The sequence below is a fragment of the Kitasatospora sp. NPDC018058 genome (genome assembly GCF_044327205.1).
In the GTDB taxonomy this organism is placed as follows: Bacteria; Actinomycetota; Actinomycetes; order Streptomycetales; family Streptomycetaceae; genus Kitasatospora.
In genome coordinates this window covers 57672-115342 of sequence record NZ_JBIRFA010000008.1, presented here as the reverse complement: position 1 = coordinate 115342, position 57671 = coordinate 57672, and the positions used below count along the sequence as shown (strand labels likewise).

Sequence of the window (57671 nt, the reverse complement as noted above, 5' to 3'; positions counted from 1 at the left end):
CCTTGAGGACCCGCTCGGCGATCTGCTTGTCCCGGTCGCCCAGCTTCATCGCGCCCAGGAACTCGGCGCAGTCGCTGATCGACATCGACGAGACGTCGGCGATCGACTTCTCCTCGACGGTGACCGCGAGCACCACCGGCTTGAGCCGGGTGCCCTCACAGGTCGGGCAGGGCACCTCGCGCATGTAGCCCTCGAAGCGCTCGCGGCTGCTGTCGCTCTCCGCCTCGGTGTGCCGGCGCTGGATGAACGGGACGGCGCCCTCGAAGCCGGTGCTGTAGGAGCGCTCGCGGCCGAAGCGGTTGCGGTAGCGGACCTGCACCTGGTGCTTGTGCCCGTACAGCAGCGCCTTCTTGGCGCGGGCGGGCAGCCCGGCCCAGGGGATGTCGGTGCGGAAGCCGAGCTCCTCGGCCAGCGCGTCGATCAGGCGCTGGAAGTACTCCTTGGCGTGCCCGGCCGACCACGGGTGGATCGCGCCCTCCTCCAGCGAGCGCTCCGGGTCCGGCACGACCAGCTCCGGGTCGACCTCCATCCGGTTGCCCAGACCCGAGCAGTCCGGGCAGGCGCCGAACGGCGAGTTGAAGGAGAACGAGCGCGGCTCCAGCTCCTCGAACGACACGTCGTCGTACGGGCAGTAGAGGTGCTCGGAGTACATCCGCTCGCGTTCCGGGTCGTCCTCCGGGAGGTCGACGAAGTCGAGCACGACCATGCCGCCGGACAGCCGCAGGGCCGTCTCCACCGAGTCGGTGAGCCGCCGCTTGGCGCTCTCCTTGACGGTCAGGCGGTCGACCACCACCTCGACGGTGTGCTTCTCCTGCTTCTTCAGCTTCGGCGGCTCGGCGAGCTGGATGGTCTCGCCGTCCACCCGGGCGCGGGAGTAGCCCTTGGACTGGAGGTCGGCGAAGAGGTCGACGAACTCGCCCTTGCGCTCGCGCACCACCGGGCTGAGCACCTGGAACCGGGTGCCCTCGGCGAGCTCCAGCACCTTGTCCACGATCGCCTGCGGCGACTGCTTGGCGATCGGGCGACCGCAGTGCGGACAGTGCGGCTTGCCGATCCGGGCGAACAGCAGGCGCAGGTAGTCGTAGACCTCGGTGATGGTGCCGACGGTCGAACGGGGGTTGCGGTTGGTGGACTTCTGGTCGATCGAGACGGCCGGGGAGAGGCCCTCGATGAAGTCCACGTCGGGCTTGTCCATCTGCCCGAGGAACTGGCGGGCATACGAGGACAGCGACTCGACGTAGCGGCGCTGGCCCTCGGCGAAGATCGTGTCGAAGGCGAGCGAGGACTTGCCGGAGCCGGAGAGGCCCGTGAAGACGATGAGGGAGTCGCGGGGCAGGTCGAGCGAGACGTTCTTGAGGTTGTGCTCGCGAGCACCGCGGACGATGAGGCGGTCGGCCACTGCTTCTGGCGCCTTTCTCCGGGGCGAGATGGCTTGCGGTGAGATTCGGTCTTCTTCCAGGATGCGGCAGCCAGCCTATAGCTCAGACGTTCGAATCTCGACTCTGTCCAGTGGAGACCACCCGAACGAGTGAGGGCTGCTCCGGGGCCGTCCGTACTCGGACCGAAAAAGGCCCTGCTCAGAGGCCGGATTCGGCGATAGCGTCGCCTGGTCAACGAGCGAAGCCCCCCTCGGGCAACGCGCCGTCTCGCACAGAAGGCAGATTCGATGTCCGACTCGCACTCCGCCGCCGCTCTAGCCACCGAGCGACTGAACCTGGTCGAGGCAAGCACCCGGCGCATGCTGGAGACCGTCTCCGGGCTGAAGCCGGAGGCCGTCGCCGAGCCCTCCGCGCTCCCCGGCTGGACCCGCGGCCACGTGCTGGCCCACCTCGCCCGCAACGCCGACTCCCTGGTCAACCTGCTGACCGGCACCCGCACCGGCACGGACATCCCGCAGTACGCCAGCGAGCAGGCCCGCGACCAGGGCATCGAGGACGGCGCCGGCCGCCCGCTGGACACCCAGCTCGCCGACCTTCGCGCGTCGCACGAGGGCTTCGCCGCGGCCGCCGCGCTGATGACCGACGAGGACTGGGCCGCCGAGGTGCGCCACCGCTCCGGCGCCGTCTTCCCGGCCTGCGACCTCGTCTGGAAGCGCCTCGGCGAGCTGGAGTACCACCTGGTCGACCTGGACGGCGGCTACTCCCCCGCCGCGTGGCCGGAGGAGTTCGCGGTCACCGAGTTCCACAAGCTCGCCGCCAAGCTGCACGGCACCGAGCTGCCCGCCGTCGAGCTGGTCGCCGAGGACACCGGGGACCGCGGCCTGATCGGCTCGGGCCCCGTTTCCCTGACCGTCCAGGGCCCGGTCCGAGCCCTGCTCGCCTGGCTCTCCGGCCGCTCCGACGGCGCGGGCCTGCGCCGCACCCCTGACACCGCGCTCCCCCAGCTTCCCCCCATGGGCTGACAGCGCGAGGATGATCCTGAACCCTGTAGCCGGACCCGGACGAGGAGCGGACTGATGACGTACCACGGAGCGGTCAAGGTCGGTGGGCCGCCGGACGTGCGGGAGCTGGCGCACCTGATCATCACCAAGGTGGCCGTCGGCCCGTACGACAACAACGCCTACCTGCTGCGCTGCCGGGCCACCGACGAGCAGTTGCTGATCGACGCGGCCGCCGACGCCCCGGTGCTGCTGGAGACCGTCGGGGACGACCTCGAAACGGTGGTCACCACCCACCGGCACCACGACCACTGGGGCGCGCTCGCCGAGGTGGTCGCCACCACCGGCGCCCGCACCGCCGCCGGGCAGCACGACGCCGAGGGCATCGACGTGCCCACCGAGCTGCTGCTCGCCGATGGCGACAAGCTACGGGTCGGCGACGTCGAACTCACCGTCCGCCACCTGGTCGGCCACACCCCGGGCGCGATCGTGCTGATCTACGACGACCCCCAGGGCCACCCGCACGTCTTCACCGGCGACTGCCTCTTCCCGGGCGGCGTCGGCAACACCTGGGGCGACCCGGAAGCCTTCAGGACCCTCTTCCGGGACGTCAACGAGAAGATCTTCGACGTCCTGCCGGACGAGGCCTGGGTCTACCCCGGCCACGGCAACGACACCACCCTCGGCGCCGAGCGCCCGCACCTCGACGAGTGGCGCGGGCGCGGCTGGTGACCACCTCCCGGCCGGTCGGCTCCCGCCGGAGCCGCCCGGCCGGGCCACGCGAACCCTGCTACCGGCTCCCGCGTGGAATACCCAGCTGTGCCAGGGCGGCCCGGTTCTCTCCACGGAGATCGCGGGCCGCTGCAGCCTTCGGGAATCGGTCTGCGAGGGCGAACAGAGTGTTTCCGGAACCGCCCGTAGTCCGTTGTCCAGATGGGTACCGTCCGACGTACACAAGTCAAGGACAGGGGGCAACGTGGCCGAGCACAGTAACGAGGAGCGAATCGGCGAGCTGATCGCCACCCGCCGCAGGTTTCTTGGACTGTCCGAGGAGGACGTGGCGCGAAAGCTGGCCGACGCCAGCGGTTACACCCCTACCCGCACCGACGTGTGGCGGTGGGAAACCGAGTACGAGGGCCGCACACCGGGCCCCCAGTACCTGCCCCACCTGGCCAAGGTTCTGGAGCTGGACGAGTCCCGCCTGCGCCGCGCCCGTGCCGCGACCAAAGCGGCCCGCAGATTCAAGGTCACCGCGCCGGTCTCCTCCACCGAGGTGATCGCCCGGCTGCTACCCGCCGACACCGAGTTCTCGCCGCTCGGCACCAGTACCGGCAACACGGTCGGCGCCGCCGATGCCGAAGCCCTGCTTCGACGGATCCACGGTCTGCGCCTGGCGGATGACGTCCTGGCCGGCGGGGACCTGGTGGAGACCGTCGTCAGGGAGCTGCGCTCGGCCGTGCGCCTGCACAACGACACCTGCCACTCGGAGGCGGTGGGCCGCCGCCTGCTGACGGGGGTGGGTGAACTCGCGCAGCTTGCGGGGTGGATCGCCACGGACAGCGGCGGCAAAGCCGATCCGGCACCGCTGTTCCGACTCGGCGTCGCCGCCGCCAAGCAGGCCGGGGACGGGCCCCTCGCGGCTCACCTGCTGGGCTCCTGGGGGTATTGGGAGGCCAACCGAGGCGATATTCGACGTGGCCTCGGCCTTGTACGTGTTGCGGAACGCGAGGCTGCAGGGGGGCCGGTGCGCGCCCAATCCCTCACCGCTGCCCGCGTCGCCTGGGTCTCCACCCTCGCCGGAGAGCAGCGCACCGCCTTGACCGCGATCGACACCGCCATGGACCAAGTGGACGGAGCCGACAACGACATGGCCGCCTCGGCCGACCCCCGGCAGTGGCTCTACTGGGTGACCCGCGATGAGCAGGAAGTCATGCAGGCCCGCGTGTACACCCAGATGCATCGTCCCCTACGCGCCGTCCCTCTGCTGCGGAAGGTGCTCGCAGCCTACGACGCGAGCCACGCTCGCGAGTACGCCCTCTACGCCTCCTGGCTCTCCACGGCGCTGGCCGAGGCCAACGAGCCGGAGGAAGCTGCGAAGACCGCGCACCGCATGTTCGAGGTGCTCGCCGGCGTCCCCTCCTCCCGTGAGCAGGACCGCGCAAAGACCGTGATCTGCGCGCTGCGCCGATACCGAGAGGTACCCGAGGTTGCCGAGGTCCTGGCGCACTGGGTGGCCTGACGCTCGTTTGGAAGACGGATTGGAAGACGCTTCGGCACTGTGACCGCCGCCTGACGGTGCGTAGTTTCGTGTGCAAGCCGCTTCGCAGGAAAAGCCGACACCGGCCCTGGGGCCTGCGGAGCGGCTGCCAGCGGCGGTCCTGCCTTGCATCCCCAAACGATGCGGGGCCGCCGCGCCAACTCCCGTCCGCGAGCGATCTGGAGCGCCTCCCCATGACCACCGCCGGCCGACCTCCGCATCCCTGGAGCCTCAACGGCGCCGCCGAACTCGCGAACCTCGACCCCGGCGGCGGGCGCCGACCGCCGCGTCAGGTCTCGCAGGAGAACGCCGCCGCCACCCGAACCCGGATGCTGCTCGACGACCACCGCAGCGACGGCGTCCGCTGCGGCACCGCGTGGCCCTGCACCATCGCGGCCGACGCGCTGTACAGGACCGCGTCGTGACGCCCCGCGCAGTCGACCTGGACCGAGCCCGACGCCGGTCCCTGGTCCTGTGGCAGATCAGCGAAGAGCACCGCCGTCTGCGCCTGCGGGGGCTGCGATGAGCTTCTCCCCCGACTTCGTCCCACCGGCCGCGCGCCACCGCGGCCTTCAGGTGGACTCCGACGGCCGCCGGTACGACGTCTCGCCGGTCGTTGAGGTCAAGCCCGACGAAGGGGCGCCGGTACCGTCGCTCGACTTCTGGCCCGACTGCGCCTGCCCTCGGCACCGCGACGACTGACCACCGAACTCCGCTCGCCGCCGGGCCAAGCATGCCGGCCGGACGGCACCGGCGTGGAACGCGCGATCCCACGACGCGCGCCTGACACACAAATCGACACGACTCGCGTCGTTGTGCGCCGGGCCCAGATTCGCCCGGCGAAGCAGCCGCTCAAGGGAGCCGCTGATGAAAGCCCGCCAGCTCGACATCCCCGGGACCTTCGCCTTCGAGCCCAACGCGCACTACGACACCCGGGGTGAACTCCGGGAGTTCTTCCGGGAAGACGACTTCCGGACCGCCACCGGCATGGTGTTCCACCTCGCCCAGGCCAACACCGTCATCTCCCGACTCGGTGCACTGCGCGGCATCAGCGTCGCCACCGCCGGCCAGGCAAAGTACATCACCTGCACCAGCGGGGCGGTCCTCGACGCATTGGTCGACCTGCGGACCGGATCGCCCACCTTCGGCACCTGGCACCTGGCACACCTCGACGCCGAGCGGCTCACCGCGCTGTACGTGCCGCCCGGCGTCGGCCACGCCACCTTCGCCCTGGCGGACCGCTCCTGCGTCACCTATCTGCTGAACGAACTGCACCATCCCGAACAGTTCCTGTCGATCGACCCTCTCGACGCGGACCTCGCCATCGAATGGCCGCCTGAGCCGGCCTCCATCGTCGCGGGCAGCAGCCTCAGCTTCGCCGAGGCCCGCGACCGGGGCCTTTTGCCCGCCTACGCCGACGGACCACTGCCACACCTCACCCAGATTGGTGGCCCTCAATGGAAAACATCCTGATCACCGGCGGCGCCGGGTTCATCGGATCGCACTTCGCCCGCCGCCTCGTCGACGCCGACGACGTCGCCAAGGTGACCGTCCTGGACTCCCTCACCTACGCGGGCAACCTCGGCAACCTCGCCGGCATCACCGACTCGAAGAAGTTCACCTTCGTCCAGGGCAGCATCCTCAACCGCGCCCTGGTCGACGCCCTGATGGAGACCCACGACGCGGTGGTCCACTTCGCCGCCGAGTCCCACGTCGACCGGTCCCTCATGGACGCCGGGAACTTCGTCTCCACCAACGTGCTGGGCACCCAGACCCTCCTCGACTCGGCCCGCCGCATCGGCACCCGCAAGTTCGTCCACATCTCGACCGACGAGGTGTACGGCTCGCTGCCGACCGGCACGGCGTTCGAGACCGACCCGCTGCACCCCACCGTGCCCTACTCGGCGTCCAAGGCCGCTTCCGACATGATCGCTCTGGCCTACCACTCCAGCTACGGCGTGCCGGTGTGCGTGACCCGCTCCTCCAACAACTACGGGCCCCGCCAGTTCCCGGAGAAGCTCATCCCGTTGTTCGTCACCAGACTGCTGGCCAGCGCGAAAGTCACCATTCACGGCAACGGCGAACACATGCGGAACTGGCTGCACGTCACCGACAACTGCGCCGGGGTGGAGCTGGTGCTCCACAAAGGCATCCCCGGCGAGGCGTACAACATCGGCGGCGGCACCGACCTGACCACGATCGAGCTCACCGGGATGCTCCTGCGCGAGACCGGCGCGAGCTGGGACCAGGTCACCTACGTGCCGGACCGGGCCGCCAACGACATCCGGTACTCGATGGATTGGTCGAAGCTCGCCCAGCTCGGCTACATGCCCCAGCAGGACCTGGCGGCCGGCATCGCCGAGACCGTGGACTGGTACCGCCGCAACCCGGACTGGTGGGACACCACCGCCACCGCACGGACTGCCGCGTGAGGGGCCGGCCCGTGGAGACCTCCAACCCGGCGGAACCTCGACGCATCGTGGTGACCGGCGTCGGCGGCGCGCCCGGCCTCGACCTGGCGCTCACCCTCCGCAAGCTCGGCCACGAAGTGATCGGCACCGACTCCAATCCCCTCGCGCCGGGCCTGCTCACCCCCGGCATCAGCGCCCGCACCATCGCCCGCGCCGACAGCCCGCTGTTCGCCGCCGACTTGATGGAACTGGTGCACAACCTCAAGCCGGACGCCCTGCTGTGCTGCGTCGAGAACGAGCTACCCCAGCTGGTCCACCTGCGCGGCCACCTCCAGCGCGCGGGAGTCCGCACGTGGCTGCCCGACATGGCCACCGTCACCGCCGCAGGCGACAAGTGGGCCTTCCACCGGGCGATGCTGGGCAGCCGGGTGCCCACCCCAGCAACCTGGCTGCCCGACCAGATCGACGAGATCCCCGAGGGGACTGAGCTGGTCGTCAAACCGCGCCGGGGCCAGGGCTCCAAGAACGTCCACTTCTGCCGCACTCGCGAGCAGGCCCGCGTGCTGTGCGAGCTGGTGCCCGACCCGATCATCCAACAGCGCGTCCTCGGAGCCGAGTTCTCCGCCGACTGCCTGGTGGACCGCAACGGCCGCGCCTCGGTGGTGCTGCGCCGTCGCCTGATGGTCCAGGCCGGCATGTCGGTGGTCGCCGTCACGATCGACGACGTCGAGGCCACCAAGCGCGTCACCGAGGTGATCCGGGCGATCCGCGCGACCGGCCCGGTCGACGTCCAGGGCTTCATCACCGAAGGCTCCGACCCCCGCGTTGTCATCACCGAGATCAACTCCCGGCTCGCCGCCGGGTTCCTGCTCTCCGAGGAAGCCGGAGCCAACTTGGTCGAGCAAATTGTGAACGGGCTCTTCCAGCGAGCGATCGACCACCGGCGGCTTTCCTACCGCAGCGGCACCTTCCTCACCAAGTACGTCGCCGTGATGTCCACCGAACCCCGCGCCGTCCCCGACACGGCCTGACGAAGGAGGATCAGCCTTGACCCAGACCCCGCCTCCCGGCGTCGAGCGCAACGCCGCCCCGCTCCTGCACGGCACCGAGGCCGACGCACTGGCCACCGTCCTGCCTGGCGGCCAGTGGGGGCACGGCCCGGCCACCGACCAGTTCGAGGCCGGCATCGCCGACCTGATCGGCGTGAACGACGCCGTCGCCGTGAACTCCGGCACCACCGCGCTCCACCTCGCGCTGCGCTCGGTCGGCATCGGCCCCGGCGACGACGTCATCGTCCCCTCGCTCACCTTCTGCGCCAGCGTCCAGGCCATCACCTGGAACGGCGCCTCTCCCCGCTTCGCCGAGATCGACCCCGACACTCTGGCCGTCACGGCGGACACCGTGCTGGAAGCCCTGACGCCGCAGACCAAGGCCGTGATGCCCGTGCTGTACGGCGGCCGGGCCGTTGACCTCTCCCCGATCCGCGACGAACTGGCCCGGCGCGGCATCCAGATCATCGAGGACGCCGCGCATGCCTTCGGCTCCCGCCACCCGGACGGGACCATGGTCGGCGCCGTGCCGGGCGTGCTGACGTGCTTCTCACACGACCCGATCAAGAACCTCACCACGGGGCAGGGTGGCACGATCATCCCCCGCAGCCGGACGGAGGCCAACAACCTGCGCAGCCTGCGCCTTTTCGGCATCGTCCAGTCCAAGGACGCCCGAGCCTCACTGACCTCCTACGAGGTCCAGGGCCCCGGGATGCGCTTCGACATGTCCCAGCTGAACGCCGCGATCGGCCTCGCCCAGTTGGAGCACTTTACCGAGGTAGCCGCGCTGCGCCAGCACCTGTGGCGCACCTACCAGGCCGAGCTGGACGGCTTGGACGGCGTCCAGCTGGTCGACGTGGACGTGGCCAACACCGTGCCGTTCAACTGCGTGGTGCGCCTGAACCGGGACCGGGACAAGGTCTTTCACTACCTGCGGGAGCGGAACATCGGCGTCGCCGTGCACTACCCGCCCAATCACACCCAGCCCGGCTTCTCCGCCTGGCGCCGCAACCTGCCGGTCACGGACAGGGTCGCCGGCCAGATCCTTGGCCTGCCGTTCCACCCCGCCATGACCTACGACAGCGCCCGCTACGCGGTTGCCACGCTCGCCGAGGCGATCAAGGCCACCGCGTGACCGACACCAAGGAGTCGAAGATGAGCGATGACCAGTTCCGACACCCGAAGCGCCATCGCATCCTGGTGGTCTGCCTGGGCAACCACAACCGCTCGCCGATCGCCGCCGCGGTGCTCGCGCACATCGGCGGCCAGAAGGTCGAGGTGCGCTCGGCCGGCCTGCGCGAGCGCCATGTCGGGGGTCCGGCACACAGCAACGCGATCCGGGCCGCCGAGGAGGCCGGGTACGACATCCGCGACCACCGTGCGGTCAAGGTCAACCGTCGCATGCTCGGCTGGGCCGACGTGGTGCTGGCCATGGACCATGCCGTCCTCGCCGAGCTCCTGGCCATGACAGACGGCACCCCGGATGAGCCGAAGCTCGGCCTGTACATCTCGGGCGAGGACGTGTTCGACCCCTGGGAGAGCGACTACACGGCGTACCAATCCTGTGTGGCCACCATCCAGGCGGGCGCCGTCCGGCACCTGCTGGACCTGGACGCCTAGCGGTCCACGACCGACAGCAGCACGTCCACCAGCCGGTCGGCGGCGTCCGGACGGCCGTGCTCGGCGGCCCGCCGCGCGATGTCCGCGCGGCGGGCCGGGTCGGTCAGCAGCGGGCCGATCGCGGCCCGCAGGGTGTCCGGAGTGGCGCGGCCGAGCAGCGCGACCGCCGCGCCGGCGTCGGCCAGGTGGCGGGCGTTGTGCTCCTGCTCGTTCCCGGCCGATGTCGCCAGCGGGATGAACACCGCCGCCCGGCCCAGGGCGGTCAGCTCCGCCAGCGTCCCCGCGCCGCTGCGCGAGACCACCACGTCCGCCAGGGCGAGCACGTCGGGCAGCTCCGGGCCGACGAAGCCGGTCACCAGGTACCGGCCGCGCAGATGCTCCGGTAGCGAGGCCGCGCGGTCGCGCAGGTCGGTCCCGTGGCTGGGGCCGCACTGATGAATCACGTTGGCGTGGCCGAGCAGCCACGGCAGGATCTCGCTGACCAACCCGTTGATCTGCTGGGAACCCTGCGCGCCGCCGGTGACGTACACGGTCGGCCGGGAGCGGTCGAAGCCCCACAGGCCGAGCGCCTGAACCGCCTTGTCCGGCTGGCCGGTCAGCACCTCGGGCCGCACCGGGTTGCCGGTGACCACGGCGGTGGCTCGGGCACCCTCAGGCAGGAACTCCAACGTCGACTCGGAGGAGACCGCGACGCGGGTCGCCATCCGGGCCAGGGCTCGGTTGCCCAGGCCTAGCCGGACAGTCTGCTCGTGAACGACCAGCGGCCGGTGGCACATCCGGGCGGCCATCCCGACCGGCACCGCGACGTAGCCGCCCGTGCCGAGCACCACGTCCGGGGCGAAGGCGGCGACCGCAGAGCGGGCCTGGGCGACGCCAAGGGGGACGCGGCCCATGTCCTTGACGTTGGCGGGCGACACCAGCTTGAGCGGGTTGGCACTGCGCCGGATCTTCCCGGTGGCGACGGTCCTGAACGGAATGTCCTCGGCGGCGGTCACCTTGGCCTCAAGGCCGGTGGCGGTGCCGATCCACAGCACGTCCAGGGCGCTGCCGGCCTCGGCGAGCCGTGAACGCAGGGTGCGGATCGCGGTGAGGGCCGGATAGGTGTGCCCGCCCGTTCCGCCGCCGGTGACGATCAGCCGCAGGGGCCGTCCAAGGTGGGAGACGAGAGCGCTGGCGTCGCGATTCACTCCTGGAACATACCAGTCCCCGAGGGCCGTTCGGCGCGCCGAATCTGACACAACGTCAGACTTGGGATGTGCAACTTACTACGACCAGGCCACCGATCGCCTGGTCGAGACCGGTGCTGCTCGGCTCGCGCTGGGTGGCCGAGTACGGCCGTCGCCCACAGAACTGAGCCCCGCCGCCGGATCGCATCCGGCGGCTGGGCCCCAAAGCTTCCTTATCCCGTTCAGGCGTCGAGCTTCTCGGGCTCGCACTCGGCCTGCTCGGCCTGCTTCTTGGAGGCCATCAGGCTGGTCACCGTCGTCACGGCCAGGACCACCACGATGAAGCCCAGCGAGAACGGGATGCCGATCTCCGGGACGTGCGCGCCGGCCTCGTGGGCGGCGTGCAGGACCAGCTTCACGCCGATGAAGCCGAGGATCACCGACAGGCCGTAGCTCAGGTGAACCAGCTTCTTCAGCAGGCCGCCGATCAGAAAGTACAGCTGGCGCAGGCCCATCAGGGCGAAGGCGTTGGCGGTGAAGACGATGTACGGGTCCTGGGTGAGGCCGAAGATGGCTGGGATCGAGTCCAGGGCGAACAGCACATCCGTGGTGCCGATCGCCAGCATGACGATCAGCATCGGGGTGATCAGCCGGCGGCCGTTCTCCCGGATGAACAGCTTGGCGCCTCGGTAGTCATCGGTGGCGGGGAAGCGCCGGGTGATCGACTTCAGCAGCCGGTTCTCCTCGAACTCCTCGTCCTCCTCCTCGGCCCGGGCCTCCTTGATCAGCTTCCAGGCGGTCCAGATCAGGAAGCCGCCGAAGACGAAGAACACCCAGGAGAACTGGGAGACCAGCGCCGCGCCGCCCGCGATGAAGGCCGCCCGGAGCACCAGGGCGATGATCACGCCGAACATCAGCACGCGCTGCTGGTAGATCCTGGGCACCGCGAATTTGCCCATGATCAGGATGAACACGAAGAGGTTGTCGACACTGAGCGACTTCTCGGTGATGTAGCCGGCGAAGAACTCGCCCGCCGGCTGCCCACCGGAGTGCCACCAGAGGAACCCGCCGAAGAGCACCGCCAGCACGACCCAGACGGCCGTCCAGATCCCGGCCTCCTTGATCGAGACCTCGTGCGGCTTGCGCCCCCCGATGAAGAAGTCGGCCACGACCAGTGCGATCAGCACACCGATCGTGGTGACCCACATGGTTACGGAAACGTCCATGACTGCTCCTCCGGCAGCTAGGCGAGACAGGTCGTCACTGCCGGAGGTCTCTTCCGCCCATCGGGCCAGCGCCCCGGGGTGCCACGACGGGCACCCGTGATGACGGGGTCGGCTATCGAGGAATACTCCCCTCCGCTGCCATCGAGAGTAACAGGGAAGGCAAAGAAAGGTAAAGAAAGGTAAAGGACCGTCAGAGGAACGGCTCGATCGCCGGCAGCAGGTCCTGGAAGGTCCGCCCCTTGGCCGGGGCGCCGATCGCCTGCATCTCCCAGCCGCCGTTACCGTCCCGGACGACCTTGGCCATGATCTGCCCGGTGTGCGGCCCGCCGCCCGCCAGCTCGTACCGGGCCAGCTCCACCCCGGTGGTCTCGTCCAGCAGCCGGCAGTGCGCCCGGCTCACCTCGGCGAAGGTCTGCCCGGTGTACGAGCTGACCGTGAACACCACCTGGGTGATGTGCGCCGGCACGTGCAGCAGGTCGACCAGGATCGCCTCGTCGTCCTCGGCACCGGTGCCGCCCACCAGGTTGTCCCCGGTGTGCCGCACCGAGCCGTCAGTGGACTCCAGGTGCTGGAAGAACACCACGTCGGACGGGGTCTTCTCGGCGTACAGCAGCGCCGAGGCGTCCAGGTCGATCTTCCTGGTCCGGCTGCCGAACAGGCCCCGCTTGGGGGCGGCCTGCCAGCCGAGCCCCATCCGGACCACGGTCAGGGTGCCGCCCGCCCCCTTCTGGAGGCTGACCCGCTGCCCCTTGGCAAGGTTCACCGACACGACGTTGTCCTCTCTGCCGGCCACGCGGTCACACCCGCACGGCTCCCGGTGGAACACCCCGTCGCCGTCCCCCGGCTGAGGCCCCCTCTGCAATACGGCCCGCAGCCCCGTCCGAGGGCGCGATGCCGCAGGCCAGCCTAGGGCCTGCGGCACCCCCGACTCCTCCGGGTTACCCGGTTTGTGGCAAGGCTGAGACACCGCCGGGCTTGACCGGTGCAGGAACCGGCCGAGCCCGACGCACCGGTGGACGGGTCAGGCCACACCGGCCTCGCGCATCTGCCGCAGTTCCTTCTTCAGCTCCTTCACCTCGTCGCGCAGCCGTGCCGCGACCTCGAACTGGAGATCGGCGGCCGCCGTGTGCATCCGGTCGGTCATCTCCTGGATCAGGTCCGCCAGCTCGGCGGCCGGCATCGACTTGGCGGGCTTGCGCTCCGAGCCCAGCATCGGCACCGGGGCCTTGCCGCCCTTCTGGCCCGCGCCGCGGTAGCCGGTGGAGAGCAGCTCGTCGGTGTCCACGTCCTCGCGGGCGAGGGTGTCCAGGATGTCGCCGATCTTCTTCCGCAGCGGCTGCGGGTCGATCCCGTGCTCCTTGTTGTAGGCCTGCTGGACGGCCCGGCGGCGGTTGGTCTCCTCGATCGCCTTCTCCATCGAGGGGGTGATCCGGTCCGCGTACATGTGGACCTGGCCGGAGACGTTACGGGCGGCGCGGCCGATGGTCTGGATGAGTGACGTGCCGGAGCGCAGGAAGCCCTCCTTGTCGGCGTCCAGGATCGCCACCAGCGACACCTCGGGCAGGTCCAGGCCCTCGCGCAGCAGGTTGATGCCGACCAGCACGTCGAACCGGCCCGCGCGCAGCTCGCGCAGCAGCTCGACCCGCCGCAGGGTGTCCACGTCGCTGTGGAGGTACCGGACCCGGATGTCCAGGCCGAGCATGTAGTCGGTGAGGTCCTCGGCCATCTTCTTGGTCAGCGTGGTGACCAGGACGCGCTCGTCCCGCTCCACCCGCTTGCGGACCTCGTGCACCAGGTCGTCGATCTGGCCCTCGGTCGGCTTGACGATCACCTCGGGGTCGATCAGGCCGGTCGGGCGGATGATCTGCTCGACCTGGCCGTCGCCGCGGGACAGCTCGTACGGGCCGGGCGTCGCCGACAGGTACACCGTCTGACCGATCCGCCCCAGGAACTCCTCCCACTTCAGCGGGCGGTTGTCCATCGCGGACGGCAGCCGGAAGCCGTGCTCGACCAGGGTGCGCTTGCGCGAGGCGTCACCCTCGTACATCGCGCCGATCTGCGGGACGGTGACGTGCGACTCGTCGATGACGAGGAGGAAGTCCTCCGGGAAGTAGTCCAGCAGGGTGTTCGGCGGGGAACCGGGCTCGCGGCCGTCGAAGTGCATCGAGTAGTTCTCGACGCCCGAACAGGTGCCGATCTGGCGCAGCATCTCGATGTCGTAGGTGGTGCGCATGCGCAGCCGCTGGGCCTCCAGCAGCTTGCCCTGCTTCTCCAGCTTGGCGAGCGTCTGCTCCAGCTCCTGCTCGATGCCGGTGACCGCCCGCTCCATGCGCTCGGGGCCGGCCACGTAGTGCGAGGCGGGGAAGACGTAGATCTGCTCGTCCTGGCTGATGATCTCGCCGGTGAGCGGGTGCAGGGTGTAGAGCGCCTCGATCTCGTCGCCGAACATCTCGATCCGGACGGCGAGCTCCTCGTAGACCGGGAAGATCTCGATGGTGTCGCCGCGGACCCGGAAGGTGCCCCGGGTGAAGGCCACGTCGTTGCGCGCGTACTGGATGTCGACGAAGCGGCGCAGCAGCACGTCCCGGTCGATCTCCTGGCCGACCTTGAGCGGCACCATCCGGTCCACGTACTCCTGCGGGGTGCCCAGGCCGTAGATGCAGGAGACCGAGGCGACCACGATCACGTCGCGGCGGGTGAGCAGCGAGTTGGTGGCCGAGTGCCGCAGCCGCTCGACCTCCTCGTTGATCGAGGAGTCCTTCTCGATGTAGGTGTCCGTCTGCGGGACGTACGCCTCGGGCTGGTAGTAGTCGTAGTACGAGACGAAGTACTCGACCGCGTTGTTCGGCAGCAGCTCGCGGAACTCGTTCGCCAGCTGCGCGGCCAGCGTCTTGTTCGGCGCCATCACCAGGGTGGGGCGCTGCAGCTTCTCGATCATCCAGGCCGTGGTGGCCGACTTGCCGGTACCGGTGGCACCGAGCAGCACGACGTCCTTCTCCCCTCCCCTGATCCGCCGCTCCAGCTCGGCGATCGCCGCCGGCTGGTCGCCGTTCGGCTGGAAGGGACTGACGACCTCGAAGGGCGCCACGGACCGCTCAATACTCGTGATGGGACGCACGACTCCACCGTACGACCCACCACCGACAACAGTGGCCGCTTCGGTCAGGCCGCGTGTGCCTCGAACCTGTCATGTGCCCCCTTGCCCCGCAAGGAGGGCAACGAATGGCCGGGGGGCGGAGGTTACGGCCTCAGCTCTTCGCGCTGTCCCGGGCCAGGGCGACCAGGCGGGAGATGGCCCGCAGGTACTTCTTGCGGTAGCCGCCGCGCAGCATGTCCTCCGGGAAGACCTGGTCGAAGGGCAGGCCGGAGGCGGTGATGGGCAGCTCGCGGTCGTACATCCGGTCGGCGAGGACGACCAGGCGCAGCGCGGTGGACTGGTCGTCGACCTGCCGCACGCCGCGCAGGCAGACCGCGGTGACGTCGTCCAGCAGCGCGCCGTAGCGGCTGGGGTGGACGGCGGAGAGGTGGGCGAGCAGGGCGTCGAAGTCGTCCAGCGAGGCGCCGGGGGTGCGGTCGGCGACGGCCCCGACGGTCTCGTCGGTGTACGGCGGCGGGGCGTCGGGCAGGCCGCGGTGGCGGTAGTCCTGGCCGTCGATCCGCATCGGGCGGAAGTGCGCGGACAGGCCCTGGATCTCGCGCAGGAAGTCGGCGGCGGCGAAGCGGCCCTCGCCGAGCTTCTCCGGCAGGGTGTTCGAGGTGGCGCAGAGCTTGACGCCGTTCTCGACCAGGCGGCCGAGCAGGGTGGAGACCAGGACGGTGTCGCCCGGGTCGTCCAGTTCGAACTCGTCGATGCAGAGCAGCGTGTGCCCGGAGAGGGTCTGGACGGCCTGCTGGAAGCCGAGCGCGCCGACCAGGTTGGTCAGCTCCACGAAGGTGCCGAAGGCCTTGGGGCCGGGGGCGGCGTGCCAGAGCGAGGCGAGCAGGTGGGTCTTGCCGACGCCGTAGCCGCCGTCGAGGTAGACCCCGGCCGGGCCGGTGGGCACGGGGGCGGAGCGGCGGAACCAGCTGCGCTTGGGCGCGGAACCGTTTCCTCCGCCGAGGGTGCCCGCGAACTGCTCCAGGACCTGGACGGCCTCGTACTGGCTGGGCTGGGTCGGGTCCGGGATGTACGTCCCGAAGCTCACGTCGGCGAACCGGGGCGGCGGGACCATCTCGGCGACCAGCCGCTCGGCGGGCACGACGGGGCGGCGGTCGGTGAGCGCGATCGGGTTGCCGGCCGGGCTCGCGGCGGCTATGGACTCGGTCGCGGTGGCGGGGCGGGAGGCTGCGGGCACATCTGTAGAGGGTACGCCTGGTGCCCGCGGCCCCCGAACCGGCTCCGAACCGGCTCCGAACCAGCCCGGAACCTGCGCCGAACCGGCCCCGACCCGCCTCCGGACGGCCCCGGACGGCCCAGCGGTGGAACACTGAGGGCATGCAACAGTTGATCAGCCCGCTGGGCGAGCCGGTCGCCGATCCGGCCGCGCTGAAGTCGCTCGCCGCCGTCTACGCGTACCCCGACCAGGTGAATCAGGGGCGTCCCTGGTTGCGCGCCAACATGGTGGCGGGCCTGGACGGCGGGGCGAAGCTCGACGGTCTGTCCGAGGGCCTGTCCGGTGACGCGGACAAGCGGATCTTCGGTGTGCTGCGCGCCCTGTCGGACGTGGTGCTGGTGGGCGCCGAGACGGTCCGCGCGGAGGGCTACCGGCCGGCCCGGGCCCGGAAGGAGTTCGCCTCGGCGCGGGCCGCGGCGGGGCAGGCCCCGGCCCCGGCGATCGCGATCGTGAGCCGCTCGCTGGACCTCGACCTGGGCGCGCCGCTGTTCACGGAACCGCTGGTCAGGACGGTGGTGATCACCGTCGAGGACGCTCCCGAGGAGCGCCGGCGGGCGGTCGCCGAGGTGGCCGACCTGGTGCTCGCCGGGCGGGGCTCGGTGGACCTGCGGGCGGGGGTGGCGGCCCTGGCGGATCGGGGCTGGACCCGCTTGCTGAGCGAGGGCGGCCCGCGGCTGCTCGGACAGCTGGCGGCCGCGGGTCTGCTGGACGAGCTGTGCCTGTCGCTGGCCCCGTTGATCACGGGCGGCGGCGCGCCGCGCATCATCCACGATGCGGAAATGCCTGACGTGCAACGGATGCGGCTGGTCTCATTGATCGAGCAGAAAGGATTCCTCTTCACCCGCTACTTGCGTCACCTGGGTTCGATGACCCCGTGACCCCCCGATCGTGTTCCCGTTATGCGATGCCGGGGCCCGGGGGTCGGCCACTGGAAGGGACTCACGTGTTCAAGACGGTACTGATGATCGAAAAGGCTCTCTCCGACGCGGACGTGGAGCTCGTCACGACGCTCCACAGCGACGAGAAGGTGTCCTTCGTCGTCCTGATGCAGCCGCGCGGCAAGCAGGACGAACTGCTGCGGGCGCTGGACGACGTCGCCCTCGGCCACCTCGACAAGGTGGTGCACGAGCACGACGAGTCCGAGAGCAGCCCGACCGTGGCCGGCGAATCGCTGGAGCACAGCCTGCGCCACCTGCGCCAGGCCGGGGCCGAGGCGGTCGGCGAACTGGTCGGGGACAAGCCGCTGGACCGGCTGCGCGAGGTGGTCGGGCAGCAGGAGGCGGACGAGGTGGTGGTGCTCACCTCACCGCACTTCGTGGAGGAGTTCTTCCATCGCGACTGGGCCTCCCAGGCCCGGCACAAGGTGGGGGTCCCGGTGCTGAGGCTGTTCGCCAGCGACTCCTAGCTCCGCGCGCCGGTGGTGCAGAATCGTCCTTGCGGTCCGCCCGCGAGGACGATTCGCACATCGCCGGACCCACCTGCCCACCAGCCCCACCCTTGCCCGCCGCCGGGCAGGAGGGGCCCATAGCCCGTACGGAGCCACGCCTTGAACGACGCCGCGCACGACCTGCACGCCCCGCACTTCATCGGCATCGGCGGCGCCGGGATGTCCGGTCTGGCGAAGATCCTCGCAGTGCGCGGCGCCAGCGTCTCCGGCAGCGACTCCAAGGAGTCCGAGACCGTCCTCGCGCTGCGCGCCCTCGGCGCGACGGTGCACGTCGGCCACGCCGCCGAGCACGTGCCGAACGACACCAGCAGCGTGGTCGTCTCCAGCGCGATCCGAGCCGACAACCCGGAGCTGGCCGCCGCCCGCGAGCGCGGCATCCCGGTGGTGCACCGCTCCGACGCGCTGGCCGCGCTGATGGGCGGCCGCCGGGCGCTGGCGGTGGCCGGCACCCACGGCAAGACCACCACCACCAGCATGCTGGCCGTCGCCCTCGGCGAGCTGGGCCTGGACCCGTCCTACGCGATCGGCGGCGACCTCGACGCGCCCGGCTCCAACGCCCACCACGGCGTCGGCGAGATCTTCGTCGCCGAGGCCGACGAGAGCGACCGCAGCTTCCACAAGTACGCGCCCGAGGTGGCGATCGTGCTCAACGTGGAGCTGGACCACCACGCCAACTACGCCTCGATCGAGGAGATCTACGAGTCCTTCGAGACCTTCGTCGGCCGGATCCCCCCCGGCGGCACCCTGGTGGTCTCGGCCGACCACGACGGCGCCCGCGAGCTGACCGCCCGGGTGGCCGGCCGTGAGGGGCTCAACGTGGTGACCGTCGGCTCCGCCGAGGACGCCGACGTCCGGGTGCTCTCGGTGGTCGCCTGCGGCATGACCAGCGAGGTCACCGTGCTGCTGGACGGCGCCGAGCTGGCCTTCACCGTCTCCGTCCCCGGCCGCCACTACGCCCACAACGCGGTGGCCGCGCTGGCCGCCGGTGTCGCGCTGGGTGTCCCGGCCGCCGACCTGGCCAAGGCGATCGGCACCTACACCGGCGTGCGCCGCCGGCTGCAGCTCAAGGGCGAGGCGGCCGGTGTCCAGGTGATCGACTCCTACGCCCACCACCCGACCGAGATGACCGCCGACCTGGAGGCGATCCGCGAGGCCGTGGACGGCGAGGGCCGCGTCCTGGTGGTCTTCCAGCCCCACCTGTTCAGCCGCACCCAGCAGCTCGCCGAGGAGATGGGCCGGGCCCTCGCGCTGGCCGACGCCTCGGTGGTGCTGGACATCTACCCGGCCCGTGAGGACCCGATCCCGGGCGTGACCAGCGAGCTGATCATCGACGCCGCCCGCCGGGCCGGCGCCGACGTCACCGCCGAGCACGACTTCGCCGCCGCCCCCGCCCTGCTGGCCGGGCTGGCCCGCCCGGGCGACCTGCTGCTCACCATGGGCGCGGGCGACGTCACCAACCTCGGGCCAGAAATTCTCAAGCACCTCGCGAACGTTGCCTCCAACGTCTGACGTACGCCGAGCGGGAGTCGTGATGAGCTACGAGATCCAGAAGTCCGAGGCCGAGTGGCGCGCCCAGCTCAGCCCCGAGGAGTACCACGTCCTCCGCGAGGCGGGCACCGAGCGCCCGTTCGTCGGCGAGTACACCGACACCAAGACGGTCGGCGTCTACAGCTGCCGGGCCTGCGGGGCGGAGCTGTTCAGCTCCGAGACCAAGTTCGACAGCCACTGCGGCTGGCCCTCGTACTACGCACCGCTGGCGGAGGACCGGGTCGAGTACATCGAGGACGACTCGCTCGGCATGCGCCGGGTCGAGGTGCGCTGCGCCCGCTGCGGCGGGCACCTGGGGCACGTCTTCGAGGGCGAGGGCTACGGGACGCCGACCGACCAGCGCTACTGCATCAACAGCATCTCGCTGACGCTGCGGCCGGCCGAGTAGGACGGGCGGCGGAAGGCCCGGACGGTGATCGTCCGGGCCTTCCGGCTATCCGGCCAGCGGCGCGAAGCGGACCGGCAGGTGCACCAGGGCCCGGTGGAACGGACCCGGACGCCAGAGCAACTCACCCGCCGGGGTGGCCAGTTCGAGGTCGCTGAGCCGGCTGGTCAGCTGCTCGATCGCGGTGATCGCGATCAGCAGGGCCGGGTCGCGGGCCGGGCAGGCATGCGGGCCGGCCGCCCAGGCCAGGTGGGCGCTCTCGCCACTGCGCAGCTCGGCGCCGTCGGTGGCCGGCGCGGCCTGGGAGTTGGCGGCCGCGTACGAGACCAGCACCAGCGAGCCGGCCTTGATCTCCCGGCCGTGGAAGGTGATGTCGTAGCGCGGGTAGTGGGCGGAGAGGTTGGCCATCGGCGGCTCGTGCCAGAGCACCTCGTCGATCGCCTGGTGGGCGGTCATCGCGCCGCCGAACAGCGAGCCGGCGTAGCGGGCGTCGGTGAGCAGGCGCAGCAGGGCGTTGCCGATCAGGTTGGTGGTCGGCTCGTGCCCGGCGATCATGGTCAGGGTGATCTGGCGGATCACCTCGTCGTCGTCCAGCCCGACCGGGTGGGTGACGAACCAGGAGGCGAGGTCGCGCCGGGGGCGCTCGCGCCGTTCGGCGACCATCGCGGTGACCACCCCGACGAGATCCCCGTAGGCGGCGCCGGCCCGCGCGGTGGACTCGATCAGCCCGGTGATCGCGGCGACCACCCGGACGTGGTGCTCCTCGGGCACGCCGAACCAGGTGGTGAGCACGAAGGCGGGCAGCTGGCGGGCGTACTCGGCGATCAGGTCGGCGCGGCCGACCGCCGCGAAGCGGTCGATCAGCTGGTGGGCGGTCTCGGCGACCTGCCGTTGCAGCCGGTGCGGCTCGAACAGGGCGAGGCCGTCGGTGATCACCGCGCGGTAGCGGGCGTGGGTCCCGCCGTCGCTGAACAGGGCGGTGGGGCGGTAGCCGAGCACCGGCAGCAGCGGGGAGTCCGGCGGGATCGTCCGCTGCCAGGCGCGGGAGTCCTTGGAGAAGGTGTCGGTGTCGCGCAGCAGGTCCAGGGCGGCCTGGTAGTCGGTGACCAGCAGGGCGTCCACGCCGGGTGCGATCTCCACCGGGGCGACCGCGCCGTGGCGGCGGAGCCGCTCGTACACCAGCTGCGGGTCGGCGGCGAAGACCGGTCCGTAGATCGGGGTGGGGCGGGTCTCGACGGTCACGGGCGCTCCCGGGCGGCGGTGGAGGCGGCGGGCAGGGTGTCGAGCACGTGCTCGGCCAGAGCGATCAGCGCGTCGAGGCTGCTGCCGCGCTCGCGGGCGTCGCAGATCAGCAGCGGGGTGGCGGCGTGCAGGTCCAGGTGGGCGCGCAGCACCTCGACCGGGTGGTTCGGGGAGTCCGGGAAGCGGTTGACGGCGACGGCGTACGGCAGGCCCTGCTCCTCGACCATGTCCATGATCTCGAAGGAGTCGGCCAGTCGGCGGGTGTCGGCGAGCACCAGGGCGCCCAGGGCGCCGCGGGCGATGTCCTGCCAGAGCGGGAAGAAGCGGCGCTGGCCGGGCGTGCCGAACAGGTAGAGCACCAGGTTGCCGGGCAGGGTGAGCCGGCCGAAGTCCACCGCGACGGTGGTGGTGGACTTCTCCGGCAGGCCGGCCAGGTCGTCCACCGGCCGTCCGGTCTCGGTCATCGCCTCCTCGGTGTGCAGGGTGGCGATCTCGGAGAGGGTCCGGATCAGTGTGGTCTTGCCGACCCCGAACGGGCCGGCGACCACCAGTTTCATCAGCGTCTGGTCCCGGTCGGTCAGGTAGCCCACCCGGCTCGGCCGCCCCTCGGGGGAGCCGGCCCGGTCACCGGAGCGCACGGAGTCCAACGAGGAGCCTCTCGACGATGGAGCGGTCGGTCTGCTGGGCGCGCGGGATCGGTGCGCGGGCGTGCAGGCAGCCCGCCTCGACCAGATCGGCCGCGAGGAAGACGGTGGCGCTGACCGGCAGGCGCAGGTGCGCGGCGGCCTCCACCACGGTCAGCGCGCCGGGGCGCAGCAGTTCCCAGAGCCGGCGGTGTTCGGGTTCGAGTTCGGTCGGCGGTTCGGCGCGGTCGGACCGGTCGGCGAACAGCACGGTCAGCCGCTCGAAGCCCTCGGTGCCGGGGCGGCTGCGGCCGCCGGTGGCCAGGTAGGCGGGCACCATCCGCCTGCGGGGGACGGCGTTCATGCGCCCGCCTCTCCCCCGGTCTCCGGCCGGGGGTACCCCCACCGCTCGGCAGGGGCGTTCACCCACGCGCGCCTTTTGACGATTCGCTCTCCCCCAGCCTCCGGCCGGAGGTACCCCCATCGCTCGCTCATGACCCTGCGGTGGGGTCCTGCCGCCGGGACGGACTGGCGAGCGCGCGGCCCAGGGCGGCGACCTGGAGCTGCATCTGGTAGGCCACGTTGCCGAGTTGGGCGTCCGGGGCGGTGAACACGGCGAGCGAGGTGTTCTCCCCGGCGGGGACGACGACGGCGTAGCCGAGGTCGGACTCCACCACGGTCTGGGCCAGTCGCGGCCGTTCGGCGTCGGTGAAGGCGGTGGTGAAGGCGCGGGCGGCGGCGTGCACGGTGGCGGTCATCGCGGCGACCCGCTCGGCGGAGGACCGGCCGAGGCCGTCGGAGGCGGCCTCGACGAGTCCGTCGCCGGTGGCGACGACCGCGTGCAGCACCCCCGGAAGCTCCAGCAGCGGGTTCAGCACCCAGGAAATCTCGTCGGTGGCGGTCGGACTGGGCGAGCTGCTCACTGCTCGGCTCCTTCTAAGGTCGGGCCGGTGGTGTGCCCACCGGTGGTGCCGGGTTCTTCGGGTACGGCGCTCTCGCGGGCGGCCCGCGCCACGGTGGCCCGGCCGGAGCCGGTTCCCTGCTGCAGGGCCTGCCAGTGGGCGGCGGCTCGCTCGGGGGTGCGGGCGTGCGGTCCGGCCGCGGGTCCACCCGGTTCCCCGGCAGGCTCCCCCGCGGGCTCCTCCGGCGCGATCGGACGGCGGCGGCGCCGGGTGGGCAGGCCGCTGCCGTCGACCGTCGCGGCGGGGGCTTCCACGGCCGGGCCGGGCACCACGTGGACGGCCGGTGCCCGGAGCGGGCCGGGCTGATTGTGGCGGTCGGCGAGCACCGGCCCGTCCTGCTCGTCGGCGTCGCGCATCGGCGCGACCGCCTGAACCGGGCCGGCCGGGACCGGCACGGTCTGGACGGTGGGCGCCGGCGCCGGGCCGCCGCCGGCGCGCAGCGGCAGCGGGGTGAGCACCGACAGCGGCTGCCCGTCGTCCACCACCGTCACCAGCGCGGCCGGGATCCGCAGGATGGTCCGCATGCCGCCGTACGGCGAGGGCTCGATGTGGCAGGTGAACCCGTACTGCCGGGCCAGCTTGCCGACCACCGCGAAGCCGGTCTTGGGCGGATTGCCGAGCTCGGTGAGCAGCACGTCCGGCGGGCCGGCCAGCAGCCGACGGGCCCGGCGCAGCTGGTCCTCGTCCATGCCGATGCCGCTGTCGTCGATGATCACCAGTGCGCCGCGGCCGCCCTGCTGGACGGTGACCGGGACGTCGGTCTCCGGGTGGGAGTAGGCGGTGGCGTTGGCGAGCAGTTCGGCGATCGCGATGGCGATCGGCTCGGCGGCCCGGGCGACCGCCGCGAGCCGCTGCTCCCGCAGGTGGTTGGCGACCTTGATCCGGGCGTAGCCGGGCACCCGGGAGAGCGCTCCGACCACCACCTCGGTGAGCGGGGAGTCGGTGCGGGCCAGGCCCGGCCAGGCTTCGCAGAGCACGGCGACGGTCTGGATCCGGCGCAGCGCGACCTCGTTACGGAAGTCGACCTCCAGCAGCCGGGGGTCGTCGTTGTCGTCCTGGAGCTGCTGGACCAGGCTCTGGATCTGGTACAGCAGGGTCTGGATCCGGGAGGTGGCGCCGCGCATGGCGGCCCGGGCGGCGGCGTCGACCCGCTCGCGCTCGTCGGCGAGGGCGGCGGTGGCGGCGTCCAGGACGGACTGCAGCGCCCGGACGGCCTCGGGGCCGACGGCCTGCGGGTCGAGCGGGCCGACCAGCGGGGCGTTGGCGTGCGTCAGCCGTACGGCGGTGCCGGCGACCCGCTCCTGGGCGAGGTGGCCGATCTCGGTGAGCAGGGCGGCGGCGCGCTGCTCGGCGGCGGCCAGCCGGCGCTCGGCCTCCTCGGCGCGGGTGGTCGCGGCGGCACCCCGCTGCTCCGTCTCCCGGGCGGCTTGGTCCGCCTCCCGGGCCCGCTGCTCGGCGGCCCGGCGGTGCTCCTCGGCCCGCCGGGCCTGCTCGGCGGACTGCCGTGCGGCCTCCCGGGATTCGCGCGACTCCTCCTCGGCGCGGGCGAGTCCGGCCTCGGCGGCGCGGGCGCGCTCCTCGTCGTGGGCGCGGGCGGTCTCGGCGGCCGTGGCCCGAACGACGGCCTGGGCCCGGCCGCGGGAGAGTACGACCGTGGCCGCGGCGGCGACCAGCGCCAGGGCGATCAGCGCGATCAGCGTCATCGAAGTCCTCGGAGTCCTCGGGTGTCCTGGCTGTCCTGGGCTGTCCTCGGGCGTCCCGGCCTGCCGCCCCGGGCCCTCGCCCGGGGATCGGGTCCGGCCGGAGTGTCAGTTCCGGCCGGAGCGGGGCTGCGGGATGTGGGCGGTGTCCTCGGCCAGTTCGCGGGCCACCAGGGCGACCTGACCCATCGACTCCAGGATGCCGGGCTTGTCGGAGCCGTCCAGGTGCCGGTACTCGGCCGCGACGGTGAGCACCAGCCGCTCGGGCAGCCCGAGTTCGGGGTGGCGCTGCTCGGCGATCACCCGCCGGGCGGCGTCCAGCGCGGGTATCCCGGCGCCGTGCAGGGCGTGGGCGCGCTCGCGGACGTAGTCGAGGTAGCCGATGTGCTGCTGGACGCCGTCGCGGTCGAGCACCGGGCCGTGGCCGGGGACGAAGATCTCGGCGCCGGTGGCGAGGGCCTGCTCGCAGGCTCCGATGATGTTCGCCAGTGGTCCGGCCCAGTGCGAGGGGTGGTCGCCGGGCTGTTCGGGGGTCGAGGAGAAGATCACGTCGCCGGTGAACACCGCGCGCTGGTGCGGGAGGTGGACCATCAGATCGCCGCCGGTGTGGGCGGCGGGCAGGCTGGTGATCTGCACCGGGTAGCGGCCGACCTTGAGCTCCAGCTCGCCGGTGAAGACGGTGTCCGGGTGCACCGGCTCGGTCTCGGACCAGTCGAAGACCCCGAAGTGCTCCCGCAGGTAGCCGCCGAGCGGGGAGTCCGGGTCGCTGTTGGCGATCAGCGCGTGCTGCTGCTGCGGGGAGGGCTCCCAGTGGATGTGGTCCAGCGCCTCGCGGGTGGCGATCACCTCGGCGTCCGGGAGCACCCCGGCGCCCCACAGGTGGTCGCCGTTGGCGTGGGTGACGACCACCCGGTCGATCTCCACCCCGGTCGGCAGCAGGCGCCGGCTCGCGGCGAGGAACTCCCCGGCCAGCGAGGGATCGTACGGGGTGTCGATCCAGAGCGCGGTGGTGTCGGAGGCCAGCAGGCCGCAGTTGGCCAGGCCCCAGCCCCGCTTCGGGGGGAGCCACACGTACAGGTCCTGGGCAATCGCGCTCACGTTCGCACGGTTGATCGTCATGCGCGCGATTATGCCCATGTTGTGTCGGATCCGGGGCAAAACCTGCGCGGACGGCCGGAGTTCCTGCCCTGGACTCGCCCGGGCTGTCCGAATTCGCACCCCGAGGTCGAGACCGATCGTCTCAGACTCCGGAATGATTGGTCTACACCGCACAGGCCTCAGGGCCCCGGGCTCACAGCGGCGGCAGGATCCGGCAGACCTCGACCGTGACGTCCACGGTGTCCAGGCCGATCACCCGGCCCTCCACTGCGACGAATCCTTTCTCCCCCGAGCGGAACAGCGCCGCCAGCGGCGATGTCCGGTTCGCCGTCGCCAGCGCCTCCACCGCCATCGCCGAGCCGAAGGCGAACACCCCGCACAGCACGATGCACGGCGCGTGCCGGGGCGTACGGGTGACGAAGATGAAGCCGTGGTCCCGGATCAGCTCCCCGGCCGCGTTGCACAGCGCCTCGAAGGTCATTCCGCCCCAGCGGGCGCGGGCCGCGTCCGGGTACTCGATCCGGAAATCCGGGAATACCACGTCGAGCACCCCGCCCGAGTAGGAGTTGACGCTCGGCCCGCCGATCGAGAAGGTCGGCATCCGCGGGTCCTGCGCGCCCGCCACCACCAGCTCGATGGTCGCCTTCCGGTTGACCTTCCGCAGCAGGTCGATCAGCTGCGCTATCGCCCTGGCCTCGGCCATCGGCATGAACAGCACGTTCCGCGGCTCCCGACTGGCCAGCAGGCAGCCCTCCGTGGCGTAGGCGAACTCCGCGACCTCCAGGCTGGGCGTGATGATCTGCACCCGGCTGTACGGCGCCAGCAGCGCCCGCAGGAAGCCGTACCGCAGGAACACCCTGGTCCGGGCGAGGGAACGGGCGGCGAGGAAACCGATCACGGCCGGAACCGAAGCGATCAGAACCTGGAGCAGGATCTCCATATCATCCCCCCGGAGGAAGGCTCGGCCACGAACTGTGCACCGATGGATAATTTCCCGCCCATGGCCGGAAATACCCCCTCACACGCAATTCGCCGCCGCGCCTCTCCGGACTCCGCGGGACTCCGGGGGAATTCACCGCCCCTCGCGACCCCGCACATTATCGACGGCACGTCGGATTCGCGGCGCGGCCGGCTACGCGAGCCGCTTGACCCCCTTGCGCTCCCCCGCGCAGCGCTCGTACCCCAGCCAGGCGTTGATCGCCAGCATCGGCGCGTTGGTCATGTCGTTGCTGGTGTACGCGCGCCGGTAGCCCGCCGCCGCCGCGAGCCGCAGCGACTCCAGCTTGGCCAGCTTGCTCAGGCCGCGCCCGCGGAACTCCCGACGGCAGGCGGTGAACGCGGACCAGTAGCGGTCCACCCCGTCGGTCTGCACCATGGTGAACGCGGCCGGTTCGCCGTCCACCACGGCGACCACGGTCAGCCCCCGGTCCAGGTCCGGTCGGGCCCAATCGCCATGCAGCCACTCCTCGTAGTCCAGGGCGTCCATCGACACCTCGCCGGGCTCGTCCCGGATGGCCTCCGCCTCCACCAGGAACAGTGGGCGCGGATCGTCCGCCCAGTCGGTGGCCGGGCGCAGTTCGACACCGACCGGCCGCACCGGCGCCTGGGGCAGCGGCAGCGTCAGGTCCCTCCCGCCGAACTGCGCCGTGCTCCCGAGCTCGTAGCCCCGGGCGGAGGCGAAGGCCAGCGAGTCGGGCTCCTCGTCCATCCAGGTGTGCAGCTCGGTCACCCCGTGCCCGGCCAGGTGCCGTTCGGCCGCGGCCAGCAGCGCGGTCGCCGCGCCGCGCCGCCGGAACCCCGGCAGCACACTGCCGTTGGCGTAGCCGACGCCGGTGGTCGTCGTCCCGAGCACCAGGCCGCAGCGCACCGCGCCGACCACTCGGCCGTCCGACTCGGCGACGAAGGTGCGGAAGTGCTCGTCGGGATTCTGTCGGGCGTTCATCCAGAGCAGGGCCCGGGCGGTCATCACCAGGTGCTCGCGCCCGGCCCGGTGCGCGGCCGCCACCGCCTCGGCGTCCTCGGGGCGGAAGTCCCGGATCGTCAGTTCAGTCGAAGTCATGGGTTCGCACGCTATACGGGGCCCCCGCCCGGCGCCTCCGGTTTTCCCGTCCACAGGCCACCCCACCTGCGCGAACGGCCCGGGCCGGGGGCTAGAGTGCCTCCTCATCAGGACGGCAAGCTCAAATAATGCTCTGAGAAGACCGGGTGAGGCTTGGCAGCCACCCCACTCGGGGACATCCTCAGCAGCACGGCCACGCGGTCCTGGCGACGACGCCCGCACCGCCCGACGGCCTCCCCGTCCAGCCCTCCGAAGGGGGCGAACCGATGACTTCCCCTGCCCTGGACCTGCCCGGCTCCGCCGCCGTCACCCGGCTCGGCGTGGGCCTCGGCTGGCGCAGCGAGATCGACACCGTGGTCGAGCGCCAACCCGGCCTGGACTGGGTCGAGGTGGTCGCCGAGAACATCTGCGCCGACCACCTGCCCACCTCGCTCACCGTGCTGCGCGAACGCGGCGTCACCGTCGTCCCGCACGGCGTCGGCCTCGGCCTCGGCGGCGCCGACCTGCCCGACCCCGACCGGCTCGGCAAGCTCGCCGGGGCGGCACTCGCGCTCGGCTCCCCGCTGGTCACCGAGCACCTGGCCTTCGTCCGGGCCGGCGGCCTGGAGGCCGGCCACCTGCTGCCCGTACCCCGCACCCGGGACTCGCTGCGGGTCATCGCCGAGAACGTCCGGATCGCCCAGGACCAGCTGCCGGTGCCGCTCGCCCTGGAGAACATCGCCGCCCAACTCGCTTGGCCGGACGACGAGTTCACCGAGGGCGAGTTCCTCGCCGAACTGGTCGGGCGCACCGGCGTCCGACTGCTGATCGATGTCGCCAACCTGCACACCAACCGGGTCAACCTGGGCGTCGACCCGGCCGCCGAACTCGACCGCCTGCCACTGGAGGCGCTCGCCTACGTGCACGTCGCGGGCGGCACCCTGGTCGACGGCGTCTGGCACGACACCCACGCCCACCCCGTCACCGAACCGGTGCTGGAAGTCCTGGCCGAACTCTGCGCGCGGGTCGCACCACCCGGCGTCCTGCTGGAACGGGACGCCGACTTCCCGCCGCCCTCGGAGCTGGCCGGTGAACTGGACGCCATCCGCCGGGTGCTGGAGGGGAGCACCCTGCGATGAAGGACCTGGAAGACGCGGCTGGAACTGGCACCCCCCGGGAGAGGTTGGCCCGGCGCCAGGCGGAGCTGCTGACCGCCCTGGTGGCCGGCGGGCCCGTCCCGCCCGGCTTCGACCCGGACCAGGTCCGCGCCCAGTCCACCGGCCTCGCCGCCAAACGGCGCGACACCACCGCGAAGGTCGCCCCCGACCTGCCCCGCCTGCTCGGGGCCCGGTACGGGCCGCTCTTCCTCGACTACGCCCGCACCCACCCGCAGACCGGCGGCTACCGCGCCGACGCCCGGGCCTTCGCCGAGTGGGTGCGCACCGACGGCGGCCCGCTCGCCGCCGACCGCCGCCGGGCCCTGGAGCAGTGGCTCCACCCGGCACCCGAGCGGCCGCCCGGCCCGCTCGCCCGTCTGCGCCGGGCCCTGCGCGGACGCTGATCCAACGTCATCTCGGGGGAACCGCCCATGTGGCACAACAGCTACTTCCTGATCCCGGCCGTCCTGTTGGCCGCCGCCGCCCTGTACGCCGTCCAGACCCGGCAGCGGGTCGGCCACGTCCCGCACCCGCAGGGCCTGCCCGGCCGCGGACTGCCACTGCTGGACACCGCGTTCCTGGCCGGCGGCCCGGGCCGGGTCTTCGACACCGTGCTGGTCCGGATGCACCTCGACGAGCAGGCCGTGATCAGCCGCGCCGGGCTGGTCACCCTCACCGGCGGCAAGCCGTACGACACCGTCGACCAGGCGGTCCACGACGCCGTCGGCCCGACCGGCAGCCGTCAACTCGCCCCGCTGCGCCGTATGGTGATGCGCTCGGCCGCGGTCCAGGAGATCGGCGACCGGCTCGCCGACCGCGGCCTGATGCGCCGCCCCGAGCGGCTGCGGCACGCCCACAAGGCCCGTCGGCTGCTCTGGCAGACCGTGCTCCTCGTCGCGGCCTCCATCCCGGTCTCGCTGCTGCTCGACAACGGCGACCTCCTCGGCGACCGGCCCAACCTCTTCATCCCGGGCTTCCTGCTGTTCGCCGGCGCCGTCGCGCTGGTCACCACCGCACCGGCGAAGGGCCTGGTCACCCCGGCCGGGCAGCGTCAGCTGACCCTGATGCAGGGCACCCCGTGGACGCCCGCGTCCGGTGTCTCACCGAAGCTGACGGGCGGCGCGATGCTGGGCGCGGTCGCCCTGGGCGGGCTGGCCGCGGCCTCGCTGGACAACCAGGAGCTGGAGGCCGCGATGCTGGCCGTGGCAGCCGAGGAGGAGGCGTTCCGGCAGGCCACCTCGGCCTCGTCCTCATCCTTCTTCTCCTCCTCCTCGTCCTCGTCCTCGTCCTCGTCCTCGTCCTCGTCGTCCTTCTCGTCCTCGTCGTCCTCCTCCTGCGGCGCCTCCACCACCTGGTACGACTCGTCGGACTCCGGCTCGACGCACCACTCCTCGTGCGGCTCCTCGCACCACTCCTCGTGCGGCTCCTCGTCGAGCTGCGGTTCCTCCTCCAGCTGCGGTTCCTCCTCCAGCTGCGGGTCCTCGTCGTCCAGCTGCGGTTCGAGCTGTGGGAGCAGCTGCGGCGGCTCCTGACGTCACAGTTCGGTATCGCGGTCCGGGAAGTCGTTCCCCGCGCCATCGGCCCAGGCATACAACAAGCCCATGTGGTTGCTGTTCCTGATCCCGGCCTGCGTCGCGGCGGTGCTGTCCTGCCTCCGGCTGGTGCGGATGACCGCCACCGCCGACGCCCTGGCCGACCAGGAGCGGCTGCGCCCGCCGGAGGCCGTCGGCATCGGGCTGTACGAGACCGCCTACCTGGCCGGCGGCCCGGACCGGGTGGTGGAACTCGCCCTGGTCCTGATGGCCGGCCGGGGCCGTCTGCACCTCGCGCACACCGGCTGGACCACCGTGGTCGACCCCAAGGGCCGCAGCCGCCTGGAACGCGCGATCATCGCCACCGTCGGCCCCGAGGGCCAGTGCCGTACGGACGAACTGCGCCGCGCGATGGGCGAGCACCCCACCGTGCTGGAGATCGGCGCCCGACTCGCCCTGGCCGGCCTGGCCACCCCGGCCCTGGTGCAGCGCAACACCGTGGTGGCGGTCCGCCAGGTCCGGCACGCCATGCTGCTGACCCTGGTCCTGCTCGCCGCCGCCCTCTCGCTCAGCGGCTTCACCGGCGGCGACCCCCTCGCCCCGCTCGCCTGGTTCTCGCTGCCCCTGGTCCTCACCTCGGGCACCCTGCTGATGGCCCGCGTCGACGTCTATCCCTTCACCCGCTGGGCCTCCCCCATCGGCCAGGAAGTCCTCCGTGAGGTCCGCCCCACCCGCCAACGCGGCCTCGCCGACGACGAGGAACGCGAACTCCTCACCGCCGTCGCCATGAACGGCCCCGCCGCCCTCGCCGACCCCCGCCTGCGCGCCGCCCTCCGCCCGCACCGGACGTGAACCGGGCACGGCCCCGGAAACGGCCGGAGGCCGCCTCTCCCTTGCCGGAGCAGGGGGAGGCGGCCTCCGTCGTCACGGCCGAAGCGGTCAGACCAGGCCGTTCAGCAGCTCGCTCACCGGCTTGCGGCGGCCGGTGAAGAACGGCACCTCCTCGCGGACGTGCAGCCGGGCCCGGGACGGGCGCAGGTCGCGCATCAGGTCGACGATGCGGTGCAGCTCGTCCGCCTCGAAGGCGAGCAGCCACTCGTAGTCGCCGAGGGCGAACGAGGCGACCGTGTTGGCCCGCACGTCCGGGTAGCCGCGGGCCATCTGGCCGTGCTCGGCGAGCATCGCGCGCCGCTCGGCGTCCGGCAGCAGGTACCACTCGTAGGAGCGGACGAATGGGTAGACGCAGACGTAGTCGCGCGGACGCTCGTCGGCGAGGAACGCCGGGATGTGCGACTTGTTGAACTCGGCCGGGCGGTGCAGCGCCATGTTCGACCAGACCGGCTCCAGGTGGCGGCCCAGGCCGGTGCGGCGGAAGCGGTTGTACGCCTCCTGCAGGTCGTCCGAGTCGCCGGCGTGCCACCAGACGAGGATGTCGGCGTCCGCGCGCAGACCGGACACGTCGTACGTGCCGCGGACGGTCACGTCCTTCGCGGCCAGCTGGGCGAACAGCTCGTCCACCTCGGCCGCCAGGGCCGTGCGGTCCTCGGGCAGGGCGCCCTTGAGCTTGAACACCGACCACATGGTGTAGCGGATGACCTGGTTCAGGTCGCGCGCCTTCTTCTTCTCGGGCTGCTGCTCCGGCTGCTGCTCAACGGTCTCAGTCATGCGCCCATTGTCCTCTCCGTGGAACCTTCCCCGGTCGCCGGGGTCAACAGTTTGTCGATGGCGGCCGCCGCGGCGGCCGCTGAACCGATACAGGCCGGAATGCCGACCCCGTCGTACGCGGCGCCGCACAGCGCCAGCGCGCCCACCGCCTCCGCCGCCGCCCGCACCCGGGCCACCCGGTCCAGATGGCCCACCGGGTACTGCGGCAGGCCGGCGGTGAAGCGCGAGACGAAGGTGTCGTACGGCCGGGCGGTCAGCCCGATCGCCTCCGCCAGGTCCGCCAGCGAGCGGGCCACCAGCTCCTCGTCCGGCAGCTCCAGCGCCTCGTCCTCGCGGTACCGGCCCAGCGAGGTGCGCAGCAGGAAGGCGTCCGGGGCGGAGCGCTCCAGCCAGCCCCACTTGTTGGAGGAGAAGGTCGAGGCCTTGATCCGTCGGCCGTCCACCGGCGGCACCAGGAAGCCGCTGCCGCTCGGCGGCTCGGCCAGGTCGGCCCGGCGGAACGCCAGCGTCACCAGCGCCATGCCCGCGTACTCGACGGAGTCCAGCTCGACGGCGGCCGCCGGGGCGTCCGTGCGCAGCAGCCGGGCCGCGGTCGGGGCCGGGACGGCCAGCACCACGGCGTCGGCGCGCAGCACCTCGCCGCCGGCCACCACGCGCCAGCCCTCGGGGGTGCGGCGCAGCTCGTCCACCGGGGTGTCGGTGAGCAGGTCCACGCCCGCCTTGACGCAGGCGGCGGCGACCGCCTCCGGCAGGGTGCCGAGGCCGCCGCGCAGCCCCTGGAACACCGGGGTGCCGACCACCTGCGGCCGGGAGGCGAGCTCGCGCACCCCCTCGACCAGCGAGCCGCCGCCCTGCGCGATCGGCAGCAGCTGCGGTACCGCGGCGCGCAGCGAGATCTCGTCGGAGCGCCCGGCGTAGACGCCGCCCAGCAGCGGCTCGACCAGCCGGTCCACCACCTCCTGGCCGAGCCGGTCGGCGACGTAGCGGCCGATCGCGACATCGGCCCCGACCTCGGTCCCCCGCTCGTGCCGGGCCCGCTCCAGCCCCTCGGCGGTCAGCACCCCGGAGGCCGCCAGCGCCTCCAGGTCACCCGGGACGCCCATCACCTGCCCGCCCGGCAGCGGCCGCAGCGCGCCCCGGGTCCAGATCGCCGCCTTCGCGGTGGTCGGCGGTTCCAGCTCCTCCCCCAGCCCGACCGCCCGCGCCAGCTCCACCGCCTCCGGCCGCCGCGCCAGCACCGATTCGGCCCCGAGGTCCACCCGGACCCCGCCGACCTCCCCGCCCCACAGCTTCCCGCCGACCCGCCCCGACGCCTCCAGCACCGTCACCCGAGCCCGCGCCGGCCCCCCGGCCGCCCCGCTCAGAAAGGCGGCCGCAGCCAGCCCCGCGATCCCACCACCGACGACGACGACCTGTGCATCCGACATGCCTCGCAGTCTCGCAGGTCTTTACGTCGAACCCTCACTCCGCTGCACGCCCGCTGTTGGGCACCAGCTCGTCCAGGTCGATCTCGATCGGGAAAGGCACCGGACGTACGAGCTTTCCCCGGAAGATCCCGGCCGAGACATAGGAGGAGGTCACGGGCTCCAGCTCGAAGACGTGCGCAACCGGCAGACCGTCCTCCTCCTCGACGATCCAGTAGTGCGGGATACCTGCCTCGGCGTACTTGCGGAACTTGACCGTACGGTCGCGGTGCGCGGACTCCGGGGAGACGACCTCGACGACGAGGGCCACCTCATCGGGAGTGAACTGGGTGCGATCGGGCTCGAACTCGGCTCGGACGACGAGCACGTCCGGTTCGGGACGGTTCCGCTTGTCGAGCTTGATCGACATCTCCCTGCCGACCCGGTACCCCTTCGACACCTGGCGACGCAGCGTGTACACGAGGTCCGTAACGACGTCTCCGTGCCACCAGCGCTGGGGAGACATCATGAAGACCAGGGCTCCGTCGATCAGTTCGGTGTGCCGCGGCGCCTGCGGCAAGTGGTCGAGGTCGTCGGCAAACCAGCCCTCGTCTCTGGGCGCGTACATCCAGTCCGGCAGCTCGCTCATGCCCCCAAGATAGCGAGTCCCGAGGCACTGCGACCCGCCGCTTGGAGCGTGTGGTAAGGAGGGGAGATCGTGGGTGGGGACGGGGCGGCGCTCGGGGCGGGCGAGGCGGCGGGGCCGCGGCGGGCGCTGCTGATGGCGCGCAGTCCGTCGTGCGACTGCGGGCGGGTGTACGACGGGACGTTCACCAGGGAGCTGCGGCCCGGGGACGGGGTGGCGGCGGCGCTGCTGCGCCGGGCGGGGACCGAGGTCACGGCGGGGTGGATCGTGTCCGTCCCGGCGCCGCGCTGTGACGGAGTCGCGGTCTCCCGGGCGGGTGGCGGACCCGCCGCAGCCGAAGGGCCCGCCACCGCCGTACGTCGGTACGCCGACGCGTCAGTGCGTCAGCGCGCGCTGGCCTCGTGCACGAAGGCGACCAGGCGGGAGAGCGCGTCCGGGTCCATGGACGGCAGCACGCCGTGGCCGAGGTTGAAGATGTGGCCGCTGGTGCCGAGCGCCTGGGCCGCGTGCAGCACCTCACGGGCCTTGGTCTCCACGACCTTGGTCGGCGCGAACAGCACCGCCGGGTCGAGGTTGCCCTGCAGGCCCTTGCCGGGGCCGACCCGCTCGGCGGCGACGTTCAGCGGCACCCGCCAGTCGACGCCGACGATGTCCGCGCCGGCCTGGCCCATCAGCCCGAGCAGCTCGCCGGTGCCGACGCCGAAGTGGATCCGCGGCACGCCGTAGTGAGCGACGGAGTCGAAGACCTTGGTGCTGGCCGGCATGACCGAGCGGCGGTAGTCGTCCGGCGCGAGCGAGCCGACCCAGGAGTCGAACAGCTGGATCGCCGAGGCGCCCGCCTCGATCTGCACCTTCAGGAAGGTCGAGGTGATCTCCGCGAGCCGGTCCACCAGGGCGGCCCACAGCTCGGGCTGCCCGTACATCATGGCCTTGGTGTTCTCGTGGTTCTTCGAGGGCCCGCCCTCGACCAGGTAGCTGGCCAGGGTGTACGGCGCACCGGCGAAGCCGATCAGCGGGGTCTCGCCGAGCTCGTCCACCAGCAGGCCGACGGCCTCGGTGATGTACGGGACGTCGTCGGGCTCCAGCGGGCGCAGCCGCTTGAGGTCCTCGAAGGTACGGATCGGATCGGCGATGACCGGACCGACGCCGGACTTGATGTCCACGTCGATACCGACGGCCTTGAGCGGCACCACGATGTCGCTGAAGAAGATCGCCGCGTCCACCTTGTGCCGGCGCACCGGCTGGAGGGTGATCTCCTTGACCAGCTCGGGCCGCATGCAGGACTCCAGCATGGGAACGCCCTCGCGGACCTTCAGGTACTCGGGCAGCGAGCGGCCCGCCTGGCGCATGAACCACACCGGGGTGTGCGGCACCGGCTCGTGCCGGCAGGCGCGCAGGAACGCGGAGTCGTGCGCGGCGCCGCGGCGCGCGGGGGTGGGTCGGCCGTCGAGGGTGGCCGCCGTCGTGTCTGCCGTAGTCTCGCTCACGGGACAAATCTTCGCATGCGCCTCGGTCCGCACTTCCCGGGCGGCCTCGTCACTTCCTCCAAGATCTGGCCGGGTTTGCCGTTCCGGCACGCCGCGCGGACGGAAGTTGCGGCGATAACCCGGGTTTTCGACCTAGTCTTCGGGTCATGGCAGCGGTCGGCGGGCACCCCGCGCAGGGTGGCGGAGCAGGTGGCGGAACGGGTCGGGAGGGGGCGCCGAGTGAGTTCCGGGCCGCCGTGGAGGCCCTGAACGGGGCGCGGCTTCGGCCCGAGATCCAGCTCTCCCCCGCGCCGGCCCCGCGTCGGCTCGCCCCGCACGCGGTCGCGCTGACCGCCACCGTGGAGGTGGACGGCGAGGAACTGGCCGACGGCCGGCTGGTGCTGCTGTACGACCCGGCCGGGCAGGAGGCCTGGAACGGGGAGTTCCGGGTGGTCACCATGACCCGGGCCGAGCTGGAGCCGGAGATGGCCGGCGACCCGATGCTCTCCGAGGTCGGCTGGGCCTGGCTGATGGACGCGCTGCAGGCGCACGGCGCCGGGTACGCGGAGCCGTCCGGCACGGTGACCCGCTGCGCCTCGCAGTACTTCGGCGGTCTGGCGGACCGCCCGTCCTCGACCGAGATCGAGATCCGCGCCTCCTGGACGCCGGCCGACGGCCGGTTCGAGCGGCACCTGGCGGCCTGGGGGGACCTGCTCTGCATCAGCGCCGGGCTGCCGCCGGCCACCCCGGACCCGCAGCCGGCGGCCGAGGTCACGTCACTCGGTGGGGTGGTCCCGATGCCTTCCCGGCGACGCCCGCGGTCGCACTGACGAGTGGCGTCCGGGCCGGGCGGCACCTCCCGCCCCGACGCCACCCCCAGGACTGACGGAGTGTGACTTCGATCCCACTCTACGTCAATTAACCGGTCGGAATCGACTGATCGGCGACGTTTCTGATCGATTTTGTGCGAATTCGAAGCATGTTGCATCAGTCATATGCGCGATTTGTCCGTATTGTTACTCACTAGATCGTGATCTTTCGCTAAAGCCGGGCCCGGTAGCTGCCGAAGCAGACTGTGACCCTTTCCAAACGCGGAACACTCCGACCGCCCCCATCGGGGTTCCGTCCGCCACTCCCCGCAGGAGGCCTGGTGTCGGTCCTTCTTGAGCACCCCGCAAACGTGGTCGCCTACCGCCCGACCAAGCCCACCGCCATGGTGGTCATCGCCGATCCCCGCGTCCGAAACACCGTCACCCGCCACCTATGGGCGCTCGGCGTCCGCGACGTGATCGAGGTGTCCTCAATCGCCGAGGCCCGCCCCCGGGTCTCCACTCCGCGCGACATCTGCGTCGCCGACGTGCACCTGCCCGACGGCTCCGGGCTGACCATCCTCGCCGAGACCCGCGCCGCGGGCTGGCCCAACGGTCTGGCCCTGTCCGCCGCCGACGACATCGGCGCCGTCCGCTCCGCCCTGGCCGGCGGCGTCAAGGGCTACGTGGTCACCGGCACCCGCACCAATGTCGCGATGTCCGGCCGCCCGGGGATGCCGCTCGGCGCCGCGGGGCTGGCCGGGCGGATGCGCCGCCCGGGGATGCCGGGCATGCCGGGTGCCGCCGGCGCACCGGGCGCTCCCGGTGCCCCCGGCGCACCGGGCCCGCAGCAGACCGCCTACCGCGAGCTGTCCGGCCGCGAGGTCGAGGTGCTGCGGCTGGTCGCCGAGGGCCAGTCGAACAAGGCGATCGGCGTGGCGATGGGCCTGTCCGCGCTCACCGTGAAGAGCCATCTGGCCCGGATCGCCCGCAAGCTCGGCACCGGTGACCGCGCCGGGATGGTCGCGGTCGCGCTACGCACCGGCATCATTCACTGAGCCGATCGGGGCCGGACCACTTGTTGAACCACTACGGCGGCTCAGGAGGAACGTTTCCTCCTGAGCCGCCGAAGGCGTAAGAAGGGGGACGCCGCAGGCGTAAGAAGGGGGACGCCGCAGGCGTGACAGGAGCTGCCGCAGGCCTGCGTGAGGGGAACCCCCGGCAGGGGAGGGGGCGTCGCGGCCGTGCGCGGAGGGACCCGCCGCCTCCGCCGGCCAGGGTCTGACCAGTCCGACAACACTCCCAGTTCCGGGGACCGTCGTACCCTTGGTGGGTGACCGACGCCGTAGCAGCCATCCCAGAAGAAGCAGCCCCGGTCCCGCTCCTCGAACCGAAGGAGGGGATCCCGCCCGTCGTGGCGGACGAGCGGGCGCTGGCCGCCACGGTCGCCGCCTTCGCCGCGGGTACCGGACCGGTCGCCGTCGACGCCGAGCGGGCCTCCGGCTACCGCTACGGACAGCGCGCGTACCTCATCCAGCTGCGCCGCGCGGGCTCCGGCTCCGCCCTGATCGACCCGATCGCCTGCCCCGACCTCAGCGGGCTGGGCACCGCCATCGCGGACGCCGAGTGGGTGGTGCACGCCGCGACCCAGGACCTGCCCTGCCTGGCCGAGGTGGGCATGAGACCGCAGCGCCTGTTCGACACCGAGCTGGCCGGGCGGATCGCCGGCTTCGCCCGGGTCGGCCTCGGGCCGATGACCGAGAACGTGCTCGGGCTGAGCCTGGCCAAGGAGCATTCGGCGGTCGACTGGTCCACCCGCCCGCTGCCCGAGCCCTGGCTGCGCTACGCGGCTCTGGACGTCGAGGTGCTGGTCGAGCTGCGCGACGCACTCGAACAGGAGCTGGACGCCCAGGGCAAGCTCGACTGGGCCCTGGAGGAGTTCGCCTCGATCGCCGCCGCACCCCGCCCGGCGCCGCGCACCGACCCCTGGCGGCGCACCTCGCAGCTGCACAAGGTCCGCCGGCGCCGCCAGCTCGCCGTGGTGCGCGAGCTGTGGCTCACCCGCGACCGGATGGCGCAGGAGCGCGACGTCTCCCCCGGCCGGGTGCTCTCGGACGCCGCGATCGTCAACGCCGCGCTGGCCATGCCGCTGAACATCGCCGCGCTGCAGGCCGTGCAGGGCTTCGGGCCGCGGCTGCACCGGCGCCAGCTGGACCAGTGGCTGGCGGCGGTGCAGCGCGGCCGGGAGATCCCGGAGAACCAGCTGCCGCCGGCCGCCGCGCCGCACGACGGACCGCCGCCGCCGCGGGCCTGGGCCGAGAAGGACCCGGTGGCCGCCGCCCGGCTGTCCGGCGCCCGCGCCGCGGTCAGCGAACTGGCCGAGCGTCACCACCTGCCGGCCGAGAACCTGATCACCCCGGACCTGGTGCGCCGGGTCTCCTGGGAGCCGCCGGCCGAGCTGAACGCCGACGGCGTGGCCACCGCGCTGCGTCGGCTCGGCGCCCGGCAGTGGCAGGTCGACCTGGTGGCGCCGCCGGTGGCCGCCGCGTTCGTCGCCGCCGCCGCGGCCCAGAGCTGACCCGGCAGCACGTCGAAGGCAGGGCTCCGAAAAGGGGATGTCGTCCGTACGGACGGCATCCCCTTCGGCGTCTCCGGGAAGCCTTCCTGGTCGGACGTGTCGCGGGACACACGGTCCGAACCCTCCGAGGGGCCTGGGCAGGTTGGTTACCGACCGGTAGCATGGCCGTGATGCGGCGCCGCTCGGGTCTTCACCGGCGGCAGCCTGCCCACCTCGAATTGTTGGTCCCTGGGAGGAGAGCCCCCGTGCCTCGTACCGCGAGGGACGTCGTCTTCGTCGATGGCGTCCGCACCCCGTTCGGCAAGGCCGGCCCGAAGGGCATCTACCACGAGACCCGCGCCGACGACCTCGTCGTCAAGTGCATCCGGGAGCTCGTGCGCCGTAACCCGAACCTGCCCGTCGAGCGCATCGACGAGGTCGCCATCGCGGCCACCACGCAGATCGGCGACCAGGGTCTGACGATCGGGCGCACCGCCGCCCTGCTGTCCGGCCTGCCGAAGTCCGTCCCGGGCTACGCGATCGACCGCATGTGCGCCGGCGCGCTGACCGCCGTGACCACCACCGCCGGCGGCATCGCCTTCGGCGCGTACGACGTGGTCGTGGCCGGCGGCGTCGAGCACATGGGCCGCCACCCGATGGGCGAGGGCGTCGACCCGAACCCGCGCTTCGTCTCCGAGAAGCTGGTCGACGAGTCCGCCCTGTTCATGGGCATGACCGCGGAGAACCTGCACGACCGGTTCCCGCACATCACCAAGGAGCGCTGCGACGCCTACGCCGTGCGCTCGCAGGAGAAGGCCGCCAAGGCGTACGCCAACGGCGACATCCAGCCCGACCTGGTGCCGATCTCGATCCGCAACACCAACCCCGAGGTCGGCGAGACCGGCTGGGGCCTGGCCACCGTGGACGAGCCGATGCGCCCGGGCACCACGATGGAGAGCCTGGCCAACCTCAAGACCCCGTTCCGCCCGCACGGCAACATCACCGCGGGCAACTCGGCCGGTCTGAACGACGGTGCCACCGCCTCGCTGCTGGCCGCCGAGGACGTCGCCGAGGAGCTCGGCCTCCCGGTCAAGATGCGCCTGGTCTCGTACGCCTTCGCGGGCGTCGAGCCCGAGGTCATGGGCATCGGCCCGGTGCCGGCCACCGAGAAGGCGCTGGCCAAGGCCGGTCTGACCATCGACGACATCCAGGCCTTCGAGGTCAACGAGGCCTTCGCCGTCCAGGTACTGTCCTTCCTGGACCACTACGGCATCGCGGACGACGACGAGCGGGTCAACCCGTTCGGCGGCGCGATCGCCTTCGGCCACCCGCTGGCCTCCTCGGGCGTGCGCCTGATGAACCAGCTGGCCCGCCGCTTCGAGCAGCGCCCGGACGTCCGCTACGGCCTCACCACGATGTGCATCGGCTTCGGCATGGGCGGCACCATCATCTGGGAGAACCCGCACTTCGAGGGTGGTAAGTGAGCATGAGCACCACGACTGAGCTGCTCCAGCACGGCGCCGAGCTGTTCCCGGGCGAGGTCGTCACGACCGCCCACGTCCGCCACCTGGACCTGCCGCTGCAGGCCGGCAAGCTGGCCCTGATCACCCTGGACAACGGCTTCGACCACACCAAGCCGACCACCTTCGGCCCGGGCTCGCTGCTGAAGCTGTCCGAGGCGCTGGACCAGGTCGAGGCCGAGGCCGCCGAGGGCAAGATCGTCGGCGCCGCGATCACCGGCAAGCCGTTCATCTTCGCGGTCGGCGCCGACCTCAAGGGCGTCGAGCTGCTCAAGCAGCACGCCGACGCGCTGGCCATCGGCAAGGGCGGCCACGAGGTCTTCAAGCGGATCGCCGCGCTGCCCGTCCCGACCTTCGCGTTCTACAACGGCGCGGCCATGGGCGGCGGCGTCGAGGTCGGCCTGCACTGCGACTACCGCACGGTGTCGGCGGGCGTCCCCGCCTTCTCGCTGCCCGAGGTCTTCCTCGGCCTCGTCCCCGGCTGGGGCGGCTGCACCATCCTGCCGAACCTGATCGGTGCCGGTAAGGCCGTCAAGGTCATCATCGAGAACTCGATGAACCAGAACAAGCAGCTCAAGGGCAAGGACGTGTTCGAGCTGGGGATCGCCGACGCGATCTTCGAGCCGGCCGACTTCCTGGAGCAGTCGCTGCTGTGGGCCGCCAAGGTCCTCAAGGGCGACGTCGTCGTCGAGCGCGAGGCGATCGACCGCGGCAAGGCCTGGGACGACGCGGTCGCCTGGGGCCGTCTGGTCGCCGACGGCAAGGTGCACGGCGCCGCCCCGGCCGCCTACAAGGCGCTGGACATCATCGCCGCCGTCAAGGACGCCGACTTCGCCGACAAGGCCAGCCTGCAGGCCGGCTTCGACGCCGAGGACGCGGCCCTGGCCGACCTCATCATGAGCGGCGAGCTGCGCAGCGGCATCTACGCCTTCAACCTGGTGCAGCGTCGGGCCAAGCGCCCGGTCGGCGCGCCGGACAAGTCGCTGGCCCGCCCGGTCTCCAAGGTCGGCGTCGTCGGCGCCGGTCTGATGGCCTCGCAGCTGGCGCTGCTGTTCGCCCGCCGTCTGGAGGTGCCGGTGGTCCTCACCGACATCGACCAGGAGCGCGTCGACAAGGGCGTCGGCTACGTCCACGCCGAGATCGACAAGCTGCTCGGCAAGGGCCGGATCGGCCAGGACAAGGCCAACCGCCTCAAGGGCCTGGTCTCCGGCTCGCTCGACAAGGCCGCCGCCTTCGGCGACGCGGACTTCGTCATCGAGGCCGTGTTCGAGGAGATGGGCGTCAAGCAGACCGTCTTCGCGGACCTGGAGAACGTGGTCTCGCCGACCTGTGTGCTGGCGACCAACACCTCCTCGCTGTCGGTCACCGAGATGGCCTCGAAGCTGAAGCACCCCGAGCGGGTCGTCGGCTTCCACTTCTTCAACCCGGTCGCGATCCTCCCGCTGCTGGAGATCGTCCGCGGCGAGCAGACCGACGACGCGTCGCTGGCCACCGCCTTCGCCGTGTCGAAGAAGCTGAAGAAGACCTCGGTCCTGGTCAAGGACGCCCCGGCGTTCGTGGTGAACCGGATCCTGACCCGATTCATGGGTGAGATCCAGAGCATCATCGACGAGGGCACCCCGATCGCCAGCGTCGAGAAGGCCGTCGAGCCGCTCGGCCTGCCGATGTCCCCGATCGTGCTGCTGGAGCTGGTCGGCCCGGCCATCGCCCTGCACGTCTCGGAGACCCTGCACGGCGCCTTCCCGGAGCGGTTCACCGTCTCCGAGAACCTCGGCAAGGTGGTCAAGGCCGGCAAGCGCGGCTTCTACACCTGGGTCGACGGCAAGCAGGTCCTCGACCCCGAGGTGCTGGAGCTGCTGTCCTTCGGCGACTCGGTGCTCACCGAGGAGCAGGTCCTGAACCGCGCCCTGGAGGCCGTGGCCCAGGAGATCGGTCTGATGCTGGAGGAGGGTGTCGTCGCCGAGGCGCAGGACATCGACCTCTGCATGATCACCGGCGCCGGCTGGCCCTTCCACCTGGGCGGGATCACCCCGTACCTGGACCGTGAGGGCGTCTCGGAGCGCGTGATCGGCAAGAAGTTCCTCGCCCCCGGCGTGGCCTCGGTGCCCGCGTAAGGCGTAGCGCCACCGAAGGAAGGAGCCCCCGGCGACCTGGTCGCCGGGGGCTCCTTCCGTCTGTGCTCGGTGTCCGAGGGTGTGCTCGGGACCTGAGCGTGGGTGCTCAGTGCTTGAGGCGGTACACCACGGTGTCGCCGATGACGCCGATCATCTCGTAGTGGGTGTCCAGCAGGTTCTCGATCCGGGGGATCATCACCGGCTGGTACGGAGCGATGCCGGAGTCGTCCACGAAGACCTCGGGCAGGCCGTTGGCCAGCTCCTTGTCGAAGGTCTGCCAGGCGTTGTTGACGCTGAACTGCTCGCCCACGTTCTGGCTGCCGTCCTTGCCGCCGCTGTAGTTGGTGAGGAAGCCCGCGGTCAGGTAGCGGGTGGCGGGCTTGCGGTCGGCCAGCCAGTACAGCTCGGGGTGCATGCCCCAGACCAGCACGGTGTCCTTGGGGGTGGTCTGGGCGGCGACCGCGGTGGCGACCTCGGTGTTGCGGTTCATCTGCTCCCCCGGCCAGGCCAGCGCCAGGCCCCAGAAGACCGTGGCGGCGACCGTGGTGTACACCAGGACGGGCTTCCAGCGGATCGCCGAGGTGGCGACCGCGCCGGTGCCCAGCAGCACCAGCGGGGGGATCAGCTGCAGGTAGTAGTGGCCGAAGAAGTGGAAGCCCACGCTGACCGCGATGGCCGAGGAGAGCAGCCAGACCCACAGGTCGGTGGTCGAGCCGTGCTCCTCGCCGGCCACCGGCAGCGGGCGGTGGCGGTGCTTGAACCAGAGCCGACGGCCGACCGGGTACAGGAAGCCGAGGCCCGCCGCGGCGAGGATGCCCAGGTTGCCGAAGGCCCGGCCGAGCATCTGCAGCCAGGCGCCGCCGAAGGTGGTGTAGTCGCCGCTGCCGGTGACCACCCAGAAGAGGAAGCCCTTGGGCTTGGTCAGGATGACCGCGACCAGCGCTATCGGCAGCGCGAAGCCGAACCCGATCTTGAACAGCGCGGACGGCCAGCGCACCCCTCGTCGGCGGGCGTCCTGCAGCAGCATCCAGAGCACCGGCAGCAGCACGGCCCCGCCGGTCTGCTTGGTCAGTGAGCAGAGCGCGACCGCGATGCCCGCGGCCAGCCAGCGGCGCCGTTCGGCGTACCGGAAGGCGGCCACCATGGCGGGCAGCATGAAGACCTCGAAGGTCGCCGCCTGGGTGTCCTCCGGGGAGAGCCCGATGGACACCAGCAGGTAGAGCAGTCCGGCCCCGGCCCCGGCGCGGTTGCCCCAGCGGCCGCGGGCGATCGAGGCCAGCAGGATCGCAGTGACCAGGTGGGCCGCCACCGCGAGGGTGCGCAGCGGCCACAGCGAGGCGGAGCCGAAGACGGCGAAGCAGGCCTGGTAGAGCCAGGGGAGCAGCGGCGGCTTGCGGTCCACCACGGTGTCGTACAGCACCCCGCCGTCCGCCAGCATCCGGGCCTGGGTGGCCAGGAAGCCCTCGTCCGGGCTCCAGACGGGCCGGACGAAGGAGGGGATGTGGGTGAGCAGCGCGACCAGCGAGAGCACCGGCACCAGCCTGGTCCAGTACCCCTGACGAAGGTGGGTACGGGCGCGCTCGGGCAGGCGCTCGGCCAGTCCTGCGGGGCGGAGGTGGGTGGGGGTCGGCACGGTTGACAACCTACCGGGCGGGATCGGCGCGGGTGGCGCCGGTCCCGCCTTTCAGTGTGATTGTCAGCTTGTTCCGCGGCGAACTGTTACGCGGTTACGACAAACAGTCGTCGGCGGAACGGGCGACGGCCCCACGTACTGTCGGGCGCCGCGCCGCCCTTTCTCAGGCCTGGACCGGCGCCGCGTCCAGCTTGGCGACCAGGGCGGTCACCTTGCGGGCGATGTCGGGGGCGTTCAGGCCGATTTCGGCCAGGATCTCGTTCCGGCTGGCGTGGTCCAGGAACTCCTGCGGAATACCGAAGTCGCGCACCGGCAGGTCCACGTCCGCGTCCCGCAGCGCCTGCGCGACGGCCGCGCCGACGCCGCCGGTCCGGCCGTTGTCCTCGATCGTGACGACCACCCGGTGCTCGGCGGCCAGGCCCGGCAGGGCCGGGTCGACCGGCTTGACCCAGCGCGGGTCCACCACGGTGGCGGTGATGCCCTGGGCGGCCAGCAGGTCGGCGACCTCCAGGCTGGTGGTGGCCATCGCGCCGACCGAGACGATCAGCACGTCGGCGCGGTGGGCGCCGGAGGGCTCCTCGGCGACGCGCAGCACGTCCATGCCGCCGACCTTGCCGACCGCGGCGACGGCCGGGCCGACCGTGCCCTTGGAGTAGCGGACCACGGTCGGGGCGTCCTTGACCTGGACGGCCTCGCGCAGCTGGGCGCGGACCTGGTCGGCGTCGCGCGGGGCGGCCAGCCGCAGGCCCGGGATGACCTGGAGGATCGACATGTCCCACATGCCGTTGTGCGAGGCGCCGTCCGTCCCGGTGACACCGGCCCGGTCGAGCACGAAGGTGACGCCCAGCTTGTGCAGCGCGACGTCCATCAGGACCTGGTCGAAGGCCCGGTTGAGGAAGGTCGCGTAGACCGCGAACACCGGGTGCAGGCCGTTGGTGGCCAGGCCCGCCGCGCTGGTGACGGCGTGCTGCTCGGCGATGCCGACGTCGAAGATGCGGTCCGGGAAGGCCTTGGCGAAGGGGGCGAGGCCGACCGGGTGGAGCATCGCGGCGGTGATGGCGACGATGTCCTCGCGCTCGTGGCCGAGCGCGACCATCTCCTCGCCGAAGACCGAGGTCCAGTCCTTGCCTGAGCTCTTGACCGGCAGGCCGGTGTCCGGGTGGATCACGCCGACGGCGTGGAAGCGGTCCTCGTCGTTGTTCTCGGCGGCGTGGTAGCCGCGGCCCTTCTCGGTGAGGCAGTGCACGATCACCGGGCCGCCGAAGCCCCGCGCCTTGGTCAGCGCGGACTCCAGGGCGGTCAGGTCGTGGCCGTCGATCGGGCCGATGTACTTGAGGCCGAGGTCCTCGAACATGCCCTGCGGGGCGATGAAGTCCTTGAGGCCCTTCTTGGCGCCGTGCAGCGTCTCGAACAGCTGCTGGCCGACCACCGGGGTGCGCTGCAGCGCGTCCTTGCCCCAGGACAGGAAGCGCTCGTAGCCCTGGGTGGTGCGCAGCGTGGCGAGGTGGTTGGCCAGGCCGCCGATGGTCGGCGAGTAGGAGCGCTCGTTGTCGTTGACGACGATGACGACCGGAAGGTCCTTGGCGTCGGCGATGTTGTTGAGCGCCTCCCAGGCCATGCCGCCGGTCAGCGCGCCGTCGCCGATCACCGCGACGACCGGGTCGTTCTTGCCCAGCAGCTGGTTGGCCTTGGCCAGGCCGTCGGCGTACGAGAGCACGGTGGAGGCGTGCGAGTTCTCGATCACGTCGTGCTCGGACTCGGCGCGGGACGGGTAGCCGGACAGGCCGCCGCTCATCTTCAGCCGGGAGAAGTCCTGGCGGCCGGTGAGCAGCTTGTGGACGTAGCTCTGGTGGCCGGTGTCGAAGAGGATGCGGTCGCGCGGCGAGTCGAACACCCGGTGCAGCGCGATGGTGAGCTCCACCACGCCGAGGTTGGGGCCGAGGTGGCCGCCCGTCTTGGAGACCTCGGTCACCAGGAAGGTCCGGATCTCCTGGGCCAGTGCGGCCAGCTGTCCGGGCGTGAGCCGGTCGAGATCGCGCGGTCCCCGAATGCGGGTCAGCAGGGCCACCCGTTCCTCCTCGTTCAGTGTTCACGGACCGCGGACGGTCCGACGGGCGTCGCTGCCCGGTCCGGCGGCAGGCCGGCGGTCGCGGTCGGTGCCGACCGGTCGAGTCTAATGTCCGCTTGCCGGGCACCGACCGGCACGCCCGGTGCCACCGACCGGTTACCGCCATTCCGGGAGGTGGGACCGGGGGCACGGGTCAACGTGGTGTTGACGAATGGATGTTCTGGTCACGCGGGCGGGCCGCTCTGCGCCGGGGGTTCTCAGTGGCGGCCGAGGGCCCCGGACTCGCCCATCTCGCTCATCACCAGGGCCAGCGCGCCGAGCACCTCCGCCCGGCCGCCGAGAGTGCCGGGGACCACCGAGAGCTGGCGGGCGGCGCTGGGGATGGCGTAGCGGGCCACCGAGTCGCGGATCGGGGCGAGCACCAGCTCACCGGCCTCGGCGAGGTCGCCGCCGAGGATCACCCGGCGGGGGTTGAGCAGGTTGCACAGGGTGGCCACGCCCGTGCCGATCTGCCGGCCGGCGTCGGCGATCACCCGGCGGCAGCCCAGGTCGCCCTGGTGGGCCAGCTCGACCACCCGGGGCAGGGTGAGGTCCGGGCCGAGGGTGGAGGTGAGCAGCGAGAGCAGGTAGCGGGAGCCGACGAAGGTCTCCAGGCAGCCCCGGTTCCCGCAGCGGCAGACCGGGCCGGCCTCGTCCAGGGTGATGTGCCCGATCTCACCCGCGGTGCCGCCCGGGCCGCGGTAGATCTGGCCGTTGACCACCAGGCCGGCGCCGACACCGCTGGCGATCTTGATGTACGCGAGGTCGCTCAGACCGCGGCCGGCACCCCAGACCAGCTCGCCGAGCGCGCCCAGGTTGGCGTCGTTGTCCACGTGCACCGGCATGCCGAGCCGCTCGGCCAGCTCCCGGCCCGGGGCGATGCCCGTCCAGCCGGGCAGGATCGCGGTGGAGCCGAGCGCGCCGGTCTCCACGTCGATCGGGCCGGGCACGCCGAGGCCGACCCCGATCACCTTCTCCGGGCGGAAGCCGGCCTGCTCCAGCAGCCGCTCGACCATCGCCTCGGCCCGGTCGAAGCCCTGCGCGGCGGAGACGTCCACGTCGATCGGGGCGCTCTCCTCGGCCAGCACCCGGTGCGCCAGGTTGCCGACCGCGACCCGCAGGTGGGTGTGGCCGAAGTCGATGCCGACCACGATGCCGGCGTCGCCGCTGAGCGAGACGCTGCGGGCGCGGCGGCCGCCGGAGGAGGTGTCGGCGACCACGACGGTGCCGCTCTCCTTCAGTTCCCGCACGATGTTGGAGACGGTGGCCGCGGAGAGACCGGTGCCGCGGGCGATCTCGGCCTGGGTGAGCGAACCGGCCATCCGCACCGCCCGGAGCACCCGCTCCAGGTTTGCCCGGTGCAGGGACGACTGCGAGCCCGGTGTGTCCGTCGACATGATCCACCCTCCCAGGGGCGGGGACCCCTCCGCCGGGCGTCCCCTTCAACTCCTGAAGCCTACGGCGCAAGGGGTGTTCCTGTGGGGGGTGGGCTCCCGCGAGGGCGGATGCGGGGCGTCTGTCCGGGGGGACGGCTCCCGGGAGGGCGGGTGCGGGGCGTCCGTCCGGGGGGACGGCTCCCGGGAGGGCGGGTGCGGGGCGTCCGTCCGGGGGGACGGCTCCCGGGAGGGCGGGTGCGGGGCGTCCTCCCGCTCGATCGGATGAGCGGCGGGTGGGGGTGAGCCGCGCGGCTTCGTCCCGCGTGCCCGCGGGGAAGGGGTGTGCGACCGTGGCGGCGGGGTGGGTGGCCGGTGAAAGTGTTGCGCGGTCAGGGCCCGTGGGGGCCGGGTTCGGCAGTCCTGGCAACGGCCGAAAAGCACCCACCACTAGCATGGTGCCGAATCTCACCCGTCCCGCCGGACCGCAGACGGTACCGGCACGGGGACGCTTCCAGACATGACGGGGAATCAGATGGCAGGGGATCACCCTACGCCGGGTGCGGGCGAAGCGCCCGGCAATGGCCCGCAGGGGAACCGGGGCGTCTCGTTGGGACGCCCCGCAGGCGGCGGCGTGGATCCGGCCGGCGTCGCGGACCAGATGACGCAGCTCGACGGCTCGGCCATTCCGGGCCAGGCCGCTCCCGCAGGCCCGCCGGCCCAGCCACCGGCACCGCCCGCGCAGCCGCCGGGCGGCGTCGACTACGCGGCGTACGCGCCGACCGCGGCCGGCATCCCCGCCCAGGCCCCGCCGCCTCCGAGCGGCGCGCCCGTCGGCCCGTACGACCCGGTGCCCGGTGGCGGCTTCGCCGCGCCGGACTACAACACCGGCGGGTACGACTACCAGCAGCAGCCCGGGTACACCTACCCGGGTGCGCCGGTGCCGGCCGCGCCCGCGCAGCGCAACCCCGTGATGCTGTGGGGCGGTGTCATCGGCGGTGTGCTGGTGATCGCCATCGTGATCGGGCTGGTCGTCCTGCTCAAGGGGAACAACCCCAAGCCCAACCCGGACCCGCTGGCCGGCCCGGGCGGCACCACGACCAGCACCTCCAACAGCGGCAGCACCTCCGTCGGCACCGACGGGGGCCCCACGCCCGCCCCGGGCAACGCCACGTACAAGGTCGCCTGGAACGCCGCCAAGCCGCAGAACTCGGACGCCAGTTCGCAGCTGCTCGGAGTCTGGGGCGCCGGCCAGACCGCCGTGCGCGCGGACAGCACCGGCATCACGGCCTACAACCTCTCGGACGGCAAGCAGGCCTGGAACATCCCGGTGCCGTCCGGCTCCAAGGAGCTGTGCACCGCCTCCTACTCGCACAACTCCAAGAACATCGTCGCGGTCTCCTTCAACACCGGTGACTACGACTGCTCCACCATCGGTGCCGTCGACATCGCCCAGGGCAAGCTGCTCTGGACCGTCAAGGCCAGCGCGGACCGGCTGTCCTCGCCGACCCTGAGCGTCACCGACAAGGTGGTCGCCGTCGGCCCGGTCGGCGGGCTGAACATCGACAACGGCCAGCCCGTCTGGCAGCTCAAGGGGCGCGGCAAGGACTGCACCGTGTACGCCGCCACCGCCGGCTCGCAGATCGCGATCACCGACCGCTGCTACGACACCAGCCCGAAGTCGGTGCTGCAGATCGTCAACGCCGAAACCGGCCAGCCCACCAGCCAGCCGATCCCGCTCACCGGCAGCATCGAGCGGATCGACAAGGTCGTCAGCACCAACCCCCTGGTGGTGCTGATGTCCAGCGGTCCGAACGGCGACTACGTCCTGCCGTTCGACAAGGACAACAAGCCCGGCAACCAGATGCCGACCAAGGAGTCGGGCTCCGACAGCCTGCGCCTGTCCGGCCAGTCCGACGCCATCAGCCAGAACGTGGTCAGCGGCACGACGCTGTACGTCCAGGTCTCCGGCAGCAAGTCGGGCATCAACGCGTACGACCTGAACACCGGCAAGCGTCTCTGGGCCACCACCTCCTCCTCGGACAGCAACGACATGCGGCTGGTCTCCGGCACCACCAAGGACGGCAAGGTCCGGGCGATCGTCGGCCAGGGCTACGACAAGCCGGCCAAGCTGGTGACGCTGTCGCCGGCCGACGGTTCGATGAGCGACATCGGCACCATGGCGATGCCGGACGGCATGGACATCGGGATGAGCATGTCCGAGTACTTCGTCACCGACGACAACAGCGCGATCCTCGCCTACCGGCGCGGCAGCAGCTACACGTCGCCGATGACCAAGTGGTCGAAGTGACACCGGCCGTGACCTCGGGGGTCTGACCCCGGGTCACGGGCACTCGTCCGGCGGGGCGGGAACGGGCCGGGACTGTCTGGGACAGGCCCTGCGGTCCGGGCCCGCCCCGCCTGCGATTTTCCGGGGGGCTCGACCGTTGGGCATGCGAGGATTCGGTCCATCAGCCTGACAAAGGAGTGCAGCGAGTGCCCGGCACCAACCTGACCCGCGAGGAGGCCCGCGCCCGGGCCGACCTCCTCCGGGTGGACGCGTACGACATCGAACTCGACCTCGGCTCGGCCCGCGAGGGTGGCACCTTCCGGTCCACCACCGTGGTCCGGTTCACCGCCGCGACGCCCGGCGCGGACAGCTTCATCGACCTCGTCGCCCCGCGCGTCGAGGAGATCACCCTCAACGGCGCCCCGCTCGACCCGGCCAGCTTCGCGGACAGCCGCATCCCGCTGCCGAACCTGGCCGCCGAGAACGAGCTGCGCGTGGTCGCCGACTGCGCCTACACCAACACCGGTGAGGGCCTGCACCGGTTCGTCGACCCGGTCGACGGCGAGACCTACCTGTACACCCAGTTCGAGGTGCCGGACGCCCGCCGGGTCTTCGCCAGCTTCGAACAGCCGGACCTGAAGGCCACGTTCGCGTTCACCGTGACCGCCCCCGCGGGCTGGGTCGTGGTCTCCAACGCGCCCACCCCGGAGCCGGTCGGCGAAGGGGACACCCGGGTCTGGAAGTTCGAGCCCACCGGCCGGATCTCCACCTACATCACCGCACTCATCGCCGGCCCGTACGTGGGCGTCTTCGACGTCTACGAGAACGGCGAGCAGCGCGTGCCGCTGGGCGTGTACTGCCGTCCGTCGCTGCGCGAATTCCTGGACGCCGAGGCGATCTTCAAGGTCACCCGGCAGGGTTTCGACTACTTCCAGGAGAAGTTCGACTACCCGTACCCCTTCGCCAAGTACGACCAGCTCTTCGTCCCGGAGTTCAACGCCGGCGCGATGGAGAACGCGGGCGCCGTCACCTTCCGCGACCAGTACGTGTTCCGCTCCAAGGTCACCGACGCCGCGTACGAGGCGCGCGCCGCGACGATCCTGCACGAGCTCGCCCACATGTGGTTCGGCGACCTCGTCACCATGGAGTGGTGGAACGACCTCTGGCTGAACGAGTCCTTCGCCACCTTCGCCGAGGCCGTCTGCCAGGCCGAGGCGCCCGGCTCCCGGTGGCCGCACTCCTGGACCACCTTCGCCAACCAGATGAAGACCTGGGCCTACCGGCAGGACCAACTGCCGTCCACCCACCCGATCATGGCGGAGATCAACGACCTGGAGGACGTCCAGGTCAACTTCGACGGCATCACCTACGCCAAGGGCGCCTCGGTGCTCAAGCAGCTGGTGGCGTACGTCGGCCAGGACGCCTTCTTCCAGGGCGTGCAGGCGTACTTCAAGCGCCACGCCTGGGGCAACACCCGGCTCAGCGACCTGCTCGGCGCCCTGGAGGAGGCCAGCGGCCGCGACCTCAAGGCCTGGTCCAAGGCCTGGCTGGAGACCGCCGGCATCAACGTGCTGCGGCCGTCCATCACGCTGAACACGGACGGTGAGATCGAGTCCTTCGCCGTCCTGCAGGAGGCCCCCGCACTGCCGGCCGGCGCCAAGGGCGAGGCCGTGCTGCGGCCCCACCGGATCGCCGTCGGCCTGTACGAGCTGGCGGACGGCGCGCTGGTGCGCACCGACCGGATCGAGCTGGACGTCGACGGCCCGCGCACCGAGGTGCCGGAGCTGGTCGGGCGTCACCGGCCGGCCGTGGTGCTGCTCAACGACGACGACCTCTCGTACGCCAAGATCCGGCTGGACGAGGACTCGATGGCCGTGGTCACCGAGCACCTCGGCGGCTTCACCGAGTCGCTGCCGCGCGCGCTGTGCTGGGCCTCCGCCTGGGACATGACCCGCGACGGCGAGCTGGCCACCCGCGACTACCTGTCGCTGGCGCTGTCCGGCATCGGGCGCGAGAGCGACATCGGCGTGGTGCAGTCCGTGCACCGCCAGGTCAAGCTGGCCCTGGACGCCTACGCCGACCCGGACTGGCGCGAGCAGGGCCTCGCCCGCTGGGCCGCCGCCGCCGAGGAGCACCTGCGCGCCGCCGAGCCCGGCAGCGACCACCAGCTGGCCTGGGCCCGCACCCTGTCCTCCGTCGCCCGCACCGACGGGCAGCTCGCGCTGCTGGCCGGGCTGCTGGACGGCTCGGTGGAGATCAAGGGCCTGGCGGTGGACACCGAGCTGCGCTGGACGCTGCTGACCCGGCTGTCGGCCACCGGCCGGGCGGACGAGGCCCTGATCGCGGCCGAGCTGGAGCGGGACAACACCGCGGCCGGCCAGGAGCACGCGGCCACCTGCCGCGCGGCCCGGCCGACCGCCGAGGCCAAGGCCGAGGCCTGGGCGTCGGTGGTGGAGTCGGACAAGCTGACCAACTACGTCCAGGAGGCCGTGATCGCCGGCTTCCAGCAGTCGGACCAGCGCGAGCTGCTGGCGCCGTACGCGGTGAAGTACTTCGCGGCGGTCAAGGGCATCTGGGAGACCCGCAGCCACGAGATCTCGCAGCAGATCATCGGCGGGCTGTACCCCTCGCTGCAGGTGTCGGCCGAGACGCTGTCGGCCACGGACGCCTGGCTGACCGGGGCCGAGCCGGCCCCGGCGCTGCGGCGCCAGGTGGTCGAGGCGCGGGCCGGGATCGAGCGCGCGCTCAAGGCCCAGGCCGTGGACCGGGCGGCGGGGGCCTGCTGACCGGGCGTCGGTAACGCCTGAAGGGGCGCCGGACGGGATCGTCCGGCGCCCCTTCGGGGTTGTACGGGTCCTGGTGGACGCTGGGTCCGGAGGGACGCGACGGCTACTTCTTCTTCTTGCCCCACGGCATGCCCGCCAGGGCCGCGATGACGACGAAGGCGACGATCGGCAGCAGCACGTACAGGCCGAGGGTCTGGCCGACGCTCAGGCCGGCCCCCGGGTCGTCGCCGTCGTCCCTGGTGAGGGCCATGGCGGGCGACGACAGCAGCATCATCAGCGTGACCGTTGCGGAGACCGCGCCGGCTCGCAAAGCGTTCCTCTTGTCCACGTTTCCAACTTACCCGCCGCTTATGGGAGGGCGCGCGTCGGGGTCGGCCTTCCGATTCGGGGGCCCCGCTCGGGTCACCGGGGCGGGTTCTGCGGGCTGGGCGGGGCGAGGAGGTGGGCCAGGAGGCGGGCGGCCGGGACGGTGGCGAGGCGGTCGAGGGTGACCGGGCCACCGGCGCCGTCGGCGACCGGGAGGCGCCAGTTCGGGTACTGGTCCCAGGTGCCGGGCAGGTTCTGCGGGCGCGGGTCGCCGACCAGGTCCGGCAGCCAGACACCGACCAGCTCCGCCGGGGTCGCCCGCAGGAACCGGTACAGCACCGGCATCGACAGCGGCTCGCCCGGGGTGAGCAGCCCCAGCCGGGTCAGTTCGGCCCGCCAGTGCGCCAGCTCCGTCGCGGCCTCCTCCTGCTCCTCCCCCAGCGGCCGGGCCAGCAGGCCGAGCCGGTGCCGCAGCTCGACGTGCTCGCCGGAGAGCCGGGCCGCGGTGCTCGGTAGGTCGTGGGTGGTGAGGGTGGCCAGGCAGCCGGGCCGCCAGCGGTCCGGGGCGAGGATCCGCCCGGCCGCGTCCCAGTCCCGCTCGAACCAGAGCACGGAGGTGCCCAGGATGCCGCGCGCCGCCAGTTCCTCCCGCACGCCCGGCTCGACCGTGCCCAGGTCCTCGCCGATCACCGCCGTCCCGGCCCGGTGCGCCTCCAGGGCCAGCACGCCGAGCATCGCCTCGGCGTCGTAGCGCACGTACGCGCCCTCGGTGGGCGGGTGGCCCTGCGGGACCCACCAGAGGCGGAACAGGCCCATCACGTGGTCGATCCGCACGGCCCCGGCGTGCCTCGTCGTCGCTCGCAGGAGTTCCGCGTACGGGGCGTAGCCGGCCGCGGCCAGCGCGTCCGGACGCCAGGGCGGCAGACCCCAGTCCTGGCCGTGGGCGTTGAAGGCGTCCGGTGGGGCGCCGACCGAGATGCCGCCGGCCAGCACGTCCTGCAGTGCCCAGGCGTCCGCGCCGTCGGGGTGGACGCCGACCGCCAGGTCGTGGATCAGGCCGACCGGCATGCCCGCCTCGCGGGCACTGCGCTGGGCGTGGGCGAGCTGCCGGTCGACCTGCCAGGCCAGCCAGCGGTGGAACTCGACCCGCTCGGTGAGCTCCTTGGCGGCCTGCTCGACCTGTGGGCCGTCCGGGTGGCGCAGGCCCTTCGGCCAGTGGTGCCAGTCGGGGCCGTGCACCTCGGCCAGGGCGTTCCAGAGCGCGTGCCGACGCAGCCACTCGCCCTCACGCCGCCGGTACGCCTCGTACGCGGCCTGACCGCCGGGGCCGCACGGCACCTCGTGCAGCAGCTCCAGCGCCTCGCGCTTGAGCGCCCAGACGGCGTCCCGGTCGATCAGGCCGTCGTGGACGAGCACCTCGTCGCGCAGCCGCGCGGCGCGCCGGACCAGGTCGTCGGTCTGCGCCCGCTGTTCGGCGTTCAGGTACGCGTACTCGGGGACCGCCTCGATCCGCAGGTGCACCGGGTCGGCGAAGCGGCGGGAGGACGGGCGGTACGGCGACGGGTCGGTGGGCACACCCGGGGCGCCGGGCAGCGCCTGGTGCAGCGGGTTGATCTGCACGAAGCCCGCGCCGAGTCCGGCCCCCGCCCACTGGGCGAGCTCGGCGAGGTCGCCGAGGTCGCCCATGCCCCAGGAGCGTTCGGACAGGACGGAGTACAGCTGGGCGAGGAAACCCCAGCTGCGGCCGGGAAGTTGGGGCAGCTTCTGCGGCGCGACGATCAGCGGCGCCGCTGCTGCACTGCCGTCGGTCTCCGCCTTGAGCGTGTGCCGCCCGAGCGGCAGGTCCGCCGGCAGCCAGTGGGAGTGGCCGCACGGCAGCTCCCAACTGCCCCCGCCCTCAAGCTCCACCCGCAGCCGGGCGTCGGCCGGCACGTCCAGCGCGGTGCGCCGCCCCTGCCGGACCACCACGCACGGCGGCAGCAACCGGCTCTGCTGGTCGGCCCGGTGACGCTCCAACGCCTCCCGCACCTCCTCGGGCGACCCGGCCGACACCCCCAACGCCCCCAGCACCGCCACCAGCGTCCGCGTCCCCACCGTCTGCCCACCCGGCCCGGGGTGCCGGGTGTCCACCCCGTACGCCTGTGCCAGCGCCACCAGCTCCGCCGGCGGAGGCGGTGCGTCCTGCGGCGGCACCTTCAGCCCGTCGGCTCCGTCACTGTCGTGGTAAGCGGCCACTCGCGGCTCCTGCGATGTCTCGGCGACGCCCGGTCAGGACTCCCCAAGTCCTACCCGGGTGACGACCTGATGACGCTGCGCGACACGTGTGGAACAGGGGGATGAAACCGGGCAAAGTCGGCATAGCCGTCCCCGACGTTGACACCGGGTTGGGTAGCTGGTGGGGTTGCTCGCGTTGTGGTCCAGGCCTGTTCGAGGAGGCTCCTGTGCAAGCCCGTGTGTCCGTTGTGGCCGGGCGGCGGCTGCGGCAGCAGTTGGAGCAGAGTCCGGCGCTGCGGGAGGTGCTGCAGCATCCGGCCGCGCTGAGTGCGCGGCGGGCCACCGCACGGACGTGTCGCCAGCTGGCGCCGAGGACCGCGGACCGGCTGATCGCCGATCTGAAGGGGACGGAGCCGCTGTTGGCATCGGTGCGGGCGGAACGTGCGGCGGGGCGGCCGGGGCGGCGGGCGATGCAGATCGCGGCCGGGGTCGCGGCCGCGGCGGTGGTCGGCGGGCTGTTGGCCGGGCCGATGCCGTCGGCGGCGTACGCGGCGACGCCCGGACCGGACGTGGTGAGCACCGCGCCGCAGACTCCGCTGGGCAGCGTGACGAACCCGCAGGTGTTCCCGCACCCGCAGGAACAGACCGTGGCGGGCAAGGCCGTCACGGTGCCGGCCGCCGTGACGCTGGTGCCCGCGCCCAAGGTGGACCGGGGCGCGGTGGACGCCGTGCGCGAGGTGCTGGCCGTCGCCGGGGCCACCGCGGTGACCCCGCAGCCGGACGGCGGGACGCCGGCCGCCGGCTCGCTGGTGGTGTACGTCGGCGGGGCCGCCGAGGACGCCGGGGGCGAGGTGGACCGGACGCTGCGCCAGCTGGCCGCCGCGGCCGGCGCCAAGGACGGCTCCGGGCCCTCGACCGACGGCATGACGGCCGGCGGCTACGTACTGTCGGCGGGTCAGCTGCCCGCCCAGGGCGGCGGGACGTACGGCGCGGTGGTGCTGGCGGGCGTGGACCCGGCCGGCACCTTCTACGCCGCGCAGAGCCTGCGCCAGCTGCTCGCCGCCGTACCGGCCGGGCAGGGCCAGGCGCCGGGCGCGGCCGGGCTCGGCCTGCCCGGGATCACGCTGCGGGACTGGCCGAGCGGGGCGGCGGTGCGCGGCACCGCGGAGGCGTTCTACGGCACCCCGTGGAGCGCCCAGCAGCGGCTCGACCAGGTCGACTTCCTGGGCCGCTCCAAGCAGAACTTCTACCTGTACGCCCCCGGTGACGACCCGTTCCGGCTGTCCCGCTGGCGCGACGCCTACCCGGCCGCCCAGCAGTCGGATCTGCGCGAGCTGGGCGACCGGGCCCGGCAGAACCACGTCACCCTCGGCTACGCGATCGACCCGGGGCAGTCGCTCTGCTTCAGCTCCGACGGGGACGTCAACGCGCTGGTCGCGAAGCTGGACGGGCTGCGCAAGCTCGGCTTCACCGCCTTCCAGCTGCAGTTCCTGGACGTCAGCTACGACGAGTGGCACTGCGACGACGACCACGACGCCTACGGCAGCGGTCCGGCCGCTGCCGCCAAGGCGCAGGCCGCGCTGGTCAAGAAGGTGCAGGACCGGCTGATCGCCAAGAACCCGGGCCTGGCGCCGCTGTCCATCGTGCCGACCGAGTACCACAAGCAGGGCACCACTCCGTACCGCAAGGCGCTGGCCGACGCGCTGCCGAGCGGTGTGCAGGTGGCCTGGAGCGGCGGCGGGGTGATCCCGGAGAAGATCACCGGTGCCCAGACCTCCGACACCGGCAGCCTGTACGGGCACCCGCTGGTCACCATGGACAACTACCCGGTCAACGACGCCAGCCCGGACCGGCTCTTCCTCGGCGCCTACACCGGCCGCGACCCGGAGGTGGCCACCCGCTCGGCGGTGCTGCTGACCGGCGCGATGCAGCAGCCGGTGGCCTCCCGGATAGCGCTCGCCACGGCCGGCGACTTCGCCTGGAACCCGACCGGCTACAAGCCCGACGACTCCTGGCAGGCCGCGGTGCGCTCGCTGGCCGGGCCGACCGGCGCCGGCGCCACGCCCGCCGGGTCGGCGCTGTCCGCGGTGACCGCGCTGGCCGGCAACAGCACCTCCTCGCCGCTGTCCAAGCAGGAATCCGGCTACCTGGCGCCGCTGCTGGACCGGTTCTGGGCGGCCGCCGAGCCCACCTCCGGCGCCACCCCGGACCTCGCCAAGCTGATCGAGGCCGCGGCCCCGCTGCGGGACGCCTTCTCCGCGATGGCCACCGCCCAGCAGACCCTCTCCGGCACCCAGGCCACCGCCCAGCTGGCCGCCGAGGCCGGGCCCTGGCTGGGCCCGCTGCACGACTACGGGCTGGCCGGGCAGGCCGCGCTGGACATGCTGCTGGCCCAGAAGGGCGGCGACGGCGGGGCGGCCTGGAAGGCCCGGGTGCAGCTCAACCGGCTGCGCGCCCAGCTCTCCCAGTCCCCGGCGACCATCGGCCCGGGGGTGCTCGACCCGTTCCTGGACCGCGCGGTGCGCGCCGCCGACAACTGGTCCGGCGTGGTCAGCGGCGGGGTCACCCCGA

47 protein-coding genes and 2 pseudogenes (2 of these 49 cut by a window edge) are annotated in these 57671 nt (G+C 72.1%); 26 read left to right on the top strand and 23 right to left on the bottom strand.

The window, feature by feature from the left end:
* On the bottom strand, positions 1–1399 hold the 5' end (the start) of the coding sequence (uvrA, locus tag ACH4E7_RS13500; RefSeq protein WP_396249199.1) for an excinuclease ABC subunit UvrA. The gene continues 1511 nt to the left of window position 1, outside the view; the window shows 1399 of its 2910 coding nt (coding positions 1–1399); it begins with the start codon at positions 1397–1399; its stop codon lies beyond the left edge, outside the window.
* 267 nt (positions 1400–1666) lie between these two features.
* On the opposite strand from uvrA, the gene ACH4E7_RS13495 reads away from it, so the two are divergent.
* The 10 genes from ACH4E7_RS13495 to ACH4E7_RS13450 all read left to right on the top strand — a co-directional run bounded on the left by ACH4E7_RS13495 (position 1667) and on the right by ACH4E7_RS13450 (position 9714).
* Positions 1667–2401 carry a maleylpyruvate isomerase family mycothiol-dependent enzyme gene (locus tag ACH4E7_RS13495; RefSeq protein ID WP_396249198.1) on the top strand — a complete coding sequence of 245 codons (735 nt, stop codon included), beginning with the start codon at positions 1667–1669 and terminating at the stop codon, positions 2399–2401.
* A gap of 54 nt (positions 2402–2455) precedes the next feature.
* On the top strand, positions 2456–3109 hold the full coding sequence (locus ACH4E7_RS13490; RefSeq protein ID WP_396249197.1) for an MBL fold metallo-hydrolase: 654 nt from the start codon (positions 2456–2458) through the stop codon (positions 3107–3109).
* 244 nt (positions 3110–3353) lie between these two features.
* The gene (locus tag ACH4E7_RS13485; RefSeq protein ID WP_396249196.1) at positions 3354–4616 is read left to right on the top strand and encodes a transcriptional regulator; all 1263 of its coding nucleotides are present in this window, start codon (positions 3354–3356) and stop codon (positions 4614–4616) included.
* 212 nt (positions 4617–4828) lie between these two features.
* A complete protein-coding gene (locus tag ACH4E7_RS13480; RefSeq protein WP_396249195.1) occupies positions 4829–5059 on the top strand; it encodes a hypothetical protein in 231 nt (76 codons plus the stop codon).
* Between the two features lie 97 nt (positions 5060–5156).
* Entirely contained in the window at positions 5157–5336 is a 180-nt protein-coding gene (locus tag ACH4E7_RS13475) for a hypothetical protein (protein WP_396249194.1), read from the top strand.
* A 165-nt stretch (positions 5337–5501) separates the two neighbouring features.
* Positions 5502–6107 (top strand): dTDP-4-dehydrorhamnose 3,5-epimerase family protein, encoded by a 606-nt coding sequence (locus tag ACH4E7_RS13470; RefSeq protein WP_396249193.1) that lies wholly within the window; start codon positions 5502–5504, stop codon positions 6105–6107.
* Entirely contained in the window at positions 6092–7066 is a 975-nt protein-coding gene (gene rfbB / locus ACH4E7_RS13465) for a dTDP-glucose 4,6-dehydratase (protein ID WP_396249192.1), read from the top strand. Before ACH4E7_RS13470 ends, rfbB begins: the two co-directional genes overlap by 16 nt.
* A gap of 11 nt (positions 7067–7077) precedes the next feature.
* Entirely contained in the window at positions 7078–8076 is a 999-nt protein-coding gene (locus ACH4E7_RS13460) for an ATP-grasp domain-containing protein (RefSeq protein ID WP_396249191.1), read from the top strand.
* A gap of 16 nt (positions 8077–8092) precedes the next feature.
* Positions 8093–9229: a DegT/DnrJ/EryC1/StrS family aminotransferase gene (locus tag ACH4E7_RS13455; RefSeq protein ID WP_396249190.1), complete on the top strand. Its 1137-nt coding sequence runs from the start codon at positions 8093–8095 to the stop codon at positions 9227–9229.
* Between the two features lie 20 nt (positions 9230–9249).
* The gene (locus ACH4E7_RS13450) at positions 9250–9714 is read left to right on the top strand and encodes a low molecular weight phosphotyrosine protein phosphatase (protein ID WP_396249189.1); all 465 of its coding nucleotides are present in this window, start codon (positions 9250–9252) and stop codon (positions 9712–9714) included.
* On the opposite strand, the gene ACH4E7_RS13445 is transcribed toward ACH4E7_RS13450, so the two are convergent.
* From ACH4E7_RS13445 to zapE, 5 genes are all read right to left on the bottom strand, one after another.
* Complete coding sequence (locus ACH4E7_RS13445; protein WP_396249188.1) at positions 9711–10901, bottom strand: UDP-N-acetylglucosamine--N-acetylmuramyl-(pentapeptide) pyrophosphoryl-undecaprenol N-acetylglucosamine transferase; 1191 nt, start codon at positions 10899–10901, stop codon at positions 9711–9713. The genes ACH4E7_RS13450 and ACH4E7_RS13445 overlap by 4 nt on opposite strands.
* A gap of 221 nt (positions 10902–11122) precedes the next feature.
* Complete coding sequence (locus tag ACH4E7_RS13440; RefSeq protein ID WP_396249187.1) at positions 11123–12106, bottom strand: TerC family protein; 984 nt, start codon at positions 12104–12106, stop codon at positions 11123–11125.
* A 190-nt stretch (positions 12107–12296) separates the two neighbouring features.
* On the bottom strand, positions 12297–12875 hold the full coding sequence (locus ACH4E7_RS13435; RefSeq protein ID WP_355672539.1) for a TerD family protein: 579 nt from the start codon (positions 12873–12875) through the stop codon (positions 12297–12299).
* Positions 12876–13127: 252 nt separating this feature from the next.
* The gene (uvrB, locus tag ACH4E7_RS13430) at positions 13128–15224 is read right to left on the bottom strand and encodes an excinuclease ABC subunit UvrB (RefSeq protein ID WP_396249186.1); all 2097 of its coding nucleotides are present in this window, start codon (positions 15222–15224) and stop codon (positions 13128–13130) included.
* Positions 15225–15354: 130 nt separating this feature from the next.
* Positions 15355–16401 (bottom strand): cell division protein ZapE, encoded by a 1047-nt coding sequence (gene zapE / locus ACH4E7_RS13425; RefSeq protein WP_396249370.1) that lies wholly within the window; start codon positions 16399–16401, stop codon positions 15355–15357.
* Between the two features lie 179 nt (positions 16402–16580).
* On the opposite strand from zapE, the gene ACH4E7_RS13420 reads away from it, so the two are divergent.
* The 4 genes from ACH4E7_RS13420 (at position 16581) to msrB (ending at position 19862) form a co-directional block, all read left to right on the top strand.
* Positions 16581–17357 (top strand): pyrimidine reductase family protein, encoded by a 777-nt coding sequence (locus ACH4E7_RS13420; protein ID WP_396249185.1) that lies wholly within the window; start codon positions 16581–16583, stop codon positions 17355–17357.
* Between the two features lie 65 nt (positions 17358–17422).
* Complete coding sequence (locus ACH4E7_RS13415; RefSeq protein WP_396249184.1) at positions 17423–17884, top strand: indole-3-glycerol phosphate synthase; 462 nt, start codon at positions 17423–17425, stop codon at positions 17882–17884.
* Positions 17885–18025: 141 nt separating this feature from the next.
* Positions 18026–19435, top strand: a complete 1410-nt coding sequence (murC, locus tag ACH4E7_RS13410; RefSeq protein WP_396249183.1) for a UDP-N-acetylmuramate--L-alanine ligase — start codon at positions 18026–18028, stop codon at positions 19433–19435.
* 22 nt (positions 19436–19457) lie between these two features.
* A complete protein-coding gene (gene msrB, locus ACH4E7_RS13405; protein ID WP_380614176.1) occupies positions 19458–19862 on the top strand; it encodes a peptide-methionine (R)-S-oxide reductase MsrB in 405 nt (134 codons plus the stop codon).
* A gap of 45 nt (positions 19863–19907) precedes the next feature.
* Here the strand turns inward: msrB and ACH4E7_RS13400 are convergent, their stop codons facing one another.
* From ACH4E7_RS13400 to ACH4E7_RS13365, 8 genes are all read right to left on the bottom strand, one after another.
* Positions 19908–21101, bottom strand: coding sequence for a cytochrome P450 (locus tag ACH4E7_RS13400; RefSeq protein WP_396249182.1), 1194 nt, complete (start codon positions 21099–21101; stop codon positions 19908–19910).
* Positions 21098–21748 (bottom strand): GTP-binding protein, encoded by a 651-nt coding sequence (locus ACH4E7_RS13395; protein ID WP_396249181.1) that lies wholly within the window; start codon positions 21746–21748, stop codon positions 21098–21100. Before ACH4E7_RS13395 ends, ACH4E7_RS13400 begins: the two co-directional genes overlap by 4 nt.
* Positions 21726–22088, bottom strand: a complete 363-nt coding sequence (locus tag ACH4E7_RS13390; protein WP_396249180.1) for a DUF742 domain-containing protein — start codon at positions 22086–22088, stop codon at positions 21726–21728. The genes ACH4E7_RS13395 and ACH4E7_RS13390 overlap by 23 nt, the downstream gene beginning before the upstream one ends.
* Before the next feature lie 127 nt (positions 22089–22215).
* Complete coding sequence (locus tag ACH4E7_RS13385) at positions 22216–22647, bottom strand: roadblock/LC7 domain-containing protein (protein ID WP_396249179.1); 432 nt, start codon at positions 22645–22647, stop codon at positions 22216–22218.
* Positions 22644–24389 (bottom strand): ATP-binding protein, encoded by a 1746-nt coding sequence (locus ACH4E7_RS13380; protein ID WP_396249178.1) that lies wholly within the window; start codon positions 24387–24389, stop codon positions 22644–22646. Before ACH4E7_RS13380 ends, ACH4E7_RS13385 begins: the two co-directional genes overlap by 4 nt.
* A 105-nt stretch (positions 24390–24494) precedes the next feature.
* Entirely contained in the window at positions 24495–25505 is a 1011-nt protein-coding gene (locus tag ACH4E7_RS13375; RefSeq protein WP_396249177.1) for an MBL fold metallo-hydrolase, read from the bottom strand.
* 172 nt (positions 25506–25677) lie between these two features.
* Positions 25678–26424, bottom strand: a complete 747-nt coding sequence (locus ACH4E7_RS13370; RefSeq protein ID WP_396249176.1) for a hypothetical protein — start codon at positions 26422–26424, stop codon at positions 25678–25680.
* A 192-nt stretch (positions 26425–26616) separates the two neighbouring features.
* Positions 26617–27543 carry a GNAT family N-acetyltransferase gene (locus tag ACH4E7_RS13365; RefSeq protein ID WP_396249175.1) on the bottom strand — a complete coding sequence of 309 codons (927 nt, stop codon included), beginning with the start codon at positions 27541–27543 and terminating at the stop codon, positions 26617–26619.
* 266 nt (positions 27544–27809) lie between these two features.
* On the opposite strand from ACH4E7_RS13365, the pseudogene ACH4E7_RS13360 reads away from it, so the two are divergent.
* From ACH4E7_RS13360 to ACH4E7_RS13350, 3 genes and pseudogenes are all read left to right on the top strand, one after another.
* Positions 27810–29083, top strand: a pseudogene (locus tag ACH4E7_RS13360) (DUF692 domain-containing protein).
* A gap of 27 nt (positions 29084–29110) precedes the next feature.
* Entirely contained in the window at positions 29111–30211 is a 1101-nt protein-coding gene (locus ACH4E7_RS13355) for a TIGR04222 domain-containing membrane protein (RefSeq protein WP_396249174.1), read from the top strand.
* A 69-nt stretch (positions 30212–30280) separates the two neighbouring features.
* On the top strand, positions 30281–31063 hold the full coding sequence (locus ACH4E7_RS13350) for a TIGR04222 domain-containing membrane protein (RefSeq protein ID WP_396249173.1): 783 nt from the start codon (positions 30281–30283) through the stop codon (positions 31061–31063).
* A gap of 87 nt (positions 31064–31150) precedes the next feature.
* Here ACH4E7_RS13350 and hemQ read toward each other — a convergent pair whose 3' ends face one another.
* From hemQ to ACH4E7_RS13335, 3 genes are read right to left on the bottom strand one after another with little or no spacing between them, the layout of a single operon-like run.
* On the bottom strand, positions 31151–31876 hold the full coding sequence (gene hemQ / locus ACH4E7_RS13345; protein ID WP_355671798.1) for a hydrogen peroxide-dependent heme synthase: 726 nt from the start codon (positions 31874–31876) through the stop codon (positions 31151–31153).
* Positions 31873–33303, bottom strand: coding sequence for a protoporphyrinogen oxidase (hemG, locus tag ACH4E7_RS13340; protein ID WP_396249172.1), 1431 nt, complete (start codon positions 33301–33303; stop codon positions 31873–31875). The genes hemQ and hemG overlap by 4 nt, the downstream gene beginning before the upstream one ends.
* A 34-nt stretch (positions 33304–33337) precedes the next feature.
* On the bottom strand, positions 33338–33928 hold the full coding sequence (locus ACH4E7_RS13335) for a Uma2 family endonuclease (RefSeq protein WP_396249171.1): 591 nt from the start codon (positions 33926–33928) through the stop codon (positions 33338–33340).
* A 69-nt stretch (positions 33929–33997) separates the two neighbouring features.
* On the opposite strand from ACH4E7_RS13335, the pseudogene ACH4E7_RS13330 reads away from it, so the two are divergent.
* Positions 33998–34168: pseudogene (locus ACH4E7_RS13330) on the top strand (DUF523 domain-containing protein); the annotation flags it as partial.
* Positions 34169–34308: 140 nt separating this feature from the next.
* Here ACH4E7_RS13330 and hemE read toward each other — a convergent pair.
* A complete protein-coding gene (gene hemE / locus ACH4E7_RS13325) occupies positions 34309–35412 on the bottom strand; it encodes a uroporphyrinogen decarboxylase (RefSeq protein WP_396249170.1) in 1104 nt (367 codons plus the stop codon).
* A 146-nt stretch (positions 35413–35558) separates the two neighbouring features.
* Here hemE and ACH4E7_RS13320 point away from each other — a divergent pair, with 146 nt between their 5' ends.
* From ACH4E7_RS13320 to ACH4E7_RS13300, 5 genes are all read left to right on the top strand, one after another.
* The gene (locus ACH4E7_RS13320; protein ID WP_396249169.1) at positions 35559–36221 is read left to right on the top strand and encodes a DUF3000 domain-containing protein; all 663 of its coding nucleotides are present in this window, start codon (positions 35559–35561) and stop codon (positions 36219–36221) included.
* Between the two features lie 320 nt (positions 36222–36541).
* A complete protein-coding gene (locus tag ACH4E7_RS13315; RefSeq protein ID WP_396249168.1) occupies positions 36542–37258 on the top strand; it encodes a LuxR C-terminal-related transcriptional regulator in 717 nt (238 codons plus the stop codon).
* Positions 37259–37533: 275 nt separating this feature from the next.
* Complete coding sequence (locus tag ACH4E7_RS13310) at positions 37534–38778, top strand: ribonuclease D (RefSeq protein ID WP_396249167.1); 1245 nt, start codon at positions 37534–37536, stop codon at positions 38776–38778.
* 245 nt (positions 38779–39023) lie between these two features.
* On the top strand, positions 39024–40241 hold the full coding sequence (locus tag ACH4E7_RS13305) for a thiolase family protein (RefSeq protein ID WP_393026069.1): 1218 nt from the start codon (positions 39024–39026) through the stop codon (positions 40239–40241).
* 2 nt (positions 40242–40243) lie between these two features.
* Positions 40244–42391, top strand: a complete 2148-nt coding sequence (locus ACH4E7_RS13300) for a 3-hydroxyacyl-CoA dehydrogenase NAD-binding domain-containing protein (protein WP_396249166.1) — start codon at positions 40244–40246, stop codon at positions 42389–42391.
* A gap of 106 nt (positions 42392–42497) precedes the next feature.
* On the opposite strand, the gene ACH4E7_RS13295 is transcribed toward ACH4E7_RS13300, so the two are convergent.
* The 3 genes from ACH4E7_RS13295 to ACH4E7_RS13285 all read right to left on the bottom strand — a co-directional run bounded on the left by ACH4E7_RS13295 (position 42498) and on the right by ACH4E7_RS13285 (position 47528).
* Positions 42498–44024: an ArnT family glycosyltransferase gene (locus ACH4E7_RS13295; RefSeq protein WP_396249165.1), complete on the bottom strand. Its 1527-nt coding sequence runs from the start codon at positions 44022–44024 to the stop codon at positions 42498–42500.
* A 163-nt stretch (positions 44025–44187) separates the two neighbouring features.
* Positions 44188–46092 (bottom strand): 1-deoxy-D-xylulose-5-phosphate synthase, encoded by a 1905-nt coding sequence (gene dxs, locus ACH4E7_RS13290; RefSeq protein ID WP_396249164.1) that lies wholly within the window; start codon positions 46090–46092, stop codon positions 44188–44190.
* Between the two features lie 257 nt (positions 46093–46349).
* Positions 46350–47528 (bottom strand): ROK family transcriptional regulator, encoded by a 1179-nt coding sequence (locus ACH4E7_RS13285; protein ID WP_355671788.1) that lies wholly within the window; start codon positions 47526–47528, stop codon positions 46350–46352.
* Positions 47529–48114: 586 nt separating this feature from the next.
* On the opposite strand from ACH4E7_RS13285, the gene ACH4E7_RS13280 reads away from it, so the two are divergent.
* Positions 48115–49815, top strand: coding sequence for a PQQ-binding-like beta-propeller repeat protein (locus tag ACH4E7_RS13280; protein WP_396249163.1), 1701 nt, complete (start codon positions 48115–48117; stop codon positions 49813–49815).
* Between the two features lie 185 nt (positions 49816–50000).
* The gene (gene pepN, locus ACH4E7_RS13275; RefSeq protein WP_396249162.1) at positions 50001–52580 is read left to right on the top strand and encodes an aminopeptidase N; all 2580 of its coding nucleotides are present in this window, start codon (positions 50001–50003) and stop codon (positions 52578–52580) included.
* 103 nt (positions 52581–52683) lie between these two features.
* On the opposite strand, the gene ACH4E7_RS13270 is transcribed toward pepN, so the two are convergent.
* Together ACH4E7_RS13270 and malQ are read right to left on the bottom strand one after the other, a co-directional pair.
* On the bottom strand, positions 52684–52908 hold the full coding sequence (locus tag ACH4E7_RS13270) for a hypothetical protein (protein ID WP_396249161.1): 225 nt from the start codon (positions 52906–52908) through the stop codon (positions 52684–52686).
* Positions 52909–52982: 74 nt separating this feature from the next.
* Positions 52983–55121, bottom strand: a complete 2139-nt coding sequence (gene malQ / locus ACH4E7_RS13265; protein WP_396249160.1) for a 4-alpha-glucanotransferase — start codon at positions 55119–55121, stop codon at positions 52983–52985.
* A gap of 206 nt (positions 55122–55327) precedes the next feature.
* Between malQ and ACH4E7_RS13260 the strand changes: the two genes are divergently transcribed.
* Positions 55328–57671 carry the 5' portion of a beta-N-acetylglucosaminidase domain-containing protein gene (locus ACH4E7_RS13260; RefSeq protein WP_396249159.1) on the top strand. It continues 1625 nt past the right edge of the window, so 2344 of the gene's 3969 nt are visible here — the first part of the coding sequence; its start codon is at positions 55328–55330; its stop codon lies off the right edge, out of view.

Coding starts and splice junctions, on each gene's coding strand:
- ACH4E7_RS13495 (WP_396249198.1), top strand. CDS start 1,667: ATGTCCGACTCGCACTCCGCCGCCGCTCTAGCCACCGAGCGACTGAAC.
- ACH4E7_RS13490 (WP_396249197.1), top strand. CDS start 2,456: ATGACGTACCACGGAGCGGTCAAGGTCGGTGGGCCGCCGGACGTGCGG.
- ACH4E7_RS13480 (WP_396249195.1), top strand. CDS start 4,829: ATGACCACCGCCGGCCGACCTCCGCATCCCTGGAGCCTCAACGGCGCC.
- ACH4E7_RS13475 (WP_396249194.1), top strand. CDS start 5,157: ATGAGCTTCTCCCCCGACTTCGTCCCACCGGCCGCGCGCCACCGCGGC.
- ACH4E7_RS13470 (WP_396249193.1), top strand. CDS start 5,502: ATGAAAGCCCGCCAGCTCGACATCCCCGGGACCTTCGCCTTCGAGCCC.
- rfbB (WP_396249192.1), top strand. CDS start 6,092: ATGGAAAACATCCTGATCACCGGCGGCGCCGGGTTCATCGGATCGCAC.
- ACH4E7_RS13450 (WP_396249189.1), top strand. CDS start 9,250: ATGAGCGATGACCAGTTCCGACACCCGAAGCGCCATCGCATCCTGGTG.
- ACH4E7_RS13440 (WP_396249187.1), bottom strand. CDS start 12,106: ATGGACGTTTCCGTAACCATGTGGGTCACCACGATCGGTGTGCTGATC.
- ACH4E7_RS13420 (WP_396249185.1), top strand. CDS start 16,581: ATGCAACAGTTGATCAGCCCGCTGGGCGAGCCGGTCGCCGATCCGGCC.
- msrB (WP_380614176.1), top strand. CDS start 19,458: ATGAGCTACGAGATCCAGAAGTCCGAGGCCGAGTGGCGCGCCCAGCTC.
- ACH4E7_RS13390 (WP_396249180.1), bottom strand. CDS start 22,088: ATGAACGCCGTCCCCCGCAGGCGGATGGTGCCCGCCTACCTGGCCACC.
- ACH4E7_RS13380 (WP_396249178.1), bottom strand. CDS start 24,389: ATGACGCTGATCGCGCTGATCGCCCTGGCGCTGGTCGCCGCCGCGGCC.
- ACH4E7_RS13375 (WP_396249177.1), bottom strand. CDS start 25,505: ATGACGATCAACCGTGCGAACGTGAGCGCGATTGCCCAGGACCTGTAC.
- ACH4E7_RS13370 (WP_396249176.1), bottom strand. CDS start 26,424: ATGGAGATCCTGCTCCAGGTTCTGATCGCTTCGGTTCCGGCCGTGATC.
- ACH4E7_RS13365 (WP_396249175.1), bottom strand. CDS start 27,543: ATGACTTCGACTGAACTGACGATCCGGGACTTCCGCCCCGAGGACGCC.
- ACH4E7_RS13355 (WP_396249174.1), top strand. CDS start 29,111: ATGTGGCACAACAGCTACTTCCTGATCCCGGCCGTCCTGTTGGCCGCC.
- ACH4E7_RS13350 (WP_396249173.1), top strand. CDS start 30,281: ATGTGGTTGCTGTTCCTGATCCCGGCCTGCGTCGCGGCGGTGCTGTCC.
- hemQ (WP_355671798.1), bottom strand. CDS start 31,876: ATGACTGAGACCGTTGAGCAGCAGCCGGAGCAGCAGCCCGAGAAGAAG.
- hemG (WP_396249172.1), bottom strand. CDS start 33,303: ATGTCGGATGCACAGGTCGTCGTCGTCGGTGGTGGGATCGCGGGGCTG.
- ACH4E7_RS13335 (WP_396249171.1), bottom strand. CDS start 33,928: ATGAGCGAGCTGCCGGACTGGATGTACGCGCCCAGAGACGAGGGCTGG.
- ACH4E7_RS13320 (WP_396249169.1), top strand. CDS start 35,559: ATGGCAGCGGTCGGCGGGCACCCCGCGCAGGGTGGCGGAGCAGGTGGC.
- ACH4E7_RS13300 (WP_396249166.1), top strand. CDS start 40,244: ATGAGCACCACGACTGAGCTGCTCCAGCACGGCGCCGAGCTGTTCCCG.
- ACH4E7_RS13285 (WP_355671788.1), bottom strand. CDS start 47,528: ATGTCGACGGACACACCGGGCTCGCAGTCGTCCCTGCACCGGGCAAAC.